The 52,899-nt window shown below is 65.2% G+C and carries 43 protein-coding genes and 1 pseudogene; 22 read left to right on the top strand and 22 right to left on the bottom strand.

Going from position 1 to position 52,899, the window contains the following annotated elements:
• Nucleotides 1-3: 3 nt before the first annotated feature.
• Together AKN84_RS07950 and AKN84_RS07945 are read right to left on the bottom strand one after the other, a co-directional pair.
• On the bottom strand, nt 4-417 hold the full coding sequence (locus tag AKN84_RS07950; protein ID WP_050420182.1) for a Ros/MucR family transcriptional regulator: 414 nt from the start codon (nt 415-417) through the stop codon (nt 4-6).
• Nucleotides 418-600: 183 nt separating this feature from the next.
• Nucleotides 601-1,467 (bottom strand): DUF2892 domain-containing protein, encoded by an 867-nt coding sequence (locus tag AKN84_RS07945; RefSeq protein ID WP_050420181.1) that lies wholly within the window; start codon nt 1,465-1,467, stop codon nt 601-603.
• Nucleotides 1,468-1,806: 339 nt separating this feature from the next.
• Between AKN84_RS07945 and AKN84_RS07940 the strand changes: the two genes are divergently transcribed.
• Together AKN84_RS07940 and AKN84_RS07935 are read left to right on the top strand one after the other, a co-directional pair.
• Nucleotides 1,807-3,456, top strand: a complete 1,650-nt coding sequence (locus AKN84_RS07940) for a glycosyltransferase family 39 protein (protein ID WP_050420180.1) — start codon at nt 1,807-1,809, stop codon at nt 3,454-3,456.
• A gap of 168 nt (nt 3,457-3,624) precedes the next feature.
• Nucleotides 3,625-4,404, top strand: coding sequence for a class II aldolase/adducin family protein (locus AKN84_RS07935; protein ID WP_050420179.1), 780 nt, complete (start codon nt 3,625-3,627; stop codon nt 4,402-4,404).
• A 152-nt stretch (nt 4,405-4,556) separates the two neighbouring features.
• Here the strand turns inward: AKN84_RS07935 and AKN84_RS48795 are convergent.
• From AKN84_RS48795 to AKN84_RS07920, 4 genes and pseudogenes are all read right to left on the bottom strand, one after another.
• Nucleotides 4,557-5,092 (bottom strand): annotated as a pseudogene (locus tag AKN84_RS48795) (REP-associated tyrosine transposase).
• Between the two features lie 107 nt (nt 5,093-5,199).
• On the bottom strand, nt 5,200-6,600 hold the full coding sequence (locus tag AKN84_RS07930; RefSeq protein ID WP_050420178.1) for a M20/M25/M40 family metallo-hydrolase: 1,401 nt from the start codon (nt 6,598-6,600) through the stop codon (nt 5,200-5,202).
• 10 nt (nt 6,601-6,610) lie between these two features.
• Nucleotides 6,611-7,921: a glycosyltransferase family 87 protein gene (locus AKN84_RS07925; RefSeq protein WP_430649893.1), complete on the bottom strand. Its 1,311-nt coding sequence runs from the start codon at nt 7,919-7,921 to the stop codon at nt 6,611-6,613.
• 53 nt (nt 7,922-7,974) lie between these two features.
• Nucleotides 7,975-9,597, bottom strand: a complete 1,623-nt coding sequence (locus tag AKN84_RS07920; RefSeq protein ID WP_050420176.1) for a helicase HerA-like domain-containing protein — start codon at nt 9,595-9,597, stop codon at nt 7,975-7,977.
• A gap of 339 nt (nt 9,598-9,936) precedes the next feature.
• On the opposite strand from AKN84_RS07920, the gene AKN84_RS07915 reads away from it, so the two are divergent.
• From AKN84_RS07915 to AKN84_RS07875, 9 genes are all read left to right on the top strand, one after another.
• Nucleotides 9,937-10,302: a hypothetical protein gene (locus AKN84_RS07915; protein ID WP_050420198.1), complete on the top strand. Its 366-nt coding sequence runs from the start codon at nt 9,937-9,939 to the stop codon at nt 10,300-10,302.
• A 55-nt stretch (nt 10,303-10,357) separates the two neighbouring features.
• The gene (locus tag AKN84_RS07910; protein ID WP_028331645.1) at nt 10,358-10,765 is read left to right on the top strand and encodes a DUF4332 domain-containing protein; all 408 of its coding nucleotides are present in this window, start codon (nt 10,358-10,360) and stop codon (nt 10,763-10,765) included.
• Nucleotides 10,766-10,878: 113 nt separating this feature from the next.
• Nucleotides 10,879-11,736, top strand: a complete 858-nt coding sequence (folP, locus tag AKN84_RS07905) for a dihydropteroate synthase (RefSeq protein WP_050420197.1) — start codon at nt 10,879-10,881, stop codon at nt 11,734-11,736.
• Nucleotides 11,733-12,113, top strand: a complete 381-nt coding sequence (gene folB, locus AKN84_RS07900) for a dihydroneopterin aldolase (RefSeq protein ID WP_021080795.1) — start codon at nt 11,733-11,735, stop codon at nt 12,111-12,113. The genes folP and folB overlap by 4 nt, the downstream gene beginning before the upstream one ends.
• Nucleotides 12,106-12,597: a 2-amino-4-hydroxy-6-hydroxymethyldihydropteridine diphosphokinase gene (gene folK, locus AKN84_RS07895; protein WP_050420175.1), complete on the top strand. Its 492-nt coding sequence runs from the start codon at nt 12,106-12,108 to the stop codon at nt 12,595-12,597. The genes folB and folK overlap by 8 nt, the downstream gene beginning before the upstream one ends.
• 106 nt (nt 12,598-12,703) lie before the next feature.
• Entirely contained in the window at nt 12,704-14,578 is a 1,875-nt protein-coding gene (locus AKN84_RS07890) for a methylmalonyl-CoA mutase family protein (RefSeq protein ID WP_050420174.1), read from the top strand.
• Nucleotides 14,575-15,045 (top strand): GFA family protein, encoded by a 471-nt coding sequence (locus AKN84_RS07885; protein WP_050420173.1) that lies wholly within the window; start codon nt 14,575-14,577, stop codon nt 15,043-15,045. The genes AKN84_RS07890 and AKN84_RS07885 overlap by 4 nt, the downstream gene beginning before the upstream one ends.
• Before the next feature lie 12 nt (nt 15,046-15,057).
• Entirely contained in the window at nt 15,058-17,217 is a 2,160-nt protein-coding gene (gene scpA, locus AKN84_RS07880; RefSeq protein ID WP_050420172.1) for a methylmalonyl-CoA mutase, read from the top strand.
• A gap of 69 nt (nt 17,218-17,286) precedes the next feature.
• Entirely contained in the window at nt 17,287-18,051 is a 765-nt protein-coding gene (locus AKN84_RS07875; RefSeq protein WP_244484982.1) for an RsiV family protein, read from the top strand.
• 6 nt (nt 18,052-18,057) lie between these two features.
• On the opposite strand, the gene AKN84_RS07870 is transcribed toward AKN84_RS07875, so the two are convergent.
• Nucleotides 18,058-18,537, bottom strand: coding sequence for an SRPBCC family protein (locus AKN84_RS07870; protein ID WP_050420171.1), 480 nt, complete (start codon nt 18,535-18,537; stop codon nt 18,058-18,060).
• A 161-nt stretch (nt 18,538-18,698) separates the two neighbouring features.
• On the opposite strand from AKN84_RS07870, the gene meaB reads away from it, so the two are divergent.
• From meaB to AKN84_RS07855, 3 genes are all read left to right on the top strand, one after another.
• Complete coding sequence (meaB, locus tag AKN84_RS07865; RefSeq protein WP_050420195.1) at nt 18,699-19,691, top strand: methylmalonyl Co-A mutase-associated GTPase MeaB; 993 nt, start codon at nt 18,699-18,701, stop codon at nt 19,689-19,691.
• Nucleotides 19,688-20,335 carry a pyroglutamyl-peptidase I gene (locus tag AKN84_RS07860; RefSeq protein WP_050420170.1) on the top strand — a complete coding sequence of 216 codons (648 nt, stop codon included), beginning with the start codon at nt 19,688-19,690 and terminating at the stop codon, nt 20,333-20,335. The genes meaB and AKN84_RS07860 overlap by 4 nt, the downstream gene beginning before the upstream one ends.
• Nucleotides 20,336-20,855: 520 nt before the next feature.
• Nucleotides 20,856-22,226, top strand: coding sequence for a TIGR03808 family TAT-translocated repetitive protein (locus AKN84_RS07855; protein ID WP_050420169.1), 1,371 nt, complete (start codon nt 20,856-20,858; stop codon nt 22,224-22,226).
• 130 nt (nt 22,227-22,356) lie between these two features.
• Here the strand turns inward: AKN84_RS07855 and AKN84_RS07850 are convergent, their stop codons facing one another.
• The 5 genes from AKN84_RS07850 to AKN84_RS07835 all read right to left on the bottom strand — a co-directional run bounded on the left by AKN84_RS07850 (nt 22,357) and on the right by AKN84_RS07835 (nt 26,475).
• Complete coding sequence (locus AKN84_RS07850) at nt 22,357-22,851, bottom strand: TIGR03809 family protein (protein WP_050420168.1); 495 nt, start codon at nt 22,849-22,851, stop codon at nt 22,357-22,359.
• Between the two features lie 180 nt (nt 22,852-23,031).
• A complete protein-coding gene (locus AKN84_RS47715) occupies nt 23,032-23,394 on the bottom strand; it encodes a hypothetical protein (RefSeq protein ID WP_128970529.1) in 363 nt (120 codons plus the stop codon).
• Between the two features lie 30 nt (nt 23,395-23,424).
• Nucleotides 23,425-25,110: a S8 family serine peptidase gene (locus tag AKN84_RS07845; protein ID WP_050420167.1), complete on the bottom strand. Its 1,686-nt coding sequence runs from the start codon at nt 25,108-25,110 to the stop codon at nt 23,425-23,427.
• A 37-nt stretch (nt 25,111-25,147) separates the two neighbouring features.
• Nucleotides 25,148-25,906, bottom strand: a complete 759-nt coding sequence (locus tag AKN84_RS07840) for a hypothetical protein (RefSeq protein ID WP_050420166.1) — start codon at nt 25,904-25,906, stop codon at nt 25,148-25,150.
• Nucleotides 25,906-26,475 carry a sigma-70 family RNA polymerase sigma factor gene (locus AKN84_RS07835; protein ID WP_035652535.1) on the bottom strand — a complete coding sequence of 190 codons (570 nt, stop codon included), beginning with the start codon at nt 26,473-26,475 and terminating at the stop codon, nt 25,906-25,908. Before AKN84_RS07835 ends, AKN84_RS07840 begins: the two co-directional genes overlap by 1 nt.
• A 418-nt stretch (nt 26,476-26,893) precedes the next feature.
• On the opposite strand from AKN84_RS07835, the gene AKN84_RS07830 reads away from it, so the two are divergent.
• Nucleotides 26,894-28,042, top strand: a complete 1,149-nt coding sequence (locus AKN84_RS07830; protein ID WP_050420165.1) for a GGDEF domain-containing protein — start codon at nt 26,894-26,896, stop codon at nt 28,040-28,042.
• A gap of 57 nt (nt 28,043-28,099) precedes the next feature.
• Nucleotides 28,100-29,206 carry a DUF2336 domain-containing protein gene (locus tag AKN84_RS07825; RefSeq protein WP_050420164.1) on the top strand — a complete coding sequence of 369 codons (1,107 nt, stop codon included), beginning with the start codon at nt 28,100-28,102 and terminating at the stop codon, nt 29,204-29,206.
• On the opposite strand, the gene AKN84_RS07820 is transcribed toward AKN84_RS07825, so the two are convergent.
• Together AKN84_RS07820 and AKN84_RS07815 are read right to left on the bottom strand one after the other, a co-directional pair.
• Complete coding sequence (locus tag AKN84_RS07820; protein WP_050420163.1) at nt 29,203-29,841, bottom strand: NrsF family protein; 639 nt, start codon at nt 29,839-29,841, stop codon at nt 29,203-29,205. The genes AKN84_RS07825 and AKN84_RS07820 overlap by 4 nt on opposite strands.
• A 2-nt stretch (nt 29,842-29,843) precedes the next feature.
• Nucleotides 29,844-30,389 carry a sigma-70 family RNA polymerase sigma factor gene (locus AKN84_RS07815; protein ID WP_050420162.1) on the bottom strand — a complete coding sequence of 182 codons (546 nt, stop codon included), beginning with the start codon at nt 30,387-30,389 and terminating at the stop codon, nt 29,844-29,846.
• Nucleotides 30,390-30,715: 326 nt separating this feature from the next.
• On the opposite strand from AKN84_RS07815, the gene AKN84_RS07810 reads away from it, so the two are divergent.
• Nucleotides 30,716-31,402: a hypothetical protein gene (locus AKN84_RS07810; RefSeq protein WP_050420161.1), complete on the top strand. Its 687-nt coding sequence runs from the start codon at nt 30,716-30,718 to the stop codon at nt 31,400-31,402.
• Nucleotides 31,403-31,514: 112 nt separating this feature from the next.
• Nucleotides 31,515-32,294 (top strand): enoyl-CoA hydratase, encoded by a 780-nt coding sequence (locus AKN84_RS07805; protein WP_050420160.1) that lies wholly within the window; start codon nt 31,515-31,517, stop codon nt 32,292-32,294.
• A 90-nt stretch (nt 32,295-32,384) separates the two neighbouring features.
• Here the strand turns inward: AKN84_RS07805 and AKN84_RS07800 are convergent, their stop codons facing one another.
• Nucleotides 32,385-34,253: an acetyl-CoA hydrolase/transferase C-terminal domain-containing protein gene (locus AKN84_RS07800; RefSeq protein WP_050420159.1), complete on the bottom strand. Its 1,869-nt coding sequence runs from the start codon at nt 34,251-34,253 to the stop codon at nt 32,385-32,387.
• Between the two features lie 241 nt (nt 34,254-34,494).
• On the opposite strand from AKN84_RS07800, the gene AKN84_RS07790 reads away from it, so the two are divergent.
• Nucleotides 34,495-35,913, top strand: a complete 1,419-nt coding sequence (locus tag AKN84_RS07790; RefSeq protein ID WP_244484977.1) for a TolC family outer membrane protein — start codon at nt 34,495-34,497, stop codon at nt 35,911-35,913.
• Nucleotides 35,914-36,051: 138 nt separating this feature from the next.
• The gene (locus AKN84_RS07785) at nt 36,052-37,020 is read left to right on the top strand and encodes an amidohydrolase family protein (protein WP_050420156.1); all 969 of its coding nucleotides are present in this window, start codon (nt 36,052-36,054) and stop codon (nt 37,018-37,020) included.
• On the opposite strand, the gene AKN84_RS07780 is transcribed toward AKN84_RS07785, so the two are convergent.
• The 3 genes from AKN84_RS07780 to AKN84_RS07770 form a co-directional block, all read right to left on the bottom strand.
• Nucleotides 37,013-40,147, bottom strand: coding sequence for an efflux RND transporter permease subunit (locus AKN84_RS07780; RefSeq protein ID WP_050420155.1), 3,135 nt, complete (start codon nt 40,145-40,147; stop codon nt 37,013-37,015). The two genes, AKN84_RS07785 and AKN84_RS07780, sit on opposite strands and share 8 nt — an antisense overlap.
• Nucleotides 40,148-40,236: 89 nt before the next feature.
• Nucleotides 40,237-41,484, bottom strand: coding sequence for an efflux RND transporter periplasmic adaptor subunit (locus AKN84_RS07775; protein WP_050420154.1), 1,248 nt, complete (start codon nt 41,482-41,484; stop codon nt 40,237-40,239).
• 151 nt (nt 41,485-41,635) lie between these two features.
• The gene (locus tag AKN84_RS07770) at nt 41,636-43,042 is read right to left on the bottom strand and encodes a CoA transferase (RefSeq protein ID WP_050420194.1); all 1,407 of its coding nucleotides are present in this window, start codon (nt 43,040-43,042) and stop codon (nt 41,636-41,638) included.
• A gap of 205 nt (nt 43,043-43,247) precedes the next feature.
• Between AKN84_RS07770 and AKN84_RS07765 the strand changes: the two genes are divergently transcribed.
• Nucleotides 43,248-43,535, top strand: coding sequence for a hypothetical protein (locus AKN84_RS07765; protein WP_050420153.1), 288 nt, complete (start codon nt 43,248-43,250; stop codon nt 43,533-43,535).
• 342 nt (nt 43,536-43,877) lie between these two features.
• Here AKN84_RS07765 and AKN84_RS07760 read toward each other — a convergent pair whose 3' ends face one another.
• The 4 genes from AKN84_RS07760 to AKN84_RS07745 form a co-directional block, all read right to left on the bottom strand.
• Nucleotides 43,878-44,414: a GlcG/HbpS family heme-binding protein gene (locus AKN84_RS07760; RefSeq protein WP_050420152.1), complete on the bottom strand. Its 537-nt coding sequence runs from the start codon at nt 44,412-44,414 to the stop codon at nt 43,878-43,880.
• Between the two features lie 403 nt (nt 44,415-44,817).
• Nucleotides 44,818-48,300, bottom strand: coding sequence for an error-prone DNA polymerase (locus AKN84_RS07755; protein ID WP_050420193.1), 3,483 nt, complete (start codon nt 48,298-48,300; stop codon nt 44,818-44,820).
• 2 nt (nt 48,301-48,302) lie between these two features.
• Nucleotides 48,303-49,841, bottom strand: a complete 1,539-nt coding sequence (locus tag AKN84_RS07750) for a Y-family DNA polymerase (RefSeq protein ID WP_050420191.1) — start codon at nt 49,839-49,841, stop codon at nt 48,303-48,305.
• A gap of 128 nt (nt 49,842-49,969) precedes the next feature.
• Nucleotides 49,970-50,764 carry an ImuA family protein gene (locus tag AKN84_RS07745; protein ID WP_050420190.1) on the bottom strand — a complete coding sequence of 265 codons (795 nt, stop codon included), beginning with the start codon at nt 50,762-50,764 and terminating at the stop codon, nt 49,970-49,972.
• Nucleotides 50,765-51,021: 257 nt separating this feature from the next.
• On the opposite strand from AKN84_RS07745, the gene AKN84_RS07740 reads away from it, so the two are divergent.
• Nucleotides 51,022-52,455: a UdgX family uracil-DNA binding protein gene (locus tag AKN84_RS07740; RefSeq protein ID WP_050420151.1), complete on the top strand. Its 1,434-nt coding sequence runs from the start codon at nt 51,022-51,024 to the stop codon at nt 52,453-52,455.
• Nucleotides 52,456-52,899: the final 444 nt, after the last annotated feature.

Below are 52,899 nucleotides of genomic sequence, written 5' to 3'. Positions count from 1 at the left end.
TTTCTACTTCCGCTTCCGCGCCTGCTGGCCAAGTCCCATCTTCTTGGCGAGCTGCGATCGCGCCACCGCGTAGTTCGGCGCCACCATCGGATAGTCGGCCGGCAGCCCCCATTTGTCGCGATACTGCTCCGGGGTCATGTTGTACTGGGTGCGCAGATGGCGCTTGAGCGACTTGAAGCGCTTGCCGTCCTCGAGACACACGAGATATTCCGGCGTGATCGACTTCTTCATCGACACCGCAGGCTTGGCCGGCTCGCTCGGCATATCGCTGCGTCCGCTCGACACGCGCAGCAGCGCGGCATGGACCTGACCGATCAGGTTCGGAATGTCCGAGGCCGGCGTCGGATTGTTGCTGAGATAGGCCGAAACGATGTTGGCGGTCAGTTCGACCGGCGTTTTGCCTGACGTATCGGACATGGCTCAACCTTCCCCGTGCTCTCGACGGCGCGGCGCCGCACGCCGTTCGGGCAGTATCCGCGCGCGACAATACATCAACAGAATCGCGCACTACTTCGCGAATATGAGCGGATTACAGGAAATCTGACAAGAACTGCCGTGTTTTAGACTTCGCGCCGGCCGTTCGCAAGTATTGCCGTAGATCTACGGCCTTTGCTCCAGATGCGAGCGGAGCTCGTCGATCGAGGCAAACCGCATCATCCCCTCGGGCATTTGCGCCTCGATCGATCCGTCGGAATAGAGCGAATAGGCCATGCCGTCGACGACGCCCGATTTGAGCACGGTCACCGGGGGCTGCTCCTGCGGCGACGGCGGATGGCCTGATGATGGCGACGCGGCCGCCGACTGCGCCTCGCCGAAGGTCGACGGCGCCCGTGGGCCACGCCGCGGGGCGACGTCGACCGACCTCGGCCGATCGGCCTTCGGCCACGCATCGTCGAATGTTGCCGGCGCGAGGTCGGCCGCCGCGGCCGGGCCCGGACGCAGTTCCGGCGACAGCAGATCCGGCGTCAGCGGCTCGGCAGCCCGTGTCTCGGTCCGCTCACGCTCCTTGCGCGAGGACGAGAACAGCAGGTTGCGCCGCTTCGGCGGCGCGCTGCCATCTGCGGGCGCTGCACCCGGCACGGGCGGCGGTGCCTCGGCTGGCGTGCCGCGCGTGGTAAGTTCGTCGTGCCAGGGCGGCGCGGCCGGCGGAACCGGCGGGGGTGCGGCGACCTTCGGCTCGCGCGGCGGCGGGAACACCGCCTCGTCAGGGGCAATGCGCGGGGAAGTTGCAGACGGAACCTCAACGCTTCCGCCCGCGGCTCCGGGCTCGAGCCGCGCGGCGATGACTTTGAGTTCCCCAACCACGGCGGCAAGCGCCAGCACGATCGCGCCCGTGCACACGCCGGTCACGCCTGTCATGATCAAGGTGCCGCCGACGCTGAATTCCTTGTAGGGGATTCCCAAGCCGACCGCCGCCAAGCCCGCCACGACCAGGCCCGCGCCGACGACCAACAGACCAACCTTCATCGAACTAACCCCCGGGAGACCCGACCAAAAATGGGTGTGGGCCACCAACGCCACGATACCGTCATATTGCCCACACCGCCAACCGCCAATTGTAGGCAGAGTTCCCTAAAATCCCGCTTAACCGTGCGGACACGCGTCTTTCTCACGGTCACGCCACACGGCGTCGGCGCCCCGCTTCCGTAGATTTACTGGCTACGAATTGCTGCCAATTTATTGCAACGCATCTGGGAAATTACGCCACAATTACCAATTACTCGGAAACGGAACTGCGCTATGGATGCCGGGGAATGAGGCCCTAAAGCGCCAAACTGGGCCACAGGCACGCCGGTACCACTAGCTATGTCATCGATTACGACGTCTGCCATCGAGGCGCCTGCGCGGCGCTCCGTGGAGAAGACCTGCGACGATCTCGCATTCCTCGTCCTCGGCGTGGTCGCCGTGGTCGCCGGCCTCACTTTCCGCGACTACGGCCTGGGCTGGGACGATTACACCCACGCTGAATATGCCGACCTCCTGCTGCGCATGTACGGGTCCGGGTTCAAGGACACCGGCGCGCTGTCGTTCGCCAACCTCTATATGTACGGCGGCGGCTTCGATATGGCCGCGGCCCTGCTGCACAAGGTCATTCCGCTCGAATTGTTCGAGACGCGCCGCCTGCTCGGCGCGATCGTCGGCGTCATCGGCCTCGCCGTAACCTGGCGCCTGGCGCGCCGTGTCGGCGGCCCGCTGGCGGGACTGGCGGCGCTGCTGCTGCTGGCGCTGTGCCCGACCTTCTACGGCCACATGTTCATGAACCCGAAGGATGCGCCGTTCGCCGTGGCGATGATCGTCCTGATCCTGGGTCTCGTCCGCCTGTTCGAGGAATATCCGGCACCCTCGCCCCGCACGATTCTGATCGTGGGCCTGGGGACTGGCCTGTCGATCGGCTGCCGCGTCCTTGGCGGGCTCGCTCTGATCTACGCCGTGGTCGGCTTCATCCCGCTCTTCATCGAGGAATTCCGCAAGCAGGGCGCGCGCGAGGCGACCCACCGCTTTGCCCACGTCGTCTATGTGCTGCTGCCGGGGCTTGTTCTCGGCTATCTCGTGATGGGCCTGATCTGGCCGTGGTCGATCATGGAGCCCGGGCATCCGCTGGAAGCGGTGACCTACTTCTCGCACTTCTTCGAGAAACCGTGGAAGGAGATGTTCGACGGCGCGCTGGTGTCGGTGCCGGACATGCCGTGGTCCTATCTGCCCACGCTGTTCGCGCTGCAGCTTCCCGAAGTGATGCTGGTGCTGCTGACCGCGGCTGTCGTCACCACCTTCATGTCGCTGTCGCGCATCGATGTGACCGCGAAGCGCAAGTCGATCATGCTGATGCTGACGCTGGCGGCGACCTTGCCGCTGGTGATCGCGATGGTGAAGCGGCCGGCGCTCTACAACGGCATCCGCCATTTCATCTTCGTGATCCCGCCGATGGCGGTGCTCGCCGGCGTCGCATTCGCCCGCGGCATGGACTGGCTCGGCGAGAACCGCCGCGCCTGGCAGCCCGCGGCACTCGCGGTGTTCGCGTTCGGCCTGCTGCTGCCGCTCAGCGAAATGATCCGCCTGCATCCGTACCAATACACGCACTTCAACCACATCGCCGGCACGGTGCGGACCGCCGACAACTTCTTCATGCTGGACTATTGGGGCCTGGCGCTGAAGCAGGCTTCCGACGGGCTGCGCGAGCAGCTGGCGGAGCGGCAGGAAGTGCCGCCACAGAATCGCAAGTGGAAGGTCGCCGTGTGCGGACCGCAGCGCCCCGCGCAGGTCGCGCTCGGGCCCGACTTCACGATCGGCTGGGACAGCAATGCCGCCGACTTCGCGATGACGCTCGGCGAGTTCTACTGCAAGGGATTGGCCGCGCCCGTGATGGTCGAGATCAAGCGCGACGATGTCGTGTTCGCCCGCGTCTACGACATCCGCGGCCGCAGCATCTCGAGCCTGCTGGCGATCCCGGCGCCGTAGCGCGCAGCACGTCCGTTACGCTGCTGCCCACTTCCGGAGCACGATCTCCCGGATCGTGGGCCAGCCGTCGCATGCTGACATGACTGTCACGCCGTTACGCTGCCTTGCCGCGATGCGGCGCCGACGCTAGGTTCGACGCAGGAAACAGCCATCAATGGAGCAATCGTCATGTCGCCAGCGGAAGCGCGCCTGAAGGAAGTGCCGTCGAATATGAGTGCGGCGGAATGGGAGCAGCGGATCAATCTCGCCGCCTGCTACCGGCTGGTCGCGCTCTATGGCTGGGACGATCTGGTCGATACCCACATCTCCGCCCGCGTGCCCGGCCCCGAGCATCACTTCCTGATCAACCCCTACGGGCTGATGTTCGACGAGATCACCGCCTCGAGCCTGGTCAAGGTCGACCTCGACGGCAACCAACTCTCGGAGAGCGAGTACAGCATCAACCCGGCCGGCTTCACCATTCATTCGGCGATCCACGAGGTGCGCGAGGACGCCGGCTGCGTGCTCCATCTGCACACGATCGACGGCACTGCGGTGTCGAGCGGTCCCGACGGGCTGCTGCCGCTGAACCAGACCGCGCAGCTCGTCACCCACGATCTCGCCTATCACGACTATGAAGGCATCGCGCTCGATCATGACGAGCGTCCGCGCCTGCAGCGCGATCTCGGCAGCAAGAACCACATGCTGCTGCGCAATCACGGCACGCTGACGGTCGGCCGCTCGGTCGCGTCCGCCTTCGAGCGGATGTACCATCTGGAGCGCGCCTGCTCGATGCAGGTGGCGACCCGCGCGCTCGGACCGATCGCCTATCCGGTCGACCAGCTCGCGATCGACAAGAACACCGAGCTGCTCTCCAACCCCGACCGTGCCGAGTTGCGCTCGACCCAGCTGGTCTGGCCGCCGCTGCTGCGCAAGCTCGACCGGGTCAATCCCGGTTACCGTGATTGAAATTTCACAATCTTCGGGTAGGCTAGCTGCCAAGACCCTCTGCACTATCGGAATCAAAACGCCGCCCAATTCCGGGCGGCGTTTTTACGTGCGGGGGCTGGCGGACTTCTGTAGGATGGGTAGAGCGCAGCGAAACCCATCGCGCCTCCGCATCAAGACCGCTCGCCGAACGCCCCATCCAGTTTCGTCCCGTCGCCAGCCCAATCCTCGGGATAGATTCCGAGCGCAACCATGCGATGAAACGATGAATGCGGCCAATCTCTCACCCGCTTCACAAGGCCGTGCTTAAGCGGGTTGATATGCACGTAATCGACGTGACGGGAGAAATCGTCCTCACCCTGGATCGTGTGCTCCCAATACCGCCGTTGCCAAATGCCGCGCTCTCCTTTTGAAGCGCGGCTACCCGAGACCGGCTCACCGATCGGTAGACGCCGCGAGAAGGCCGATTTGATCTGCCGCCAACGGGTCGCGAAGTCACCGTCGCCTTCCGGTAAGCTCCAGACCGCATGGAGGTGGCGGGAAGAATGACAATCGCCTCAGTCCTGAAAGGATGCCGTTCGCGCGTTTCGCGGAAAGCCGTGCGCAGTTGATCGATGTGTTCTGTGAGCAGTTGCAGGCGCCGGTCCTCCAGGTTGACCGTGAAGAAGAAACTGCCTCCGGGAATAAAATTGCGACGGTAAGTGACCATACTGATCGCAAGAAGAAGTGATGGGTTTCGCTTCGCTCTACCCATCCTACACGCAAATCAAACGCCGCCCAATTCCGGGCGGCGTTTTTACGTGCGGTGTGTATCGTCTACTTGGCTTCCGCGAAGGCCGCCAAAATCCGCGCCCAGGAGCGGATGCCCTTGTGGTAGCTCTTGAGATCGTACTTCTCGTTCGGCGAATGGATATTGTCGTCGTCGAGACCGAAGCCGACCAGCACGCTGTCGAGGCCGAGCGTGCGCTTGAAGTCGGCGACGATCGGGATCGAGGCGCCGGAGCCGATCACGAGCGCCTCCTTGCCCCACTCGTCGGTCAGCGCGCGGCGAGCGGCCGCCAGCGGCTTCATGTTCCAGTCGAGCGCGATCGCCGGCGCGGAGGAATGATCGGTGAACTCGGCCTTGCAGTCCGCCGGCACGCGCGCCTTCACATAGTCGCGGAACGCCTGTCGGATCTTCTCGGGATCCTGTCCCTCGACCAGGCGGAACGAGACCTTCGCCGACGCCTCGGCCGCGATCACTGTCTTGGAGCCCTCGCCGGTATAGCCGCCGATGATGCCGTTGATGTCGCAGGTCGGCCGCGAGGAGATCTGCTCGATCAGCAGCCGATCCTTTTCGCCGGCGGGCACCGAGAGGCCGATCGGCTTGAGGAAACTTTCCGGCGTCAGATTGAGTTGCTTCCACTGCGCCAGGATGTCCGGCGGCAGATCCTTCACGCCATCATAGAAACCGGGGATGGTGATGTGGCCGTTGTCGTCATGCAGGCCGCCGAGAATCCGCGTCAGCACGCGGATCGGGTTCTGCGCGCCGCCGCCGAACACACCGGAATGCAGGTCGCGATTGGCAGCCTTGATCTTGACCTCGTCATAGACCAGGCCGCGCAGCGAAGTGGTGATCGCCGGCGTGTTGGGGTCCCACATGCCGGTGTCGCAGACCAGCGCGAAGTCGGCCTTGAGCTCGGCCTTGTTCGCCTCGAGGAACGGCACGAAATTCTTCGAACCGATTTCCTCCTCACCCTCGATGATGATGGTGATGTCGACCGGCAGCGATCCCGTCACCGTCTTCCAGGCGCGGCAGGCCTCGATGAAGGTCATCAACTGTCCCTTGTCGTCCTCGGCGCCGCGCGCGACGATGATCTTGCGCCCGTCGGCGTGGTCGGTCACCACGGGCTCGAACGGCGGACGGTGCCAGAGATTCAAGGGATCGACCGGCTGCACGTCGTAATGCCCGTAGAACAGCACATGCGGACGGCCGTCGGTCGAGCCGTTCAGCTTGCCGACCACGGCCGGATGGCCGGCCGTGGGCCGCACCTCGGTCTTGAAGCCCAGCGTCGCGATATCCTTGGCGAGATGATCGGCAGCCGCCTTGCAGTCATTGGCAAAGACCGGATCGGCCGAGATCGATTTGATCCGCAGCAGCGTGAACAGCCGCTCGAGACTGTTGTCGAAATCGGCATCGATGCGGTCGAGGACCGGCTGCAGCTTGGCGTTGGACATCGCGGATATCCTATTGTTTGGACGTTACGCCAGGTTGTAGCGCGCCGGGCGCCGGAGGCAAAGCTTCTCCACCTTGCTTGAGCGGAGACCTGAGGTGCCAGGCCAGGCCCGCGATCAGCACGAAGGTCGCGGCGAGATTGTTGCCATAGGCCTGCAGCGCGATCGGATACATCGGCAACGAGAAGCCGAGCAGGACGCAAACGGCCGCGAGCACGATCCAGGTTCCGGTCCGCACCTTGGGCCGCGGATCATAGGCAGCGCGATGCACCAGCACCGTGATCGGGAAGAACAGCCAGACGAAGTAATACTCCCGCGCCAAGGGCGAAGCCACCGTCATCAGGCAGAACAGGATGCCGATCTCCTCCGCGTCCGACTTTTCGGTCCGCAGCCAGGCCGGCGGTATCAAGCGGATGTAGCCGAGCCCGATCAGGGCGCAGACTGCGACGACGATCCAGTTCGCCGTCGCGAAGTCGAGATCGACGAGGTTCATGTAGCGCGGCGGCTTGTGCGGATCGTCCTGATTGTAGTTCAGCGGCCGCAACAGCCGATGCGATACCGCGATGATGGACTGGTTGACCGACGACCAGTTCTGCTCGGCCCGTTGACCAAACCCCTCGGCCGAACTGGTCCCGATCATGCCCTGGTACCAGGTCTTCAACTCGGCGACGTTGTGCTGGAAGCCACGGAACGGCGCCGGCAGGATCAGCAGGAAGAAGACCAGAAACGCGGTCATGCCGGCGACCGCGCCCCAGCGCCTGCGCCAGACGAGATAGGGCAACACCGCAATCGGGAACACCTTGATTGCGGTCGCCAGGGCAAACATGCCGACGGCAAGCCAGGGCCGCCCGCCCCGCAACAGCCAGAAGCCGCCAAGCATCATCACGAGCAGAAGCAGGTTCGGTTGCCCAAGGTCGAAAATATCGACCACGAAGGTGATCATGATGCAACCCGGCAGCGCCTCGAGCCAGAGGCCCGGCTGCCGGCCTGATCCCGCCATCGCATGCGAGAACTGCGCAACCAGCCACGCCGCCGCGGCGTTGAGCAGGCAAAGAAACAGGTAAAGCGGGACCTTGCCGAAGAATGCCAGAGGCGCAAGCAGCACCGCCGGAAGCGGCGGGTAGATGAACTCGAAATAGCCGGATGGATCGACCGGATAGAGGCTCTGACCGTGCAGCACCTGCTGTCCGGCCCAGAACCACAATGGATAATCCTTCGTCTTGCCGTGTCCCCAAATCTCGGGAACCAGAACATCTGCGATCAGCCCGATGCAGAAGACCAGAAACAACAGATGCGACGGCGCCTTCAGCGACGGATATCTCAGCAAAGGTTCGTTCCAAACAGATAACGAAAAACGCTGAGATGATAGCTCTAATATTATCTGCGCAGCAAGCCGCCCAAGGCCCCCCGCACCAGCGCACGGCCGATCGAGCCGCCAACCGAACCGCCGACCGACTTGCCGAGATCCGCGACCACGCCGCCGACCACCTTGTCGGTCACCGAGCGCGTGACGTTGCGCGCGATCACCTGCCCGGTCGAGAGCCGGCCGCGCTTGACATTGGTGCCGAAGATCGTGGCGGCGATCGCGCCGATCTGGCCGAGGATGCCGCCACCCCCACCAGCAGCGCCACCATCGGCCGGAGCCGCCGCGCCCGACAGGCGCTTCTGGATGATCTCGTAGGCGGATTCAGCGTCGATCGCGGTGTCGTATTTGCCCTTCACCGGGCTCGCATCCATGATCGCCTTGCGTTCCTCCGGCGTGATCGGCCCGATCCGCGCCGACGGCGGCCGCACCATGACGCGTTCGACCATCGACGGCGTGCCAGCACCCTCGAGGAACGAGACCAGCGCCTCGCCCTTGCCGAGCTCCATGATCACCCGTGCGGTATCGAGCTTCGGATTGGGCCGGAAGGTCTGCGCGGCCGCGGCAACCGCCTTCTGGTCGCGCGGCGTGAAGGCGCGCAGCGCATGCTGCACGCGGTTGCCGAGCTGCGCCAGCACCTTGTCCGGCACGTCAATCGGATTCTGCGTGACGAAATAGACGCCGACGCCCTTGGAGCGGATCAGCCGCACCACCTGCTCGATCTTGTCCATCAGCGCCTTCGGCGCATCGGTGAACAACAGATGCGCCTCGTCGAAGAAGAACACCAGCTTCGGCTTCGGCAGGTCGCCGGCCTCCGGCAATTCCTCGAACAATTCCGACAGCATCCAGAGCAGAAACGTGGCGTAAAGCCGCGGGCTCTGCATCAGCTTGTCGGCGACGAGAATATTAACCATGCCGCGGCCGTCGCGGTCGGTCCGCATGAAATCCTTCAGCGTCAGCGCCGGCTCGCCGAAAAATTTTGCGCCGCCCTGGTTCTCGAGCACCAGAAGCTGACGCTGGATCGTTCCGACCGTCGCCTTGGACACGTTGCCGTAGCTTTGCGCGGCCTTGCGGATCGACGCCAGCGGATCTTCCCCATCGTCAGCCCCCTTCTTGCTGCCGTCGGGTGCAATCGCATCCAGCAGGGCGCGCAGATCCTTCATGTCGATCAGCGCGAGGCCATTCTCATCGGCGACACGGAAGGCAACGTTGAGCACGCCCTCCTGCACGTCGTTCAGATCGAGCATCCGCGACAGCAGCAACGGCCCCATCTCGGTGACGGTGGCGCGCACCGGATGGCCCTGCTCGCCGAACACGTCCCAGAACACGGTCGAGAATTGATCGGGCTGGAAGGTCAAGCCCATTTCCCGGGCGCGCTTCACAATAAAGTCCTTGGCCTCGCCGACTTCAGAGATACCAGAGAGATCGCCCTTGATGTCGGCTGCGAAAACCGGAACACCGGCGCGCGCAAACCCTTCGGCCATGACTTGAAGCGAGACGGTCTTGCCGGTTCCGGTCGCGCCGGTGACGAGGCCATGCCGATTGGCCAGCGCCAGCGTCAACCAGGCTGTCTCCTCGCCCTTGCCGACAAAAATCTTCTCGTCGGTATCGGCCAACTTGTTGTCGGAGGTCGCCATCGCTTCGCCTCTTAACGCAGATTTAAATCGGATCGATCCATTCGAACCGAGGGCATCATATTGCATCTTGCCGTTCGATTGAAACTGTCAGCGGATGCCGGCGTATATTGTCGCGGCAGCAGTTCCTCATATTTTATTCCCGGCAAAGTGACGAAAGGCATTGCGCATTGCGACAAGATGGTGTGAATCCGCCGCTCACTCTTGCAGCGAGGCAACAGTCACAACGCGATCGAAAAAGAAAGCGAACTGAAACGCGCTGATCGCTTGAATTTCGTGACACAGGCGCTCAAGATAATTCCTCAAGAACGATCCGGCAAAGTCCGGTTGAGGCGGGGCAAGATGGACGAATTGGTTGGGCACCTGGCCGCGAAGGCCGGCATCGATAGCGTTGTCGCTGAAAAAACCATCGGCATCGTTCTGGGTTTCCTCCGTAACGAGGGACCTTCCGACAAGGTCCAGGCTCTGATCGACCAAATCCCTGGCGCCGAAGCGGCTATTGCCGCCTCCAACAACAGCGGCGGTCTGTCGCGGTTGATGGGTGGCGGGCTGATGGCTGTCGGCACCCGGCTCATGTCGCTTGGCTTGAGCATGGGTGAAATTCAGAACGTCGCGCGTGAACTTTTCAAGTTCGGCCGCGACAAAATCGGAGCGGATCAAATGGGCGAGATCATCTCGGGGACGCCGGGCCTCAGCCAGTTTGCCTGAAGCACCTCCCCACGCCCTTTGCACGTGCGCTCCCTTCTACCTGCATACGAGTATCATGACATACCCCCTCTCCGAGATCGAAGGCCTGTCCGCCTATTGCGCCACCAAACTGAAATCACAGGGTATCCGCACGACCGACGCACTGCTTGAAGCCGCCCGCACCGTCAAGGGACGCAAAGCGCTCGCCACCAAGACCGGAATCAGCGAACAGCAATTGCTCGAATGGGCCAACATCTCCGACTACATGCGGATTCCCGGGATGGGCAAGGCGAAGGTCGGCCTGGTCCGCGCCGCCGGCGTCACCACGGTGCGCGAGCTCGCCCACCGCAACCCGTCGCGGCTGGCGCAGAGCATGAAGGACGCCAATGTGCGGCGTAAGCTCGTCCGCGTGATGCCTTCCGAGAAGTCAGTCGAGCTGCTGATTGAAGAGGCACGCAAGCTGCCTCCCAAAATCACCTACTAGCGGTCACATATTAGCACCGCCTATTAGCCTGCCTTAACGGCATTCAGCACCGCCCTTGCCAGACATCATCGCGACACCTTGACTTGGCGCTGCCGTCAGCGCAAAGCCACCGCATGATGGCGACCAAGCCCATAGCATCGGCGGTGACCGGCCCGGCCGTATCAACGGTGCTGCCGGCGCTGCTGTCGCGGCCTTATCCGGCTGTCATGGGCATCCTGAACGTGACGCCGGACTCGTTCTCCGACGGCGGCCAGTTCATCACGCCCGAACAGGCGCTGGCGCAGGCCAGCAGGCTGGTCGCCGAGGGCGCCGACATCATCGACATCGGCGCGGAATCGACCCGCCCCTATGGCTCGCAGCCGGTCACCGCCGAGGCCGAACTGGCGCGGCTGCAGCCGGTGCTGGCCGAGGTGATCGCGCTCGGCGTGCCGGTCTCGATCGACAGCATGAAATCCGAGGTGGTGGCCTGGGCGCTCGACCAGGGTGCCGTGATCGCCAATGACGTCTGGGGGCTGCAGCGCGACGTCGGCATGGCGCCGCTCATCGCCGCGCGCGGTGTGCCCGTGATCGTCATGCACAATCGCGAGAGTGCCGATCCTTCGACCGACATCATGCGGGACATCACGGCGTTCTTTGAACGCTCGCTCGATATCGCAGCGCGCGCCGGCATTGCGTCGGACCGGATCGTGCTCGACCCCGGCATCGGCTTCGGCAAGACGCCGGAGCAGAGCATGATTGCGCTGGCGCGGCTCTCCGAGCTCGACACGTTCCGCCTGCCGGTGCTGGTCGGCGCCTCGCGCAAGCGCTTCATCAGCACGGTCGTGCCGTCGGAGCCGCAACAGCGGATCGGCGGCTCGCTCGCCGCGCACCTGATCGCGGCGCGGAACGGCGCCCGCATCATCCGCGCGCATGACGTCGCCGAAACCGTTCAGGCGCTGCGGGTGGCCGCGGCAATCGAGGGACAGCAATGACCGACACGATCTTCATCACCGGGATCGTCATCCATGCCCGCCATGGCGTGATGGAACATGAGACCGAGGTCGGGCAGCGCTTCGTCATCGACCTCGAGCTCTACACCGACCTCTCGGAATCCTCGCGCACCGACCGTCTCTCCGACACGGTGTCCTATTCCAACGTGGTGGCGACCGCGACGTCGGCGTTCAAGAACACCAATTACAAGCTGCTCGAGCGCGCCGCCGGTGCGGTGGCCGAGGATATCCTGGCAACCTTTCCGCGTGTCAGGGCGGTCAAGGTCACCGTGCACAAGCCGCATGCGCCGATCGCCGCGATCTTCGACGATGTCGGCGTGGTGCTGACCCGCTCGCGCCATCCGCTGCCACATGGCTGACGTCCTGATCGCACTTGGCGGCAATGTCGGCGACGTCCGCACGACGTTTCGCAAGGCGATCGCCAATATCTGCGGCATGACGCAGGCGGCGCTGCTGGCGCGCTCGTCGGATTATTCGACGCCGCCCTGGGGCGAGGCACAGCAGGACAGCTTCATCAATGCCTGCATCGAGATCGACACCAGCCTCGATCCGCATGCGCTGCTGTTCACACTGCACAAGATCGAAACCAAATTCGGCCGCGACCGCAAGAACGAGCAGCGCTGGGGGCCGCGCACCCTCGACCTCGACCTGATCGCCTATGACGACGTCACACTCGACAAGCCGGAACTGACGCTGCCGCACCCGCGTTTGTTCGAACGCGCCTTCGTGCTGGTGCCGCTGGCCGAGATCGTTCCCGACCGCGTCATTGCCGGGCGCCGCGTCGGGGATGCGCTGGCAAACGTCTCTACCGACGGTATTTTCCGCCTTGCGGACCTCGATTAAAAGTCGAACGGCCGCAAACAAAAGTTTGGCTTGGCCGCCCGCCCGTGGCAATTTCCGGCCAAATCAAGGGGCCCCTTGCGGGGCCGGTGAAGGACGATTTGGGCGGATGACGACCTCGACTGACGACTTGCCTCTGGCTTCGGATTTTCCGGCTGCGACCTATGACGACTGGCGCAAGCTGGTCGACGGCGTGCTGAAGGGCGCCCCGTTCGAGAAGCTGGTCGGCAAGACTTATGATGGCGTGAAGATCGATCCGATCTACCGCCGGGCCGCCAACGCCAGTCCGCTTCCGGGCCGCGCCGCCGCGATGCCCTGGCATATCCTGCAGCGGGTCGATCATCCCGATGCCGCGCAGGCCAATGCACAGGCGCTGCATGATCTCGAGAACGGCGCGACCGGCCTCGAATTCGAGTTCGCGGGCGGTCCCGGCACGCGCGGCTTCGGCCTCACTGACGCCAGCAAGAAGACGCTGGCACGGGCCTGCGGCGGCATCCATCTCGATGCCGGCATCATGATCGCGCTCAACCCGGTGATGGGACGCGAAAACGCCGGCGAGACGTTCGCCGACATGGTCGAGGCCCGCAAGCTCGATCCCGCCAAGCTCGATCTTCATTTCAACTACCAGGCGCTCAGCACCATGGCGGTGCGCGGTGCCGCGGCCATCGCCTGGCCGAATTACGAAAAGTCGTTCGGCCAGGTCGTCAACGGCCTGATCAGGCGCGGCTTCAAGGGGCCGTTCGTGCTGGCCGACGGCCGGCCCGTGCATGATGCCGGCGGCTCCGAGGTACAGGAGCTCGCCTTCACGCTCGCACTCGGCCTCGCCTATCTGCGCATGCTCGAAGCTGCCGGGATCGACCTCGATGCGGCGCGCGCCGCAATCTCGTTCCGCCTCAGCGCCGATGCCGACCAGTTCCTGACCATGGCGAAATTCCGCGCGCTGCGGCTGCTGTGGGCGCGGGTCGAGCAGGCCTGCAGCCTCGCGCCGAAACCGATCTTCGTCAACGCGCAGACCGCCTGGCGGATGCTGACCCAGCGCGACCCCAACGTGAATATGCTGCGCGCCACGATCGCGACCTTCGCAGCCGGGCTCGGCGGCGCCAATGCGATCACCGTGCTGCCGCACACGCTGGCGCTTGGCCTGCCGGATGATTTCGCCCGGCGCGTGGCCCGCAACACGCAGCTCGTGCTGCTCGACGAGTCCAACCTTGCCAAGGTGTCCGATCCGGCGGCCGGTGCCGGCGGCATCGAGACGTTGACCTCGCAGCTCTGCGAGGCGGCGTGGGCGCTGTTCCAGGAGATCGAGAAGGCCGGCGGCATCTTCCCCGCGCTCGAGCAAGGGCTGCTGCAAAACAAGGTCGTCGCGACGCGGGCGCAGCGCGAGACCAATGCGGCGAAGCGCCGCGACGTGCTGACCGGCGCCAGCGAATTCCCGAACCTGCACGAAGACGTCCTCGCGGTGCTGGACGTCAAACCGTCAGCGCCGGTGTCATCAGCCGGAGCCAAGGTCACCTTCGATGCCCTCGCGCCGATGCGGCTCGCCGAACCGTTCGAGGCGCTGCGCGACAAGTCCGACGCCGCGCTGAAGGCGCGTGGCTCACGGCCGAAGATCTTCCTCGCCAATCTCGGCACGCCGGCGGATTTCACCGCCCGCGCCACATTTGCAAAGAGCTTCTTCGAAACCGGCGGGATCGAGGCCATCGACAGCGAGGGCTTTGCCGACCCGGCGGCGCTCGCCGCGGCCTTCAAGGCCTCGGGCGCCGCGATGGTGTGCATTTGTTCCTCCGACAAGGTCTATGCCGTCAGCGCCGCGGAGGCCGCCAAGGCCCTTCACGGCGCCGGAGCAAGGCATATCTATCTGGCAGGGCGGCCCGGCGACCAGGAAGCGGCGCTGCGGGCGGCCGGCATCGGTGAGTTCGTCTTCGCCGGCGGTGATGCGCTGGCGACATTGCGCGACGCCTATCGGCGGATGGAGCAGGCATGACGGCAGAGGCACCAGCGAAACCCGTTCTGACCGGCGGCTGCCAGTGCGGCGCCGTCCGCTTTGCGGTGTCTGCGGCACCGAACCGGGTCAGCATCTGCCACTGCCGGATGTGCCAGAAGGCCTCCGGTGCGCCGTTCGCCTCGTTCGCCGACATCAACAAGGAGGATTTCGCCTGGACCCGCGGCAAGCCGGCGGCGTTCAAATCCTCGTCGATCGCCGAGCGCGACTTCTGCGCCGCCTGCGGCACGCCGCTCAGCTTCCGCCGGATCGACGGCCCCCGCATCGAGATCATGACCGGCGCCTTCGACCGGCCCGACCGGGTGATCCCAACGCAGCAGTTCGGAACCGAGTCCCGCCACGGATGGGTGGTCGGGATCGCCAATCTGCCGAGCCAGACCACGATGCAGAATTACGGACCGGACAAGATGGCGACCATCGTCAGCCATCAGCATCCGGACCATGACTAAGGAAGCCAAGGAATGACCCGCATTCCCAATTTCGCCGACGTCGCCTTCCAGCCAGTTGCCGCGGCCATGCCGGCCGCGAGCGCCGAGCCGTGGCTGACGCCCGAGGGCATTCCGGTGAAGTCCGCCTACAGCGAGGCCGATCTCGCAGGCATCGACTTCCTCGAGACCTGGCCGGGGATCGCGCCCTATCTGCGCGGCCCCTACCCGACCATGTATGTCAACCAGCCCTGGACCATCCGGCAATATGCTGGGTTCTCCACGGCGGAGGATTCCAACGCGTTCTATCGCCGCAACCTTGCGGCCGGACAGAAGGGCCTGTCGGTCGCGTTCGATCTCGCCACCCACCGCGGCTATGACTCGGATCATCCGCGCGTCTCCGGCGACGTCGGCATGGCCGGTGTCGCGATCGATTCCATCTACGACATGCGCACGCTGTTCGCCGGCATCCCGCTCGACCAGATGAGCGTGTCGATGACCATGAACGGCGCGGTGCTGCCGATCCTCGCGCTGTTCGTCGCCGCCGCCGAGGAACAGGGCGTGCCGCCGGAAAAACTGTCTGGCACCATTCAGAACGACATTCTGAAAGAGTTCATGGTGCGCAACACTTACATCTATCCGCCCGCGCCCTCGATGCGGATCATTTCCGATATCTTCGCCTACACCTCGCAGCGGATGCCGAAATACAATTCGATTTCGATCTCCGGCTATCACATGCAGGAGGCCGGGGCGACGCAGGACCTCGAGCTCGCCTATACGCTTGCCGATGGCGTCGAATATCTGCGCGCCGGGCTTGCCGCAGGTCTCGACGTCGATCGTTTTGCCCCGCGCCTCTCTTTCTTCTGGGCGATCGGTATGAACTTCTTCATGGAAGTCGCCAAGATGCGCGCCGCGCGGCTGCTATGGGCCAAGCTGCTGAAGCAGTTCAACCCGAAGGACCCGCGCTCGCTGTCGCTGCGCACGCATTGCCAGACCTCGGGCTGGTCGCTGACCGCGCAGGACGTGTTCAACAACGTGATGCGCACCACGATCGAGGCGATGGCGGCAACGCAAGGCCACACCCAGTCGCTGCACACCAACGCGCTCGACGAGGCGCTGGCGCTGCCGACCGACTTCTCGGCGCGGATCGCCCGCAACACGCAATTGTTCCTGCAGCAGGAGAGCGGCACCAACCGGATCATCGATCCCTGGGGCGGCTCCTACTACGTCGAACGCCTCACCCGCGATCTCGCGGCCAAGGCCTGGGGCCACATCCAGGAAGTCGAGGAACTCGGCGGCATGGCCAAGGCGATCGAGGCCGGCGTGCCCAAGCTGCGCATCGAGGAGGCGTCCGCCAAGACCCAGGCGCGGATCGATGCCGGCCGCCAGGCGGTGATCGGCGTCAACAAGTTCAAGCCGGAGAATGAGCGACCGATCGACGTCCTGAAGGTGGAGAACTCCACCGTGCGGCGGTTGCAGATCGACAAGCTGGCGCGGCTCAAGAAGGAGCGCAACCAGAAGGACGTCGATGCGGCGCTGGCCGCGCTCACCCGCGCGGCGGGCGAAGGGAACGGCAATCTGCTGGCGCTCGCCATCGACGCCGCGCGCGCAAAGGCAACCGTCGGCGAGATTTCGGACGCGATGGAGAAGGTGTTCGGCCGCCACCGTGCCGAGATCAAGTCCATCACCGGAGTCTACAAGCGAGAGGCAGCGGCGATGTCCAACAAGGTCGAAAAGGTGCAGGCGCTGATCGACGCCTTCGAGGAGGCCGAGGGCCGCCGTCCGCGCATCCTGGTCGCCAAGATCGGTCAGGACGGCCATGACCGCGGCCAGAAGGTGATCGCATCCGCCTTCGCCGATGTCGGCTTCGACGTCGATATCGGGCCGCTGTTCGCAACCGCGGATGAGGCCGCCCGCCAGGCGGTCGAGAACGACGTCCACATCCTCGGCGTTTCCTCGCTCGCCGCCGCGCATCTGACCGCGGTGCCGGAACTGAAGGCCGCGCTGAAGAAACACGGCCGCGAGGACATCATGATCATTATCGGCGGCGTGGTGCCGCCGCAGGATTACGACGCGCTGTACAAGGCCGGCGCAGAAGCGATCTACCCGCCTGGCACCGTGATCTCGGATGCCGCCGAGGAGCTGATCCACAAGCTCAACGCCCGGCTCGGTCATAGCGAGGCGGCGGCGGAGTAACGCCGCCGTATCCCCTCTCATCTGGAGTTTCCCATGCGCGCCGCCCGCTTGATGACGCCTGTCCGCATCATGGGCCTTGCCGGCCTGCTGGCCTGCCTTTGCCTTCCGGCGCGCGCCGCCGATCCCAAGCCCGACGCCACGATCGAGAATGCGAGCATAGAGGCCAGCGTCTATCTCGACGACAAGATCAAGGCCGATAGTACGCTGGCGGCGGATTGCCTCGCCGAAGGCAAGAAGTGGATCGACAAGAACGCCGCCGAGGCTGCGACCGACCGCAAGCAGGAGCCAGATCTCTTCAAGGAACGCGGCGGCTATTCTTTCGAGCGCAAATACTCGGTGCGCTCCGTCGTCGACGGCCGCTATGTCAGCGTGCTGCGCGACGACTTCATGAACACTCTGGGCGCGCATCCGAACTCCGACGTCAACACCATCCTGTGGGACACGACCGAGAAGAAGCGTATCAGCATCCGTCCGTTCTTTACCGAGACGGCTGATAACGGCCCGACCCTGACGGCGATGCGCAAGGCAGTCATCGCCGCGCTGAACGCCGAAAAGAAGCGGCGCGGCGCCGGCGAGTCCGGGACCGCCGAATGGTACAAAGAGCTCAGGCCGACCCTGCTCAAGATCGGCGCCGTGACGCTGGCGCCGTCGACCGAGGCCGGCAAGAGCTCCGGCCTCACCTTCCACTACCCGCCTTACGCGGTCGGCCCCTACGCCGAAGGCCAGTATGTGATCTTCGTGCCGTGGGAGACGCTGAAGCCATACCTGACGCCGGAAGGTGCAAAGATCTTCGCCGGCGCGCGGCCGAAGGGCGACGCCGACGATCAGCAATAGAGCCCTTCAGCTGATTGCGACCTCGCGGCGCGCCAGCGCCCGTATCAGCGAGTCTGTCCAGTCAGGAATCCAGGTCTGGAACTGGGTGTGCCAGCGATCGGCATCGCCGGGCGCCGTCTCGAGCTTGACCGACCATTCGATGAAGGTGCGGTTGCCCTCGATGACCGGGAGCAGGTGCATTGTGCCCTCATAGCCGGTTGGTTTCGGTGCATCAGCCCCGGTATCCTGCGGGAACGGCAGTGGCTCGATGCTGGCATAGGTCAGCGAATGCTGGGTGTCCGAGTGACCGGCAAGGCGTTGCCTGACCCACAGCCCGAGATAGCAGAAGCGCCTGATCGCGCCGATCTCGTCGCCGCGCCTGTCGTCCTCGATCACGCTTTCGCTGACGCCGTCGATATAGGCCGGATAGTTGTTGAAGTCGCGGATCAGCGACCACACCGTATCGAGCGGGTGATCGAGGACGGTGCTGTAATAGGCTCTGGTCATGGCACGCTCCGGAGGGTTGATCCGCAGTCTTGGCGGAACATCAGCCTGATCTAGCGAACGTGCGTCGGGTTAACCCACCCGATTTCCGATCCAACAATCGATCCGGGACGACGGGGCACTCGGCTCTCGCCTGCAACAGGCGGCCGTTGTAAACCATGGCCATGACTGCGCCGAAAACTGCCTCCCCAGACATCCACGCCCTCGCCCAGCAGCTCCGCGCCGGCCACCGCGCCGCGCTGGCGCGGGCGATCACGCTGGTGGAGAGCCAGCGCGGCGACCACCAGGCCTCCGCGCGCGAGCTGGTGCAGACGCTGTTGCCCGACACCGGCAAGGCGGTGCGGGTCGGCATCACCGGCTCGCCCGGCGTCGGCAAATCGACCACCATTGATGCGCTCGGCATGTTCCTGATCGAGCGCGGCCACAAGGTCGCGGTGCTGGCGGTCGACCCCTCCTCGGCGCGCACCGGCGGCTCGATCCTCGGCGACAAGACCCGGATGGCGCGGCTCGCCGTTTCCGATGCCGCCTTTATCCGCCCCTCGCCTTCGTCAGGTACGCTCGGCGGCGTCGCGGCGAAAACCCGCGAGGCGATGCTGTTGTGCGAAGCCGCCGGCTTCGACGTCGTGCTGGTCGAGACCGTCGGCATCGGCCAATCCGAGACCGCAGTCTGCGACATGACCGATTTCTTCCTGGCGCTGATGCTGCCGGGCGCCGGCGACGAATTGCAGGGCATCAAGAAGGGCCTCGTCGAGCTCGCCGACATGATCGCGATCAACAAGGCCGACGGCGACAACCTCAAGCGTGCCAATCTCGCCGCCGCCGACTATCGCAGCGCGCTGCACATCCTCGCGCCGCGCTCCGAGCACTGGCATCCGCCGGTCGAGACCTATTCCGCGCTGACCGGCGCCGGGCTCGACAAGCTCTGGCAGAAGATCCTCGACCACCGCACCGCGATGAACGCCTCCGGCGAGTTCGCAAGCCGCCGCAGGGAGCAGCAGGTGAAGTGGATGTGGTCGATGCTGGAAAGCCGGATGATGGCGCGGCTGCGCTCGGACGCTGCGATCCGCGCCAAAGTGAAAAAGATGGAGGCCGAGGTCGCCGGCGGCCGCATCTCGCCCGCGGTTGCCGCCGAGCAGATCGCGGAGATGCTGCATTGAGCGGAAGGCTGCGCATCCTCATCACCGGCTTCGGGCCGTTCCCGGGTGCGCCGTTCAACCCGACCATGCCATTGGTGAAGCGGCTGGTCGCCCTGCGCCGCCCCGCCTTCGACGACGTTACGCTGTCGAGTCACATCTTCGACGTCACCTACGCGGCGGTCGATCGCGAATTGCCGGAGCTGATCGCAAGCCATCGTCCGCAGGCGCTCCTGATGTTTGGTCTCGCCGGCCGCAGCGCGCATTTGCGGATCGAAAGCCGCGCCCGCAACGCGGTGACGACGCGGTTTCCCGATGCCGGCCGCCAGCATGCGCGCAAGGGATCGATCACAGGCGGCGCCGATGCGATGATGTTCGGGCCGCACAGCGAAAGGTTGCTGCGCGCCGCGCTGATGACCGGCATCGGCGCACGCGCATCGCGCGATGCCGGCAGCTATCTCTGCAACTACCTGAGCTGGCGCGCGATCGAGGCTGTGAACGGCGATCACGGCTTGCACCTCGCGCAGTTCGTCCATATTCCGCCGCTTGCCCATGACGGAACGGCCGCGTCAGGCAAATCATCCATCACGCTCGAAGCGCTCGTCGATGCCGGCGAAGCCATGCTGCTGGAGCTGGTGAAACTGACGCGGCAGGCCGCGCGCACGTGAGCGAGACGGATTAGACGGTGTAAGTGTCGCGAGAATGCGGCGGATGATCCGCAGCTCGCGCAAACACGCTCGCTGTCGTCCTGGCGAAAGCCAGGACCCATCACCACGAGTGCTGATTGTTGAGCAGGCTGGAACGACGGGTCCCGTCCATACTTCCGCCGCGGAGTATGGGTCCTGGCGTTCGCCAGGAGACGCGCGGAAGGAGCCGTGGACTCTCACACCGGATCACCGCATGCGCGGGTGATGACGCCGAATAAGCTGTTTGACATGTGAATTCGGGTTCTCACCCCGTCATTGCGAGCGAAGCGAAGCAATCCATTTTGCCACCAGCGGAGAAATTGCTTCGTCGCTTTCGCTCCTCGCAATGACGGCGGCAAGGGCCATCCGCTCCACCGGCGATTAACCCTACCACCAACAATCGCCCGGCTGCGGCGGCGTGTTCACCATGCCGCGCCGGATTTCGCGCTACCACTCGACCCGCGAACGTCACCGCTCGCGAATGTTTGCGAGGGCCACGCCCATGGACGTCAACCGCCGCCATCTCATCGGAGCATCCGCCGCCGGCGCAGCCGGCGCGCTGGCGATGTCGCCGGATGCGGCGCGCGCCGCGCAGTCTGCCGGCTCGCTCGGCCGCGACGTCACGCAGTATGGCGTCCGCCCCGGCAGCCCCGACGACCAGACCCGCAATCTGCAACGCGCGATCGATGACGCCGCGCGCGCGCAGGTGCCGCTGGCGTTCCCGCCCGGCGTCTATCGCAGCGGGCTGTTGCGGCTGGCGTCCGGCAGCCAGCTGATCGGCGTGCGCGGCGCAAGCCGGCTCGTGTTCAACGGCGACGCCTCGCTGCTGGAGGCCGAAGGCGCCGGCGGCATCGTCCTGATGGGCCTCACCTTCGACGGCGGCAACGTTCCGCTGCCGGCGCGGCGCGGTCTGGTGCATTGCCTGTCCGGCCGCGACATCCGCATCACCGATTGCCAGGTCACCGGCAGCGGCGGCAACGGCATCTGGTTCGAGCAAATGTCGGGCGACGTCAGCAACAACATCTTCACCGGCATCGCTTCGACGGCATTGGTGTCGTTCGACGCGCTCGGCCTGATCGTCTCGCGCAACACGATCAAGGGCACCAGCGACAACGGCATCGAGATCCTGCGTACTGCGATCGGCGACGACGGTTCGATCGTCGCCGACAACCGCATCGAGGACATCAAGGCCGGCCCCGGCGGCTCCGGGCAGTACGGCAACGCCATCAACGCCTTCCGCGCCGGCAACGTGATCGTGCGCGGCAACCGCATCAGCAATTGCGACTTCTCGGCGGTGCGCGGCAACTCCGCCTCCAACATCCACATCACGGACAACAGCGTCAGCAATGTCCGCGAGGTCGCGCTCTATTCGGAGTTCTCGTTCGAGGCCGCTGTGATCGCCAACAACACGGTCGACGGCGCCGCGATCGGCGTCTCCGTGTGTAATTTCAACGAGGGCGGCCGCATCGCGGTGGTCCAGGGCAACATCATCCGCAATCTGTTGCCGAAGCGCCCTGTTGGCACCGATCCGAACGACGGCGCCGGCATCGGCATCTATGTTGAGGCCGACAGCACTGTGACCGGCAATGTGATCGAGAACGCGCCGACCTTCGGCATCGTCGCCGGCTGGGGCAAGTACCTGCGCGACGTCGCGATATCCGGCAATGTCGTCCGCAACGCCCTCATCGGCATCGGCGTCTCGGTGGTGCCGGGCGCAGGCTCCGCGCTGATCAACAACAACATGATCTCGGAAACCCCGCGCGGCGCGGTGGTAGGGCTCGACCACGCCCGCCCCGTTACGTCAGACTTGTCGGCGGCCGGCGCCCAGCAATATGCGCAGCTCGTGGTCGGCGCCAACGCGGTGCGGCGCTAGAGGTCGATCCGGAACAGTGCGAAGCGGCTTTCCCTCGCGACAAACGTGGAGCGCGCTTGCGCGGATTTTGGTGTCATCACCCGCGCATGCGCGTGATCTCGCGAGATCGTAGAATAGCTGGAGCGTTCGCCTACAGCGCGTTGCGCAGCAGCGGATAGCGTCGCTGGATGGTGTCGAGGTCAAGCACCGGCGGCGGCATCACCGGAGGGGGCATCTCCAGAGGCGGCGCGTCAGCGACAACTGGCGGCTGCTCGAGCACCTCGGCCGCCGTCTCAAACGCGGCCGCAACCGCGGTCATTGCGGCCTCCGCCAAGGTCGCGGCCTCCGCGCGGCGCTCCGGCATCGGCGAGATATCGGGCGGCGGCAGCTTCGACTTGCCACGGCCGAGCCAGGACAGGTCGATCGGCGAATTGTCGAGCGAGGCTTCGCGGGTCAGCAATTCCCGCCAGATGTCGACCGCAGCGCGCGCTTCCCTGATGTTCTCGAGAAAGGCCTGCTCGCTGTGATAGCGGCGCCAGCGTCCGGTCTCGAACAGCTCGTTGAGGTGCTCCAGCCTTTGCTCGGCGAGGTTGCACCAGCGCGCAACGATCTCCTGGCCTCTGGCCACGTCGGTCCGATGTGTCATTGAATTTGCCCGCAGGGAAAGAAACGGACGCAGACGCAACCGAACCGAACCGAACCGAATCAACTGGACGTGACACTGATATTCTGTGGAAAAGGTAAATAAAGTCTAACTAAATTCTTAATCGGCGGCGGGCGATGAAAGAAGTCCGCTCTACTACGGAGTTTCTTGCGCGAACCTTCGTCAAGTCATCGACTTGCATGATGCCGATGCGCATCGCTTGCCGATGCGGCGCAGCCTGATGATCCACAGCAAATCGGTGCGGGCATCGCGCCCCGTCATACCGTCGCGATCACGCAGTCCAGCGCCGCATGCCGCGGCTGCGTTCGGCTTGTCCGTCATCCGCGAGGTCATCCCCAAAATTAAAGACCCGTCCGGGGGGACAACCGGACGGGTCAAAGCCATATGGGCGCTTGGGGTGGATGGGCGCTCGCGCCTGATATAGCCGGGGAGGGATAAACCGCTCCCACACACATAAGTCGTGAGAGGAAGGCGGACGTTCAAATCGCCAGCGATTTTTTTAACCTTTTCGCCGCCCGGTTCCATCGCACCGTTGCCGGCGTCCGGCGCCGAAAATCACTGTGCAGCACGGTGATTTGCAGCGGAATCATCAGATGCGACCGACGGCGCGCCTTCATTCAACGCGCGGCTCACGGAAGTGTTATTGCCGTCCGGTGTCGGCGCGGGCTGCGGCGGTTTGTCCACCGCCGACGCGACGGGCGCGCTGGTCGCCGCCATCACCGCGGCAAGCGCGTCCGCCTCCCCGGCCCCGAACAGATCGTCGCGTCCAGGTGTCCCGAGATCGCGGGCCGTGCTGATCAGGACCTTCCGCACGTCGGCGGGCTTCAACGCCGGACCCCGCTCCAGCACCAGCGCCGCGATGCCGCTGACGAACGCGGCTGAAAACGAGGTACCCGACATCAGCTGGTACTTGCCGTCCGGCACCGGCACGAGAATGTCGGCGCCCGGCGCCGCCAGCGCGATATAGCTGCCGCGGTTCGATGCCGCCATCAGCCGGTCGCCGGCATCGATGCCGCTCACGGCGATCACGTCGGAATAGGCGGCCGGATAAAGCGGCGGCGATTTCGCCCCGGCATTGCCGGCCGCGGCGACCAGCACCACGTCCCTCGCCGCGGTGGCAGCCACAGCGCGCTCGACAAGTGCGTCCTTCGGTCCGGCAAAGCTCATGTTCACGATCTGCGCGCCGTGTGTCACCGCATAGTCGAGGCTCCTGAGGATGACATAGGAGGTGCTCTCGGCGCCGCCGGCAACCGCACCGAAGGCGCGGATCGCCAGGATCCGCACTTCTGGTGCGCTCCCCGTCAGCTTGACGCGCGCGGCGATGACACCGGCGATGGCGGTGCCATGGGCATGCGGGCCATCCTTGCTGCCGAGCGCATCGAAGGTATCCGCGACCGTGTTCGCCAGCTCCGGATGGGCGGCGTCAATGCCGGAATCGATGACCGCAATGGTGACATTCATTCCGCGCGCCAGCCTGTGCGCTTCGGGCAGATGCAACCGCGTCTGCGCGTATTGCGCCGGATCATTGCCGCCCGATGGCGGCTTCTGGTCCTGCAGCGCGTAACGGTAGTTCGGCCGCACGGAGCGGACGCTGCGATCGTTTGCGAATTCGCGGCTCACGGCATCGGCCGAGCGATTGCCGGCCATGCGGAACAGGCCGATGGTCGCCCCGAGCAACGGGATATTCTGCGAGGCAATCCGCCTCAGGCCATGGCGGCGCGCGAGCGCAACGGTCTGGGCCTCGGTCAAGGCGCCGTCGATCTCCGCCACGAGCTCGTTCGGCACGGTTCGCGTGCCCGCCACGTCCTGCGCGCGCGTGCCGCCACCGCCGGCCCTGCCCTTCTTCGCTGCGCCCTTGCCGCCACCGTTGCCGGCGCCCGAGTGGTCGGAGCACGGACCACGCTCGCCGTCGTCGCATGCGGTGGAGAAACGGGGTGCGTAGCGTGCATTGGGCGGTCGCATTGCCGATCGCGGGCCCTCGTCGGTCCACGACGCAGCCGGGCCGCGGTCGGCCGATAGCGGCGCGCGGCCAGCCGTGCCGCCGAATCCACCCACGGGGTTGCCAACGGGCCTGCCGATGCCAGGATTGACCCGCGGACCGAGCGACATTTGTGGCCCGCCGCCAACAGGCGATCGCATGAAATTCTGGGCGTAGGCCGAACCGGACAGGCAAACCAGCAGCAACGCCGCGGCCGCGACGGCCGCTCTGTTCGTCGATCTGGTCCGGCCGTTGGCGGTCATGGTGACCTCAAGTCGGCGCAGCACCGTCAGCCGCAGTCTACGGCGTCTCCACCGCGAGGCTGACGATCTTCTCTTTCTGCAAACGGGCGATCAGCGCCGCGACGCTGTCCTTGTCCATCGCGCGGAACTGCAGCCGAAACATGCCGCCCTTCCCGTCGACGATCGAGCCCTGATAATTCTCCAGCAGCGACGTGATGTCGGCGATCCTGGCATCCGGCGTGAAGCGCACCAATAGCCGCGTCGGCGTTGCCGCGACGCTGGCGCCGAGATCGCGGGTGATCGGCGCGCTGGGCGCACTCGGGGCTGCGTTAGGCGCAATGGCCGCGCTCGGCGCGCTGCGCTGTTCGGCGGCATCGAGCGAGGCGGTCTGGAACGAGGCCGGCTGGCTGCGCATCAGCACCGCGCCGATCACGCCGGCCTGCAACAGCACCACGAGCGCGCCGAGGCTCGACGACCAGGCCAGCGTCCGCGGCGACAATTTCGAAAAGAACTGCGAGATCCCGGCCGACATGCGCGCGCCCGCCGACGGCTTGCGTTCCGGCTCGGCATCGATCGCGGCAAACAGCTTCTGCATGGCGCGTGCCGAGGGCGCACCGAGGCTCTCGTTGAGGCCGATGGTCTCGGCATATTCCTCGCGGATGACGGCATACTGCCGGGCGAGCTCCGGATCGGAAGCGAGCGCGTCCTCGACGCGGCGCGCGTCACGCGCGTTCAGCGTGCCGGCCGCGTGCCAGGGCAGCAGCATCTCGACATCGTCAGGTTCTTGACTCCGCACCTTCTTGTTGCTCGCAGCCATCATGGCCAACCTCGCTCGACACCGGCTGCCTTCAGCAACTCGGCAAGTTTCTTGCGCGCATAGAACAGGCGCGTCTTCACGGTGTTCTCCGGAATCCCGACGATCTCAGCGACGTCTTCCACGGATTTCTCGTGATAGTAGACAAGATCGACGATCTCCCGGTGTTCCGCTGATAGTCCCGTCAGGCACTTACGCAGCGTCGCGCCGGTGTCCTTCTTCTGCACTACCGTTTCCGGATCGTCGGACGTATCCTCGATCGCGTTCGCGGCCTCATCGTCCAGTTCGGCGTCTTTCCTTCGCCGCAGCGAAGACAACGCCTTGAACCGGGTAATCGCCAGAAGCCAGGTTGAAACGGCGGATCGTCCCTCAAACTTGCCCGCCTGACGCCACACGTCCAGAAAGACCTCGCTGATGAGGTCCTCCGCCACCTGTTCGTCCCGCACGAGCCGAAGCCCGAAGCGGTACACCCTGACATGATGCCGTCCGTACAGCACCTGCATGGCGAGCCGGTCGCCTTGAGCGATCCGAGCGATCAGAACCTCGTCTGAAGCCGCCTGTGTCGCGCTCAATGGCCGTCTCGCAAAGTTGGTCTGAGGGGGGTGGCGCGTGGTTCGACGCGAGAGCCAAGATTCTTCACATTACGGCAATGTCCGGACCGCATGTGTGATCTATGACACAGTCGATGATCCCAATGAGGAAAAATCGCCGCAGACTCGACAAACGGTACCATAGCACCAAAAACTCTCGCAGACGCCCACCGTCCGGCCGGACCATACCAAGCCTTGGCCAGCAAGCCAGCGCCGTTGCGAAAGCTGCATCGGTGCAAGCTTGCGGCAGGCGCGCTCCCGGTCCCTCGCGGTGAACGGATTCCCCTTACGAAACAAGGGTGATGACCGGGTTCCACCGGAGTAGATTCGGTTCCGAAAGATACCAAACCTAAAGGCTTTCCCACTTAGATTTTCGCCGGATTTCACCAATGGCGAGACCATGGGCAGCGCTGCGTCGTCACTTCCCAGCCCGATCGCGGGCGCATCGGAAAGCGGCCGTCCCAGGCTGACGGTCGAGCGCCTGGCGCGGCGGGCCAGGCAGCGCCGCCAGATCCAATCGATGATCGCCGCCTGCTTCGTGCTCGATGCCGCCGTGCTGCTGATCTACGCACATGCCGGCACCACATCGGTGGTGGTCGCGGCGAGCTATGCCCTGACCGGCCTCTTCCTCGTCGCGGTCTATGTGCTGCTCTCGGAGCGCGGCTTTCACGAGCGCTTCCGCGACCACTATCTGGTCGCGCCGCAATCGGCCGTCAACATGGTGAACCTGCTGGTGTTCACCTACATCGCGCCGGAAGTCGGCGTGCTGTTCCTCTGCAATCTGTTCGTGGTGTTCGGCTTCGGTGCGCTGCGGACCTCGGCGCGGCAGACCGCTGTCGTCTGGACCATCATGGTGCTGGGCCTCGCCGCGCTGTTCCTCGGCACCGACAAGGCGATCGGGATGCCGACCGGCACCCGGATCGACCGCCTCGCCACCATGCTGGTGTTCGCGCTGACGATCGGGCGCTGCATGTATCTCGGCATCTTCTCGAGCTCGATGCAGCAATCGCTTTATCAGAGCGGCGTGAAGCTGAAGGAGGCCTACCGGCGCATCGAGGAGCTCGCCGAGCTCGACGAGCTGACCGGCACCTCCAATCGCCGCAGCATCATGCGCACGCTCGAGGACGAGATCGCGCGCTGCGCCCGCAATGGCAGCTCCTGCGCCGTGGCGCTGATCGACCTCGACCATTTCAAGCGCATCAACGACATCTACGGCCATCCGATCGGCGACGAGGCGCTGCGCACCTTCGCGATCGGCATGTTCGCCAATCTCCGCAGCATCGACCGCTTCGGCCGCTACGGTGGCGAGGAATTCCTGCTGGTGCTACCCGACCTGTCGCAGGACCAGGCGATGCGCGCGCTCGAGCGGCTGCGCGCCATCATCGCCGATCTCGACTGGAGCGCATTCTCGCCCGGCATGCGGGTGACGATCTCCGCAGGCGTCACGACGCTCAAGCCGAACGAAAACTCCGACACATTACTCGCCCGCGCCGACGGCGCGCTTTACGCCGCCAAGGCCAGGGGACGCAATCGCATCGCCAGCGCCTGATCTTTCGTTTCCTATTCGGCGGCGGAGAATCCGTCGCCATCGCTCCAGGACAGAGTCATGAGTTTGAAGCCCGAGACCGCCCCCGAAAGTCTGCTCGACGAGCTGCAGACGACGCTTGCGCACGGCACCGTCGCCCGCCGTGTCGAGACGTTGCGCCGTGTGACAGACCTCTTCATCAACGGCTCGGTGAACTATTCGAACGAACAGATCGTGCTGTTCGACGACGTCTTCCAATGCCTGCTCGAGCACATCGAGAACTCGGCCAAGGCGCTGCTCGCCAACCGCCTCGCCCCGATCGACACCGCGCCGCCGCAGACCATCCGCACCCTGGCATTCGACGATCTGATCGAGGTCGCAGGCCCGGTGCTGACGCTGTCGCCTCGGCTCGACGACGACACCCTGATCGAGACGGCGCGCAGCAAGAGTCAGGCGCACCTGCTCGCGATCTCCAACCGCAAGACGCTGAGCGGCGCCGTCACCGACGTGCTGGTGCTGCGCGGCAATGACGAGGTGATCCAGAGCGCGGTCAACAATCCCGGTGCGGAGTTCACCGAGCGCGGCTTCACCCGGCTGGTCAGCCGCGCCGAGGGCGACGACAATCTGTCGACCTGCGTCGGCCTGCGCCCGAACATCCCGCGGCATCTCTATCTCAAGCTGGTCGCCAAGGCCTCCGACACCGTCAGGCAGCGGCTCGAGGCTGCCAATCCGCAGCAGGCCAAGGAGATTCCGATCGCCGTGAAGGAAGCGACGCGACGCGCGCGCTCGGCACCCTCCGGCGTGACGCCGGACACCACGATCGCGCATGCGCTGGTCAAGTCGCTCTACCAGGACGGCCGGCTCGACGAATTCCAGCTTGCGGCCTTCGCCGAGGCCGGCAAGTTCGACGAGACCAATGCCTCGCTTGCCGCGCTCGCCAACGTCTCGGTCAGTATCGCCGAGAACATGATGATCGAAACCCGCGCCGAGGGCGTGATGATCCTGGCCAAGGTCTCGGGCCTGTCATGGTCGACGGTGCGATCGATCATCAATCTGCGCGACGACATCTCGGGCGGCGAGCCGACCGACCTGCAGGCCTGCAAGGACACCTATGAGCGGCTGCGGCCATCGACCGCGCAGCAGGTGCTGCGCTTCCATCGCATGCAGCAATCCGCGCCCGCGGCCTAGTATCTCAACGCCCGCTTCCCCATCAATGCGCCGACGCTCGCGACGATCGCGGTCGCCAGCGTGTACCAGGTGGCGACGAACAGCGGCGAGTCGTCGGTGCAATGCGACGCATAGACGGTGGCCGCGAGGCCTGCGCAGAGCAGGCCCGCCACCGCGCCGGCGACCGCAGGCCGCGCCGGCGCGCCCTGCCGCAGCCCGTACAGCGCGCCGACCAGCAGCGGCAGCGACATCGCGGGGATCGCGGTCATGCACGCCATCGAGTTCTTGCCGATCAGCCGCGTCATCATCGGCGTACGCTGCGGCATCATCATCTCGCCGCTGATGGCGGCAACGAGGATGCCGGCGGGAATCAGCAGCCACCAGCCGAAGCTGCGCAGCGAGGCTTCCGGCCGTGACAGATGCAGGCTGACCGCGATCGCCGAAGCGGCGAGCGCCAGCGTCACCGCAAACTTCAGATCGAAGAACGGATTATGCATCGCGGTCATCACGTCGGGCCGCACGCCGAGCTCGGCGAAGAAGATCAGGAGCGAGACCGGCGCCGCCGCCAGCAGGGCCAGCATCAGCGCAAGACCGATCGGCCGCGCACGATATGCATTGTCTGCTGCGAGGGTTCGAATGAGTTGATCGGTATCCATGCTCATCGGTCCCGTAATTTCGCAGTGAGACTCGCAAGCCCGCGATGCAGCGCGACCCGCACCGCGCCCTCGGTCATCGAGAATTTCGCCGCGGTATCCTTGATCGAGGCGCTGTCGACCGCAATCGATTGCAGCACGTCGCGCTGCCGCGCCGGCAAGGCCTGCAACTGGGCGGTGACCTCACTGGGCGACGCGGTCGGTTCCGGCGTTTCCCCCGGCAGCGTCTCGGCGAAATCATCGATGTTGACGAAGATGCGCTTGCCGCGGCGGCGCAGCGCGTCGATCAGCTTGTTGCGCGCGATCGCGAACAGCCACGGCGCGAACGGGGCGCTGCTGTCCCAGGTCTGTCGCTTCAAATGCACCGCCAACAAGATGTCCTGCACGATGTCCTCGGACTGATCGACCGGTTGTCCCGCGCGCGCCAAGCCACGTCGCGCCGCGGCACGGAGTACCGGCGTGATGGCCTTGAGCAGGCGATGATACGCCGCGTCATCGCCAGAAATGGCCGACCGCATCAGGTCGGTCCATTCATCCTCACGTTCGCGCACGCAGGCTCCTGAATTGCAATTCGGCCGATCTTTCAGTTCGTTACGCGGCCAACCAAGAATATCACGAATTCGTGATCACGATCCTCCGGTCAGGCCGCGCCGGAGATCGGGCGCAAAGAATCGCTCCGGCGGGTTTCCAGACGCCACGGCTCATAACACCGATCGGTCCGACAAGCATCGGGGTGACGTAGCCGATCACCCGCTGGGACGAAATTGCCCAGCTTTTGCCTCCTGAGGCCCGAAGATTCCCTTTTTTTGCCCCGGTGTGGACACGCAGCGGGGTCTCATTTCGGCTTTGGGACAGGCGAAATGGGGAGATCATCAGAATGAAGATCAAAGCCAACGGGCGCTTGGCCTTGATGGTCGCGACAGGGCTGACCGGGCTTGCCATGTTTCTCGCTGTTCCGGTGCCGGCGCATGCGGCCGGTTCGGACGCGTCGGCACCGAAATCCGACACCGCAACGACCGACAAATCCGCGCAACAGAGTTCGCGGCATGTCCGGCGCCATGCGCGTCACAGCTCTTCCAAGACCGCCGACAAGTCGGCTGACAAATCCGAGAGCAAGAACACGGCCAGCAAGGATGCCGGAAGCGTGACGTCGGCCGGCATGCCGGCCACGGTCGCCAATGCGAATGCGGAGCTGACCTCCGGCGACGGCAATGCGAGCACCCCACCGGCCAGCGTCAATCCGGTGCTGGCCGCCTCCGACAAGCCCGCCGACGCGCAACCCGACGGCAGCGTGGTCGCATCCGACCAGCTCAACGACCTCGACCGGGCCCTGCAGCAGGAGCAGCCGGCGGAACAACCGCAACCGGTTCAGCCACAAACCGCCCAGCAGGAGGCGCCGGCTGTGCGGCCGCCGCCTGCCGCCGCAGCAGCACCCAAGCCGGCCCCGGTTCTGGCGAGCAGCGACAGCGCAAGCTGGGACCAGACCTCGCTGATCGGGAAGATCTTCATCGGCTTCGGCGCCCTGCTCACGGTGGCCTCCGCCGCACGGATGTTCATGGCCTAGCCGAGGCGCTTGCGGCGCGGGGCAGCGCCGCGGCCCAAGCTCGCTTCAGCCTCTTGAAGCGCATCCCGTCAGCGGGCACATTGCCCGCCAAATCAGGCACGGGGTTTGCGTCATGGCTACGTTCGAATTCATCATCGTCGAGAGCAAGGGACCGGTCGGCGTCATCACGCTGAACCGGCCGAAAATGCTGAATGCTCTGTCGTTCGGCGTATTCCGCGAGATTGCCGCGGCGGTCGACGATCTCGAGGCCGACGACAAGATCGGCTGCATCCTGATCACCGGCAGCGAGAAGGCCTTCGCGGCCGGCGCCGACATCAAGGAGATGCAGCCGAAGGGCTTCATCGACATGTTCAACAGCGACTTCACCGCCATCGGCGGCGATCGCGTCGCCCGTTGCCGCAAGCCGACCATCGCGGCGGTCGCAGGCTATGCGCTCGGGGGCGGCTGCGAGCTCGCTATGATGTGCGACATCATCATCGCGGCCGACACCGCCAAGTTCGGCCAGCCGGAAATCACTCTCGGCACCATCCCGGGCATCGGCGGCACCCAGCGCCTGACCCGCGCGATCGGCAAGTCGAAGGCGATGGATCTCTGCCTGACCGGGCGGATGATGGATGCGGCGGAGGCCGAGCGCTCGGGCCTGGTGTCGCGGATCGTTGCCGCCGACAAGCTGCAGGAAGAGGCGCTCGCCGCGGCCGAGAAGATCGCCTCGATGTCGCGTCCGGCCGCCGCGATGGCCAAGGAAGCCATCAACCGCGCGTTCGAGACGCCGCTTTCGGAAGGCATGAATGTCGAGCGCAACCTGTTTCACTCGACCTTCGCGCTCGAGGATCGCTCCGAGGGCATGGCGGCCTTCATCGAGAAGCGCAAGCCGGTCAACAAGAACCGCTAAAGCGCGATGAGATCAGGTTGAAGCGTCATCGCGCTTTAGTTTTTTGTTTGCGCATGATCTCATCGGAAAACCGCTTCGCACTTTTCCGGATCATGCGTTGCTCCCCCGGCTCCGTTGCAATGCCGCGGTGACGAGCGCGCGATAGGCGCGCTCGGCAAAATGCGTTGGCTTGTCGAGGCCGAGCCGCGCCAGGCATTCGCGGTCGGCGGCATCGGGCGGATGCCGCATTCCCTGCCACAGCAGGCCGGCGAGTTGCAGTGGCGTGCGCTGCGCCTGCTGCAAGATCTGCAGCGCAGGAATCAGCCTTTGCTCGACGTCGGTGAAGTCGCTGCCGAACGGGAATGACGGCAGCAGGCCCGAATCGCGCGCGGGCTTCAGCGCAACGCTGATCCGTTCAGGATAGTTTTCGCGGTGAGCGGGCGGGATTTCGTGATCACGCGGCAGCTTGCCGGCATCCTTGGCCTGCCGCATCAGCTCGCTTTGGAAGCGCGAGTCCGACACCTCCAGCATCGCGGCGATCACGTCCGCATCGGATTTTCCACGAGTATCCGCGACGCCATACTCGGTGACGAAGATATCGCGCAGGTGTCGCGGAATGGTCTCGTGGCCATAGGACCAGCGGATGTTCGACTGCGCCTGCTTGCCGGATTGATGGGTTGCCTCCAGCGCCAGCACCGAGCGTGCGCCTTCGAGCGCGAATGCCTGCGCCACGAAATTGTACTGGCCACCGACGCCGCTCACGACCTGGCCGTTGTCGAGCCCGTCGGAGATTGCAGCGCCGAGCAGCGTTGCCATCATCGCGTTGTTGACGAAGCGCGCATCGACACGGGCGCGGCGCTTGCTCTCCTCGTCGCCGAAGATTTCGTTGGTGAAGGACACCGGCATCATCTGGATTCGCGCCAGCTGCTCGCCAGTCATCTCGCGCAGCGCGCGATAGAAGGATTGCGGACCCAGGAAGAATGCGCCGTGCAGGATCACACCGTCGACGTCACGTTTGAGGATGCCGGCGTCGATCAGCCCGAGGAACGCCTCGAACAGCATCTCGCTGACGCCATAGAGGCCCTTCTCGAACGGCCCGGTCTCGACCGCTGCGGCCTGTGCGGTACCTGGCGCAAGGCGCTGCATGATGCCGTGGAATTGGGCGTTGTCGCGATGCCGGACCACGAGGCCCTGCGCCAGCGCATCGCCGACCTGCCCTATCCCGATCTGCAGCGTGCCGCCGTCGCGGACCAGACCGGCGGCATGCAATCCGATCGCATATTTGGTGTCGCTGATCGGCTCGGACGGCGGCGCGAACAGCGGGAAATCGGTATCCGGACCGTCGAGCACCGCGGCGAATTCATCGGCCGGCAGGTCGCCGGGTCCCGGCATGAACGGCAGCTCGGAATTGACCTGGGCGACCAGCTTGAATGACGCCCGTCCCTGCGCCCGGGCGCGCAGCACGTCGAGCGTCGTGTCGGTGTTGCAGCTCAGGCTATAGCGCGGCACGCCGTCGACCACGCGCTTGGCGACCAGCTGGGGAACGACATTCAGTCCGCGCGACAGCAGGTACGATGCCGCATGGGTGTAATTCGCGGAAATGTAGTGCTGCTGCGCGAACGGCTGATACAACCACTGCCCCGCGAGGAAGAAGAACTCGATCACCTTGATGTTGGGCGGAAGCGCGCCGCGATGCAGCGCATCCGCATAAGCGAGATCCGGGTAACCGCCGAACAGGCGATCGATCACCGGACCGATGAAGCGCTGTTCGAGCAGGCTCTTCGGCTTCGGCTTCTCCAGCGTCAGCGCCGAGAACAGCGTCAGGTTGATGGAGCGGTCGGCCATCGCCCGCGCATACAGCGCATTGACGATGTGATTGGCCTTGCCGAGGCCGAGCGGCAGCCCGACCACCAGCTCGGTTCCGACGTCACGAATGATGTGCTCCGCGATCGCCTCAGGGTCGGAGAACAGTATGGGCATCAGCAATGGACCCGGCGGAGACAGTGGATAACCGGCGCCGCGGAATCGGCGCCCGGCGGTTCGAATTTATACTTCATATGACAGTCGCGTTCGCCTGTGACGAACCGGCAACAGACAACAACCGAAATGATGTGCAGATGTCGCGGGGCGGTTTGCCTGTGGCGGCGCCGCCCCGTAAACAGGTAGATGTGTCGACGGCGTCGGCGGAGGCGGACTGCCGGGGTTTGGTGTGCGGGATCACATGGTTGAGCGTGCCGCTAGTATTGGCGACGTAGCGAGGCGCGTGCTTTTGTCGGGCATCGGCCTTGGCGCGCTGGCATGCGCGCTGCTGGCTGACAGCGCTGCCCGCGCCGAGAGCCTGCCGGAGGCCCTGGTCAAGGCCTATCAGACCAATCCGCAGCTCAATGCCGAGCGGGCACGCCAGCGCGCCACCGACGAGAACGTGCCGCAGGCGCTGGCCGGCTATCGTCCCCAGGTCAGCGCCGGCCTCTCGGTCGGCCTTCAGGCGGTGCGCGACCAGCTGCCCGGCAACGTCATCCAGACCGCGACGCTGAAGCCGTGGCAGATCGGGGTCACTGTGACCCAGACCCTGTTCAACGGCTTCAAGACCGCCAACAGCGTCCGCGTCGCCGAGTTGCAGGTTCAATCCGGCCGCGAGGCGCTGCGCAATGTCGGCCAAGGCGTGCTGCTCGACGCCGTCACCGCCTATACCAACGTGCTGGCCAACCAGACCCTGGTCGAGGCGCAGCGGTCCAACGTCGCCTTCCTCAAGGAAACCCAGGCGATCACGCAGCGCCGCCTCAATGCCGGCGACGTCACGCCGACCGATACGGCCCAGGCCGAGGCGCGCCTCAACCGCGGCCTCGCCGATCTCAACGCCGCCGAGGTCAACTACGCGATCAGCCAGGCCACCTATGCGCAGGTGGTCGGCAGCGCGCCGTCGCAATTGCGACCGGCGGAAACCACCGACCGGCTGCTGCCGCGCAGCCGCGAGGATGCGATCGCGCTTGCGCTGCGCGAGCATCCCGCCGTGACCGCGGCCGGCTTCGACGTCGATGTCGCCTCGACCTCGATCCGCGTCGCCGAGAGCAGCCTGATGCCGAACGTCACCCTGCAGGGCAGCGTCAGCCGCAGCCGCGACAGCGACCAGACGCTCGGTACGTTCGGGACCGACCAGGCCTCGGTGATCGGCCAGGTCACGCAGCCGATCTATGACGGCGGCACCGCGGCCTCGCAGACCCGGCAGGCCAAGGAAGTGGCCGCGCAGAGCCGCCTGGTGCTGGACCAGGTCCGCAATCAGGCCAAGACCGCCGTGGTCAGCGCATGGGTCGCCAATGAGGGCGCCAAGATCGCGGTGTCGGCCTCCGAATCCGAGGTGAAGGCTGCCGAGGTCGCGCTGGCCGGCGTGCAGAAGGAAGCCGCCGGCGGCCAGCGCACCACGGTCGACGTGCTCAACGCCCAACAGGATCTGATCACGGCGCGGGCCCGTCTGATCGGCGCGCAGCGCGACCGCGTGGTCGCCTCCTACACATTGCTCAGCGCGATCGGACGCCTCGACGTCAAGACGCTCAATCTCAAGACGCCCGACTATCTGCCCGAGGTGCACTACCATCAGGTGCGCGACGCCTGGCACGGCCTCCGCACGCCGTCAGGACAATAGGCCTCGTGGAACCGGTCGCAGCGCGAACCGGCCCTTTCCGCCCACTCTCTCCGCCGATAACCTCCGCTCCCGCCGGCCATCAACAATGCCGGTGCGCGGACTCCGCGCATAACAGCCGAGCACGCAGGGAGACGTCCAATGCTGACGCGACGCAGTATGATGCTGGCTTCCATCGCAGCGGGAGTGACCATGACCAGCAGCAACGCATTTTCCAAGGCCGCACAACCATCGACCCCGGTGAACTTCGACGTGCCTGCCGGTGCATGCGACTGCCACACCCACATCCATGGCGACCCCGAGAAATTCCCGTTCTTTGCCGGCCGCGTCTACACGCCTGAACCGGCCTCGCCGGAGGAGATGAGCGCGCTGCACAAGGCGCTGCATGTCGAGCGCGTGGTGATTGTGACGCCGAGCGTCTACGGCCCCGACAATTCGTCGACCCTGTTCGGCATGACGGCGCGCGGTCCGACGGCACGCGGCGTCGCCGTGATCGACGACAAGACCAGCGAGAGCGATCTCGACGCGATGCAGAAGGCCGGCTTCCGCGGCATCCGCCTCAACCTTGCGACCGGCGGCGTCAACGATCCCAATGTCGGCCGGCAGCGCTTTTCGGCCGCGATCGAGCGGATGAAGGCGCGCGGCTGGCATGTCCAGCTGTTCACCAGCCTCGCGATGATCTCCGCGATCAAGGATCTGGTCGCGGCAGCGCCGGTGCCGGTCGTGTTCGACCATTTCGGCGGCGCCGAGGCTGCGCTCGGCACCGGCCAGCCGGGCTTTGACGACCTGCTGGCGCTGGTCAAATCCGGCAAGGCCTATGTCAAGATCTCCGGTGCCTACCGCGCCTCCAAGCTTGCGCCCGACTATGCCGATGCCACGCCGCTGGCCCAGGCGCTGATCGCGGCCAATGCCGAGCGCATCGTCTGGGGCACCGACTGGCCGCACCCGGATTCGGTGACGCCGACGGGCAAGAAGGTCACCGAGGTGACGCCGCTGTACCAGATCGACGACGGCCGCCTCCTCAACCAGCTCCCGGTCTGGGCGCCGGACGCCGCGGTGCGCAAGACCATCCTGGTCGACAACCCTGCACGGCTCTACGGCTTCACCTGACGTTATCTTTCGGCCGGCGCGAGAAGTAGGAGATCAGGACCGGCAGCGTGATCAAGATCACCAGCGGGGCCAGCATCATGCCGGTGACGACGACGATGGCGAGCGGCTTCTGCACCTGCGAGCCGATGCCCTCCGACACCGCCGCCGGGAGCAGGCCGACGCCGGCCACGACGCAGGTCATCAGCACCGGGCGAAGCTGCAATTCGCCGGTGCGGATCACCGCGCGCATCCGGTCATAGCCCTCGTCGATCAGCTGGTTGAACTGCGACAGGATGATGATGCCGTCCATCACGGCGATGCCGAACAGCGCGATGAAGCCGATCGCGGCCGACACACTGAACGGAATGCCCGAGATCAAAAGCCCGAGCACGCCGCCGAAGATCGCCATCGGGATCACGCTCATCGCCAGCATGGTGTCGACCATCGAGCCGAAATTGAAGAACAGCAGCACCGCGATCAGCACGAGACTGATCGGCACCACGATCGACAACCGCTTGATCGCATCCTGCAGATTGCCGAACTCGCCGACCCATTCGAGATGCGAGCCGGGCGGCAGCTGGACCTGCTCGTTGACCTTCTGCTGCGCCTCCAGGATCGCGCTGCCGAGGTCGCGGTCGCGCACCGAGAACTTGATCGGCAGATAGCGCTCCTGCTGCTCGCGATAGATGTAGGCCGCGCCGGAGATCAGCTTGATCGAGGCGACTTCCGAGAGCGGGATCTGCGTGATGCCGCCATTGGTGTTCGCCACCCCGATCCTCAGGTTCTGGATCGCCTCCGCGCTCTTGCGATATTCGGGCGCGAGGCGAACGATGATCGGGAAGTGCCGGTCGCTGCCGGGTTCATAGAGATCGCCTGCGGTGTCGCCGCCGACCGCGACCTTGATCGTGGCATTGATGTCGCCCGGGGACAGCCCGTAGCGCGCCGCGCGCGCACGATCGACGTCGATCTGGACGGTCGGCTGGCCGAGCGAGGTGAACACCGCGAGGTCGGTGACGCCCTGCACGGTCGAGAGCACGGACTTGATCTTGTTGGCGGTGTCGGTCAGCGCCTGCAAATCATTGCCGTAGAGCTTGATCGAGTTCTCGCCCTTCACGCCCGACACCGCCTCCGAGACGTTGTCCTGCAGGTATTGCGAGAAGTTGAATTCGACGCCCGGGAATTTCTCCTGCAACTGCGCCAGCAATTGCGCGGTCAGAACATCCTTGTCGTGGGTATCGGGCCATTCGCCGGCCGGCTTCAGAGGCGCGAAGAATTCGGCATTGAAGAATCCCGCGGCGTCGGTGCCGTCGTCGGGACGGCCGTGCTGCGACACCACGGACACCACCTCGGGACGGCTGCTGATCAACTTCCGCATCTCGTTGACATAGGCGTTGCCTTCCTGCAGCGAGATCGTCGGCGGCAGCGTGGCGCGGATCCACAAATTGCCCTCTTCCAGCTTGGGCAGGAATTCGAGGCCGAGGAACCGCACGAAGATGATGGTCATGACCACGAGGCCGGCAGCGCCCGCCATCACGACCTTGCGGTTGCCGATCGCCCAGTTCAGCGCCGGCAGATAGATCGCATCGAGCTTCTTGACGATCCAGGTCTCGGTCTCGTGGATATGCGCCGGCAGGATGATCGCGCTCAGCGCCGGAGTGATGGTGAAGGTCGCGAGCAATCCGCCCGCCAATGCATAGGCATAGGTCCGCGCCATCGGCCCGAAGATGTTGCCCTCGACGCCGCCCAGCGTGAACAGCGGCAGGAACGCGGCGACGATAATGGTCGCGGCAAAGAAGATCGAGCGCGAAACGTCGGCCGCGGCCGACAGGATCGCGTGGCTCTTCATCCCCATCACCGTGTCCTCGGAGATGTGGGCCCGCTCGGCTTCCGACAGCGCGGTGGTTTGTGACAGCCGGCGGAAGATCGCTTCCACCATGATCACGGTGGCGTCGACGATCAGGCCGAAATCGATCGCGCCGACCGACAGCAGATTGGCGGATTCGCCGCGCAGCACCAGGATGATCACGGCGAAGAACAGCGCGAACGGGATCGTCGCGCCGACGATCAGCGCGCTGCGCAGATCGCCTAGGAAGATCCACTGCAACAGCACGATCAGCAGGATGCCGACCACCATGTTGTGCAGCACGGTGTGGGTGGTGAGCTCGATCAGGTCCTTGCGGTCGTAGATGCGTTCGATCTTCACGCCCGGCGGCAAGATCGACGAACTGTTGATCTGGTTGACCAGTTGCTCGACGCGGGCAATCGTCGGCGAGCTCTGCTCGCCGCGGCGCATCAGCACGATGCCCTGCACGATGTCGTCGTCACTGTCGATGCCGGCGATGCCGAGCCGCGGTTTCTCGCCGATCGTGACGGCGCCGACGTCCCTGACCAGCACCGGATTGCCGCCGGACTGCGAGATCATGGTGTTGGCGAGATCGTCGATCGAGCGGATCAGGCCGACGCCGCGCACCACCGCCGATTGCGAGCCGATGTTCACGGTGTTGCCGCCGACATTGATGTTGGCGTTGGAGACCGCCTGCAGCACCTGCGGGAGGGTCAAGCCGTTGGCGACCAGCTTGTTGAAGTCGACCTGGATCTCATAGGTCTTGGTCTTGCCGCCCCAGCCGGTGACGTCGATCACGCCGGGCACCGCGCGGAAGCGGCGTTGCAGCACCCAGTCCTGCAGCGTCTTGAGGTCGAGCACGCTGTAGTTCGGTGGCCCCTTGAGACGATAGCGGAAGATTTCACCGATCGGGCTTGTCGGCGAGATGCCGGGCTGCACGTTGCCCGGCAGCGGCGCGAGCTGCGACAGGCGGTTGAGCACCTGCTGCAGCGCCTCGTCATAGGTGTAGTCGAAGGAGAACTGCAGCTTGACGTCGGACAGGCCGTACAGCGAAATGGTCCGGATGGTCTTGAGGTTCTTGATGCCGGCGACCTGGGTCTCGATCGGGATCGTGATGTAGCGCTCGATCTCCTCGGCCGACAGGCCCGGGCTCTGCGTCACGATGTCGACCATCGGCGGGGTCGGATCGGGATAGGCCTCGATGTTGAGCTGCTTGAACGCAAGCAGGCCGCCGACCAAGACGGCGACGAACATGGCCACCATCAAGTAGCGGCGATTGACGGCAAGGGCGACGAGGCGATCCATTCAGATCGGCACTTTCAACGGTGAGGATTTGTCTTGTTGAGCATGGTCGATCCGGAAAGCCGGTTTCCCCTTTTTCCGGATCATGCGTCTCAAGTGCCAGATGCGGCGCGGTCGATGAAGAGGCTTCCCTTCGTCACGATCTGCTCGCCCGGCTTGAGATTGCCGGCCACCTCGACGAGGTCGCCATTGATGAGGCCGGGCTTGATCTGGCGCAGCTCGATGGTCTTGTCATCGGCCCTCGCGACCCAGACGCGAACCTGATCGCCCTCGTAGATCAGCGCCTGCTTCGGCACGCCGACCGCCGGGTGATCGCCTTTCGAATACAGCGTCACATTGGCGAACATCTCGGGCTTCAGCCGCATGTCGGCATTGTCGATGGTGGCGCGGACCAGCAGCCGGCGCGAGGCCGCGTCGATCGCGGCGGCGACGTAGTTGACCCGGGCGTTCAGCACCTTGCCGGGCAGCGCCATCACGCTGAAGCTGAGGTCCTGCCCGATCGCGACATTGTCGGCATCGGATTCGCGGACAAAGGCGATCAGCCAGACCGTCGAGAGATCGCCGATCACGTAGACTGGGTCACTGGCGCCGGTCGAGACATACTGGCCGGGGCCGGCCTTGCGCTGGACCACGGTGCCGCCGATCGGTGCGAACACCGTCGTCTCCGGATTGAGGCGGCCCTTCTGCTGCAAGGTCGTGATGGCTTCGTCGCCGAAGCCGAGGATGTGCAGCTTGTTCTGCGCGGCTTCCAGCAGCGTCTGCGCCGAGCGCGCATCGTTCTGCGCCTGCACCAGCGCGGCCTGCGCAGTCTGGTAATCCTTCAACGGGATCGCCTTGCCCTCGGACAGATCCTTGGCGCGCTTTTCCTGGATCTGCGCCAGGTCGAGCGCCGACTGGGCCTTGTTGAGACCGGTCATCGCGGCGACATAGTCGTTCTGCGCCTGCACGGTGTCGGCCGCCTCGATCACGAACAGCGGCTGCCCCTTCACGACGGTATCGCCCGGCCGCACCAGGAGGCGGGTCACCCGTCCGGTATAGGGCGAGTAGACCGGGGTGGAACGGTCCTCATCGATCCCGATCTTGCCCTCGGTCACCAGCTCGGAGCGGAAGGTGTGCTCGGCCACGGCCTGGAAGGTCAGGCTGGCCCACTCGGCGGCCGACGGCGTATAGCGCGTGCCCCCCTTGCGGGACTGGCTGGAGACTTCCGACGGCGCCTGCTTTTCCGAGCCGAAGCGGGTGTAGCCATAGGCGCCCGCGCAGGCGACCACCAGCACCGCCGCGGCCACGACCAGGCGTGGGCGGCTAAAGCTCTGCATTCTCTTGGTAAACTCTTTCAGCATGCGGTCCGCAGGGTCGATCGTTGCAGCTTCCGGCGGGACGGCCCCAGCGGTGCGCTAATAGTGCCGAATTGGCGTTGCAAACAACCTAAAAATCGCACTTCGGCGGTGCGGGTCGTTAAAGTTCGGATACCCTGAACGGTGGCTGAATGTCTCATCCGGGAAACTCCGGGGCAGGAAACTCCGGGGGATGGCTGCCGAGCGGCATGGCCGGACGGGACCAATGGGCCGGGGTCCTCGACAGGACTGCGGCGTGCCGGACCGAGCTCAGCGTGCCAAAACCGGACGACAACCGCTCGATGAAGGGCAGCACCGCTTCCGCCTTGAGGTCCTCGGTCGCAAGGCCCCCCTCGAGGCGGCCGAGATTCCACAGCCAGCGCCCGGTTTGTGCCAGCGACACCCGGACGTGCCAGCTGCCGCCCTCGCGCGCCTGACGGGCCTTGGCCATCATGGCGCCGAACGCCATGAAATATCCGGTGGCGTGGTCGAGCATCTGGGCCGGCAATTCCTTCGGTCCATCGACGCCGGCCGCCTGCCCCTCGGCATGATTGAAGCCGGTCGTGGTCTGAACCAGCGAATCGAAACCGCGCCGCTCCGCCCACGGACCGGCATGGCCATAGGCCGACAGCGTCACATGGACGATCCCGGGATTGATGCGGGCCACCTCCTCCGGCGAGAAGCCGAGCCGCGCAATCGCCTGCGGGCGATAGCCCTGCGAGAGAATATCAGCCTGCGCCACGAGATCGCGCATCATGCCCCGCCCCTCCTCGCTGCGCAGCTCGAGGAACGCCGTCAGCTTGCCGCGGCCGGTGTCGATGGTGAGCCAGGGAATCGCCGGCAGATCGGGACCGGAGATCAAGAGCACATCGGCCCCGTGCGCGGCGAGCGTGCGGCCGGCGACGGGACCTGCAATCACGCGCGACAGATCGAGCACACGGATGCCGGCCAGCGGCCGCTTCCCGGCGGGCCACGGCTTCGGCGCGGCCTCGCCGATCTTCTCGATTGAGATCAGCGGCAGCTTCGCCAGGTCCCGGGCGTGCGGCGTCGCCGACCATTCGTCATATGAGCGCATCAAGGCGACGACGCCGCCGGCCGCATAGGCCGCGGTCTCGAATGCCTCGCCGTCCCACTGCAACAGCGCGGCCTGCACGTCGTCACGCTCGGCGTTGCAGCCGAGCACCTTGCAGACGGCGTCGCGGTGATGTGGGAAATTGGTGTGGAGGCGGACGAAGCGGCCGTCGCGGACACGATAGACGCCGGCGATCTTGTCCCAGGCCGGTGGCGGCGGCTTGTCGTCGACCCGCAGATAGCGCTCGCTGCGGCATTCCACGACGGCATGGCGGATGTCGACCGCGACGTCCTGCGTCTCGCCGCTGCGGGCTTTCCAGATCTCGGCTGCGGCAAGGCCGGCCGCGGCGATCGGCGCCTGTGCGGCGGCTGCGACACGAAACGACGACGGCAGCTGCGGCTCGCTGCCGGTCAGCCTGACCGCATCAAGCGCGGACGGCGCGCCACCGGCGCCGGTCCAGACATCGGCAAGGATTTCACGGATGTCCTGCATGCGCATTCCTCTTTGCGATTAATCTATGCCCCAGCATGATGACAAAAAGGCAATGCCCGATCCAAACCCCTATTTTGGCATGATCTTTTCGGAAAGCCGTTTTCACACTTTTCCGGATCATGCCTTGTTTGGGCATGACCTTTTCGGAAAACCGCTTCACACTTTTCCGGATCATGCCTTCTGGCCGACCCGAACAGGAGTTGCAATGGCTGCCATCGATCCCATCACCGCCGGCGGCGTCTTCCTCGCGACCGCGGCGACCGACGCGGTCTACGTCATGTTCACCTCGGCGGTCGTCGCGCGCAAGCGCGTGCCGGCGGCGACCTGGAGCAGCGTCTGGTATGTGCTCTCCTCCTATGCGGTGATCAGCTACACCGAGAACTGGCTCTATGTCGCCTTCGCGGCAGCCGGCTCGTGGGTCGGCGCCTATGCATCGATCACCTTTCTGCACCGCCCACCGGGCGGCCCGCCGGTGGGGGCTGCGGTGGAGTAGTTTGTTCGAGCTCGCTCCGCTGTCGTCCCTGCCTGGAGCGCAGTTGCGCACTAGGCAGGGATGACGGCGAGGATGGCGTCAACAACCGGCGTCATCATCCGCGAAAGCGGTGATCCAGTATTCCAGAGACAGCAGTGCTTGAGCCGAGAGGCCTCGGCGTACTGGATCGCCCGGTCCCTGTCTACGCCAAGGCTTCGACGAGGCTACAGGTCCCTGGCGCGCCGAAGCTTTAGCGGAGGCGGCGAGCCGGGCGATGACAGCTGAGGATGGGGATACAGCTTCGCGTTCTCGCGATGACGTCTGCCGGAACGACGCTCCGGCAGACAGCATCACGTCACGCCCCTACTTCAGCGCAGCTTGCCCGGCGACCGAGATCACATTGTCCTGCGAGCCCGAACCGCCGCTGACACCGATGGCGCCGACGATCTTGCCGTCGACGATCAGGAGGTTGCCGCCGCGCGAGGCGATCACGTCGTCGAGGGTTGTGAGATAGGTGAAGTATGCGCCCTTGCCGATCAGGTTCTCGAACGTCAGCGTCGGTCGGCGATAGCGCGTCGTGGTGCGCGCCTTGTGCTGCGAGACGCCGATCGAGGCGTATTGGCAATTGTCCTGTTTCTCGAAATAGACGAGCTCGCCGGCCGGATTGACGATCGCGATGCAGAACGCATTCCAGTTTCGCTTCTGGGTCTCGGCGACCGCCGCAGCCGCGACCTTCTTGGCGGTTTCGAGGTTGATCGGCTCGCCATAGGGCGGCGGCGCGAGCGCGTCGGGGACGACGTCGTTGGGATTGTCGGGATTGGAAGGCACCTGGGCAAATGCGCCGGTGGCCGAGACGAACGCGATGCAGGCCGCGCCGATGAGCGCAGTGAGATAACGCATGGAGTGCTCCCGAATGTTTGTCGTTGCAGGCCCCGGATCGATCGCCCGGGCGGCCGGGACGATAGCAACTGGCCCGTGGCGTACAAGGCCACAGCGATCGATGTGCAGCGCGGCATGCGTTCCGCTGCGATGAAAATCGCGTGAGGACGGCGGGGTGTAGCGATCGGCGCTACATGCGATCTCGAACCGGCGCAATTGTTGAGGGCATATTCGACGTCGTCCTGGCGAAAGCCAGGACCCATAACCCCAAAAAGCGCGTTGCTGCGCGATGGCCGTGGGCCACGATCCCTTTCACAATCGACTGCGGTGGTTATGGGTCCTGGCTCCCGTGCGCAATTGCGCACCAGGCCAGGACTACGTTGGGCATTGGCTGCTGCTCAACAACTACCGCCATCGCGCAAGGCTAATGGAAATCGCGCGACGGCGGCAGGATGCGGACGTTGCGGGGGTGGCGGATCCTTTGCGGCGAGTTGTCGCCGTGATCGCGGCGGTCGTCGTTGAGCGGCTCGATCAGCGCGGGGCCTGCCGGCACCGGGTGCTTGCTGACAGGGGATTCATTGGCGAGGCCGATCAGATCGTGGGAGCGGTCGGTCATGCGCTGCGCCACCAGATGCGTCACGCCCTCCGGGCTGCTCTGGATATAGCCCTCGACCAGGATCAGGCGCGCGCCCATCACTTCCTTGCGGTACTGCTCCATCACCTTCGGCCACACCACGATGTTGGCGATGCCGGTCTCGTCCTCCAAGGTCATGAACACGACGCCCTTGGCGCTGCCCGGCCGCTGCCGCACCAGCACGACGCCAGCGCAACGGACGCGGCGGCGGTCGTTGCTTTGATTGATGGTGTGGCAGGCGACGACGCGCTCTTTGGTGAACATCTCGCGCAGGAATTCCATCGGGTGGCCCTTCAGCGACAGGCGGATGGTCTGATAGTCGGCGACCACCTGCTCGGGACGCGGCATCTCCGGCAGCGGCTTTGCGCCCTCATCCGGCTGCTCGCGCGCAGTCGCGGCCTCGAACAGCGGCAGCGGCACATCGTCGGGCAGCCGCCGCACCGCCCACAGCGCCTCGCGGCGGTCGAGCCCGAGCGAGCGGAACGCATCGGCGTCGGCAAGCAGGATCAGCGCGCGCTTGGGCAGAGCGGTATCGCGGGCGAAATCCTCCAGCGAGGTGAACGGCCGGCGGCTGCGCGCGGCGACGATCCGGTCGGCCCAGTCTTTCCCCTCGTCATTCCGAGGCGCGCCACTTGGCGCGAGCCCGGAATCCATCGGGCCGCTGTTGCGTTGAGAAATGGATTCCGGGCCTGCGCCTGACGGCGCATCTACGATGCGCAATTGCGCATCGGAGAATGACGATTGGAGAGCTTTCAACCGCTCCTCGTCCTCATCCAGCCAATGAAACCCGTCGATCTGGCGGAAGCCGAGCCGCACTGCGCAATGATCGCCGACCTGCTCCTCCAGCGTGTTCTGCGCAAAGCTGAAGGAGACATCGACCTCGCGCACCGTGACGCCGTTCTTGCGGGCGTCGCCGACGATTTGCGCCGGGGCGTAGAAGCCCATCGGCTGCGAGTTGAGCAGGCCGCAGCAGAACGCATCGGGATGATAGTGCTTCAGCCATGAGGAGATGTAGACGAGCTGGGCGAAACTCGCGGCGTGGCTTTCCGGGAAGCCGTAACTGCCAAAACCCTTGATCTGGTCGAAGCAGTTGCGGGCAAAATCCGGATCGTAGCCGCGCGCCACCATGTTGCCGACCAGCTTCTCCTCATAGGTGCCGATGGTGCCGAGGTTGCGGAAGGTCGCCATCGAGCGGCGCAGGCCGTTGGCCTCCTCGGAGGTGAAATGGGCCGCCTCGATTGCGATCCGCATCGCCTGCTCCTGGAACAGCGGCACACCGAGCGTCTTGTGCAGCACGTTGTAGAGCTCATCCTTGTCGCCATGATCCGGCGAGGGTGAAGGATAGCTCACCTTCTCCTGGCCGTTCCGCCGCCTGAGATAAGGATGCACCATGTCACCCTGGATCGGCCCGGGACGCACGATCGCGACCTCGATGACGAGATCGTAGAAGGTGCGCGGCTTCAAACGCGGCAGCATGTTCATTTGCGCCCGGCTCTCGACCTGGAACACGCCGAGTGACTCCCCACGGCACAACATGTCGTAGACCTTCTTGTCGTCCGGCGGGACGCTGGCGAGCTCCCAGTGCTCGCCCTTGTGGCCGGCGATCAGATCGAAGCATTTGCGGATGCAGGTCAGCATGCCCAGCGCCAGCACGTCGACCTTCATCATATGCAGTGCGTCGACGTCGTCCTTGTCCCATTCGATGAAGGTGCGGTCGTCCATCGCGGCGTTGCCGATCGGCACATAGGTGTCGAGCCGGTCCTGGGTCAGCACATAGCCACCGACATGCTGCGAGAGATGGCGCGGGAACTCGATCAGCTCGGTGGCGAGCTCGACCGCAAGATTGATCATCGCATTCTTTGGATCGAGCCCGGCCTGCCGCACCTGCATGTCGTTGAGGCCCTTGCCCCAGCTGCCCCACACTGTGTCGGCGAGCGCCGCGGTGACGTCCTCGGTCAGCCCGAGCGCCTTGCCGACGTCGCGGATCGCGCTGCGCGGACGATAATGGATGATGGTGGCGATGATCGCGGCGCGGTGGCGGCCGTAGCGGCGATAGACATATTGCATCACCTCCTCGCGCCGCGAATGCTCGAAATCGACGTCGATGTCAGGCGGCTCCAGCCGCTCCTTGGAGATGAAGCGCTCGAACAACAGATCGACCTTGGTCGGATCGACCGAGGTGACGCCGAGCACGTAGCAGACCGCGGAATTCGCCGCCGAGCCGCGGCCCTGGCACAGGATGTTCTGGCTCCGCGCATAGTGCACGATGTCATGCACGGTGAGGAAGTAATGCGCGTATTTCAGCTCGGCGATCAGCGCGAGTTCCTTGTTCAGGGTGGTGCGAAGCTTGTCGTCGATGTTGGCGACGCCGCCGAAATATTTGTCGACGCCGGCCCAGGTCAAATCCTCCAGATGCTGCTGCGCGGTCTTGCCCGGCGGTACCGGCTCGTCGGGATACTGGTATTTGAGCTGGTCAAGCGAGAACGAGATGCGTTTCGCAAAGCGCATGGTTTCCGCGATCGCGTCCGGCAGATCGCGAAACAGCCTGACCATCTCATGCGCGGGCTTGAGATGCCGCTCGGCATTGGCCTCGAGCCTGCGGCCGACGGCCTCGATCGTGGTCTTTTCGCGGATGCAGGTCAGCACGTCCTGCAGCGGGCGGCGCGCAGGATGGTGATAGAGCACCTCATTGGTGGCGAGCAGCGGTACACCGGCATCGGTGGCAAGACCATGCAGCCGCGCCAGACGGCGCTTGTCGTCGCCGCGATAGAGCAGGCTTGCAGCGAGCCAGACGCCGTCGGCAGCGCTCGCCTTCAGTTGCGAGAGCACGTCGAGCGCATCAGCCGCCTCGAAACGATGCGGCAGCGCCAGCACCAGCATCTGGCCTTCGGCGAAGTCGGTGAGATCGGCCAGAGTGAGCCGGCAGTCGCCTTTCTCAATTTTCACGATGCCAGCACCGCGCTTGCCGCGGGTCAGGAGCTGGCACAGCCGGCCATAGGCGGCGCGGTCGCGCGGATAGACCAGGATATCAGGCGTGCCGTCGATGAAGACGATGCGGGCGCCAACCAGGAACTTGGGCGGATGGGCGACCTTCTCGCTGTCGAGTTCCTTCCAAGCGCGCACCACGCCGGCCAGCGTGTTGTGATCGGCGATCCCGATCACGGGGATTCCGAGTTCACTCGCCTGATGCACATAGGCGCGCGGATCGGAGCCGCCACGCAGGAAGGAGAAATTGCTGGTGATGCCGATCTCGGCATAATCGGGCGCTGGCATCGTCATGCGAACAGCCCGTGCACATACCAGTTGGCCGGAACGGGCTTGTCTTCTTCGTCGCGCAGTTCACTCTCGTAAAGGCCGTCGCGGAAGATCCAGAAGCGCTGGCCCTCGGCATCCTCGATGCGGAAATAGTCGCGCGTCAGCGCCGCGCCATCCTGCTTCCACCATTCCATCGCGATCCGCTCGGGGCCCTCGACCCGCACCACCGCGTGCAGGGCGCGCCGCCAGGTGAACTGATGCGGCGGACCGTCCGGCACGCTCGCGAACGGCACCTTGATCGGTTCGGGCTGCTCGAACAGCCTGAGCGGCCGCAACGGCGGCTCGCCGGCGACGCGCTCCGGCCAGGCGGCGGCGCTGGCTGCGGCCTGATGGTGCTGCGCCGGCAGCGCGAGCGCCGCACGCTCAGGAATATGGCTCTCGAGCGGCAGGTGCACGACGACGCGTTTGCCCCCGATGCGGGCGGCGATGCGGTCGATCAGCGCCGAGATCTCGTCATTGTCGTGCACGGTGGCGTCGAGATCGCGCTGCTGCTGCACCACGATCTCGGTACGCCCGGCGGCAAGGCGAATGAGATCGAAGCCGAAGCCGGGATCGAGCGGATCGTTGAGCGCATCGAGCCGCTCGCTGAACAGGCGGTCGATCATCTCGGGCCGCGTCACCGGACGCCCGGTCTCGACCATGATCGCGCGCACCGCACCGTCGGTACGGAAGAAGCTCGCTTCCAGCTGCCGCGCGCCCTTGCCCTGCTTGTCCATCGCCGCAACCAGCATCTTGGCGAGGCTCGAGAGCGTCAACGCGATCACGGTGTCGGTCGCGATGGGTTCCGGGAAACGCTTCTCGACGATGTAATCGGGCAGCGGCTTGCGCGGGCTGATCGGGGCATCGCCTTGCCCGAGCGCGTGGGAGAGCAAGGTGGTGAAAGCCGCGCCGAACCGCGCCGAGATCTCATGCGGCGCGCGCGCGGCGACATCGCCGATGGTCTTTAGGCCCGCACGGCGCAGGCCGGTGGTCACAGCGCTATCTGCGCCGAGCGCCGACACCGGCAGCGGGCCGACCGCTTGCGCCTCTGCGCCATCGGCGACGATCTTGCCCGAGACGTGGCGCGTCAGCGTGCGCGCCGCGATCGAGGTGCCGGCAATCGCCGCGCTGACCGCAAAGCCGCGCCGGCTCAGCGCATTGGTCACGATCTGCAGCAGCGCCCGCTCGCCGCCGAACAGGTGCGCGCAGCCGGTGATGTCGAGAAACAGGCCGTAAGGTGCGTCGAGCGCGACCAGCGGCGTGAAGCGGTCGCACCAGTCGGCGATGTCGTTCAGCGTCTTCAGGTCGGCGGCCGGATCGGCGTCATAGACCGTAAGCTCCGGGCAGATCGCCCGCGCATTGGCGAGCGGCAACCCGATCGACAGCCCGGCGCGCACCGCGGCCTCGTCGACGGCATGCAGCAGGATCGCATTGTGGTCTTTTACCACCACGACGCTGGGGAGTTCCTTCTTCGCCTCTCCCGCTTGCGGGGGAGGCCGGATCGCATCGCTAGATGCGATCCGGGTGGGGGCTCTCTCCTTACGAAGAACATTGTTTGTGGAGAGCACCCCCACCCCAACCCTCCCCCGCAAGCGGGAGAGGGAGTCCTGCCACCTCCCGTGTGTCGGTTGGCACAGCGCTGTGCCCATCAGCTTGCGAGGCGATGTCCTGCGCGAGCTTGCGCTTGATGCGGTCGATGGGCAGGCGTGGCAGCCACAGGCTGAGGATACGCCGACGGCTCACTGAATTGGCACTCATCACATTTCCATTCCATGATCCATCGCCCGACCGGGCCATGACGATTGCGCACGAGTTCGGCCTCGACGCGCGGCGCGCCCCAAGGGCTCGCGGCATTGCCGGGTGGCGAATGCGCTGCGCGCACGATCCAGCGCGTTTCCGCGGTCGAGGGGATCGGCGCTGCCGCGATCCGTAGCACCAGCGCGGTGACGCCGGAGGCTTGCGCGGCGAGCGTCAATTTACGGCTGGCGACGAGATCGAGCTGGCGCGCCTGGCCCCAGATCTCGAGCACGACGGCGCCGAGCGCATCGCAGGCGAGCGCGTCGGCCGCGGTGCGCAGGCCGCTGTCGACGTCAGCGGCGCGCACCGTGACCAGGAGGCGCGGATCGAGGCCGAGCTCGGCGAGCCCGCGCATCGACAGCGCGCCGTTCTCGCGATCGGAAAAATCCTGCCGCACCCAGACCAGCGGCTTGCGCGCCGATATCAGCCCGGCGAGTCCCGCGATGAACCCGGTCGCAGCGCCGCCCTGATGGCCGGCCGCGAACACCTCGTGCAGCGCGGCCGGAGCAAGTCCGCCGCGCAACATCGCGTCCGCGCCGGCATGGCCGAGCGCGATGCGGTTCGGCATCGCCGCATCCGATGGCGCCTCGATGCGCGCGATGCTGCCGCGCAGAGACGCAAGCGTACCCGTGCGTGCGCCGTTCATGATGCGCCGCTCCTTCTCAACCAAAATTTGAGGCCGTCACTGACCAGAACAGAGAACCAGGGACAGGCTCAATTGTTCATGTTATGTTCTAATATAAAGCTAACAGGGCCCGCGGAGTCAATCGGATTGGTGAGCTCAGTGATTCATGAGTGGAATCAATGGGATTCAGACGCACCGAACCCGGATGGGCCCATGATCTTCCGCAAGTCAGGCGCGCTGGCCCGAAAATGGCGGCGTGACGGAAACGGAGCAATCGCATGCGTATCATCGTGCTCGACAACGACACCGATTTCGAGGGCTGGCGCAGGGCCGCGCGGCGATTGGCGATCAATGACGTGAAGCCTGCGGAGGTCACATGGACCATCCGCCGCGATGACGAATTGTCGTCCGAATCTTGCGTGAATGAATTACCTGACGTGCCGCAGGCGCAGTTCAACGTCCCTGCCAAATTCGTAGAGCTCGCAAAGGCCGCGATCCTGCATCGCAATGACGAGCGCTTCGCCCTGCTCTACCGCCTGCTGTGGCGGCTGCGCAGCCATCACGATCTGCTCAGCGCGACTGACGATCCTGATGTCGCCGAGATCCACGCTATGGCGCGCGCGGTCTATTGCGACATCGACAGGATGCACGCGCATCTCCGCTTCCGCGAAATCGGCCGCGAGCGGACGGCGCATTACGTCGCCTGGTTCGAGCCGGAGCATCGCATCGTCGAGCTCGCCGCACCTTTCTTCGCCGGCCGCTTCGCCGACATGCCGTGGTCGATCCTCACTCCCGACGTGTCAGCGCATTGGGACGGGCACGCGATCTCGATCACGCCGGGCGTCGCCAAATCCGAGGTGCCGTCCGAGGACCGGCTCGAGGAGGCCTGGCGGCGCCATGACAACGGCCTCTTCAATCCCGCGCGGCTGAAGGTGATGGAGATGCCGCAGGCCTATTGGAGGAACCTGCCCGAAGACTCGATCATTAAGCCGCTGATCGAAGACGCCATGCGCATGACCAGCGGCCCCTTCATCGCCCGCAAGGCGGCGGAGCCGCGGAAGCCACAGGATCCGCCGATGGCCCGCAAGCAAACTCTGGATGCACAGGCGCGCGACACCATCGCTGCCCTGCGCGACGAAGCCGCCGATTGCCGCGCCTGCCCGTTGTGGAAGGACGCAACCCAGACCGTGTTCGGCGAGGGACCGCAAAGCGCGACGCTGATGCTGGTCGGCGAGCAGCCTGGCGACAAGGAGGATCTCGCCGGCCATCCCTTCGTCGGACCGGCCGGGCAGATGCTCGATCGCGCGCTCAAGGACGCCGGCATCGATCGCACCACGGTCTACATCACCAACGCGGTGAAGCACTTCAAATTCGTGCCGCGCGGCAAGGTCCGGCTGCACCAGAAGCCGGGCACGCCGGAGATCCGCGCCTGCCGGCGGTGGTACGAGCGCGAGCTCGCCGCCATCAAGCCGGAGCTCGTGGTGGCGCTCGGCGCCACCGCAGCGCAGAGCGTGCTCGGCAAGATCACCCCGATCAACAAGAACCGCCGCCGCCTGATCGATCACGACGGAACCAAGGTGCTCGTCACCGTGCACCCGTCCTATCTGTTGCGGCTGCCCGACGAGAAAGCCAAGGCGCTGGAATATCAGCGCTTTATCGACGACCTGAAAATCGCTGCGGGCCAGCTCCGCCGGTCGGATCACGCGGCTTGAGTTCCGCAAAACCGGCGGAACCAAAGTAACCACACGTCAACGTGAAATTGTTCTCAACGCTTACAAAAACCTACAACCTTGAATTGATCCGTGGTACTGTGACGTGTTCCGCAGGTATCGGGCGTCATGTTCACGCCATGACGTACCCCGAGGCGGGCGCGCTGCGCGGTTTGCTAGCCCCGATCGTGCGGCGCGCCACCTCATCTTTCCATCCTGCCTGCTCATCTCTCCCCGCACACCTCCTCACTGCACCTTCCTGACCACAACGCTCCTCACCCGCGACGTCACTGGATTTCCGGTTGACAGAAATCCTGTCGAGGCCCTGCCGTCGTGGTCTCGCGGCCGCTGTGACCTCAGCTGCACGCGGTGGGCGTGACCTCGCTGCACTCAGTGTGACCTCACGGCACAAAGTCTTGCCCTGCGAAATGAATGCAGGCCATCTCC

The organism is Bradyrhizobium tropiciagri, from assembly GCF_001189845.1.
Classification (GTDB): Bacteria; Pseudomonadota; Alphaproteobacteria; order Rhizobiales; family Xanthobacteraceae; genus Bradyrhizobium; species Bradyrhizobium tropiciagri.
Note: the sequence above shows the minus strand (reverse complement) of the source record. Positions and strands in the feature narration are given on the sequence as shown.

Coding starts and splice junctions, on each gene's coding strand:
- AKN84_RS07945 (WP_050420181.1), bottom strand. CDS start 1,467: ATGAAGGTTGGTCTGTTGGTCGTCGGCGCGGGCCTGGTCGTGGCGGGC.
- AKN84_RS07935 (WP_050420179.1), top strand. CDS start 3,625: ATGTCGCCAGCGGAAGCGCGCCTGAAGGAAGTGCCGTCGAATATGAGT.
- AKN84_RS07885 (WP_050420173.1), top strand. CDS start 14,575: ATGACGGCAGAGGCACCAGCGAAACCCGTTCTGACCGGCGGCTGCCAG.
- AKN84_RS07800 (WP_050420159.1), bottom strand. CDS start 34,253: ATGCCCATACTGTTCTCCGACCCTGAGGCGATCGCGGAGCACATCATT.
- folK (WP_050420175.1), top strand. CDS start 12,106: ATGGCTGACGTCCTGATCGCACTTGGCGGCAATGTCGGCGACGTCCGC.
- AKN84_RS07940 (WP_050420180.1), top strand. CDS start 1,807: ATGTCATCGATTACGACGTCTGCCATCGAGGCGCCTGCGCGGCGCTCC.
- AKN84_RS07745 (WP_050420190.1), bottom strand. CDS start 50,764: ATGAACGGCGCACGCACGGGTACGCTTGCGTCTCTGCGCGGCAGCATC.
- AKN84_RS07910 (WP_028331645.1), top strand. CDS start 10,358: ATGACATACCCCCTCTCCGAGATCGAAGGCCTGTCCGCCTATTGCGCC.
- AKN84_RS07780 (WP_050420155.1), bottom strand. CDS start 40,147: ATGGATCGCCTCGTCGCCCTTGCCGTCAATCGCCGCTACTTGATGGTG.
- AKN84_RS07840 (WP_050420166.1), bottom strand. CDS start 25,906: ATGGCTGCGAGCAACAAGAAGGTGCGGAGTCAAGAACCTGACGATGTC.
- AKN84_RS07755 (WP_050420193.1), bottom strand. CDS start 48,300: ATGCCAGCGCCCGATTATGCCGAGATCGGCATCACCAGCAATTTCTCC.
- folP (WP_050420197.1), top strand. CDS start 10,879: ATGATGGCGACCAAGCCCATAGCATCGGCGGTGACCGGCCCGGCCGTA.
- AKN84_RS07805 (WP_050420160.1), top strand. CDS start 31,515: ATGGCTACGTTCGAATTCATCATCGTCGAGAGCAAGGGACCGGTCGGC.
- AKN84_RS07820 (WP_050420163.1), bottom strand. CDS start 29,841: ATGGATACCGATCAACTCATTCGAACCCTCGCAGCAGACAATGCATAT.
- AKN84_RS07765 (WP_050420153.1), top strand. CDS start 43,248: ATGGCTGCCATCGATCCCATCACCGCCGGCGGCGTCTTCCTCGCGACC.
- AKN84_RS07770 (WP_050420194.1), bottom strand. CDS start 43,042: ATGCAGGACATCCGTGAAATCCTTGCCGATGTCTGGACCGGCGCCGGT.
- AKN84_RS07825 (WP_050420164.1), top strand. CDS start 28,100: ATGAGTTTGAAGCCCGAGACCGCCCCCGAAAGTCTGCTCGACGAGCTG.
- AKN84_RS07875 (WP_244484982.1), top strand. CDS start 17,287: ATGGGCCTTGCCGGCCTGCTGGCCTGCCTTTGCCTTCCGGCGCGCGCC.
- AKN84_RS07790 (WP_244484977.1), top strand. CDS start 34,495: ATGGTTGAGCGTGCCGCTAGTATTGGCGACGTAGCGAGGCGCGTGCTT.
- AKN84_RS07810 (WP_050420161.1), top strand. CDS start 30,716: ATGAAGATCAAAGCCAACGGGCGCTTGGCCTTGATGGTCGCGACAGGG.
- AKN84_RS07855 (WP_050420169.1), top strand. CDS start 20,856: ATGGACGTCAACCGCCGCCATCTCATCGGAGCATCCGCCGCCGGCGCA.
- AKN84_RS07845 (WP_050420167.1), bottom strand. CDS start 25,110: ATGACCGCCAACGGCCGGACCAGATCGACGAACAGAGCGGCCGTCGCG.
- AKN84_RS07930 (WP_050420178.1), bottom strand. CDS start 6,600: ATGTCCAACGCCAAGCTGCAGCCGGTCCTCGACCGCATCGATGCCGAT.
- AKN84_RS47715 (WP_128970529.1), bottom strand. CDS start 23,394: ATGGAACCGGGCGGCGAAAAGGTTAAAAAAATCGCTGGCGATTTGAAC.
- AKN84_RS07890 (WP_050420174.1), top strand. CDS start 12,704: ATGACGACCTCGACTGACGACTTGCCTCTGGCTTCGGATTTTCCGGCT.
- meaB (WP_050420195.1), top strand. CDS start 18,699: ATGACTGCGCCGAAAACTGCCTCCCCAGACATCCACGCCCTCGCCCAG.
- scpA (WP_050420172.1), top strand. CDS start 15,058: ATGACCCGCATTCCCAATTTCGCCGACGTCGCCTTCCAGCCAGTTGCC.
- AKN84_RS07830 (WP_050420165.1), top strand. CDS start 26,894: ATGGGCAGCGCTGCGTCGTCACTTCCCAGCCCGATCGCGGGCGCATCG.
- AKN84_RS07760 (WP_050420152.1), bottom strand. CDS start 44,414: ATGCGTTATCTCACTGCGCTCATCGGCGCGGCCTGCATCGCGTTCGTC.
- AKN84_RS07920 (WP_050420176.1), bottom strand. CDS start 9,597: ATGGCGACCTCCGACAACAAGTTGGCCGATACCGACGAGAAGATTTTT.
- AKN84_RS07775 (WP_050420154.1), bottom strand. CDS start 41,484: ATGCTGAAAGAGTTTACCAAGAGAATGCAGAGCTTTAGCCGCCCACGC.
- AKN84_RS07950 (WP_050420182.1), bottom strand. CDS start 417: ATGTCCGATACGTCAGGCAAAACGCCGGTCGAACTGACCGCCAACATC.
- AKN84_RS07870 (WP_050420171.1), bottom strand. CDS start 18,537: ATGACCAGAGCCTATTACAGCACCGTCCTCGATCACCCGCTCGATACG.
- AKN84_RS07850 (WP_050420168.1), bottom strand. CDS start 22,851: ATGACACATCGGACCGACGTGGCCAGAGGCCAGGAGATCGTTGCGCGC.
- AKN84_RS07785 (WP_050420156.1), top strand. CDS start 36,052: ATGCTGACGCGACGCAGTATGATGCTGGCTTCCATCGCAGCGGGAGTG.
- AKN84_RS07740 (WP_050420151.1), top strand. CDS start 51,022: ATGCGTATCATCGTGCTCGACAACGACACCGATTTCGAGGGCTGGCGC.
- AKN84_RS07915 (WP_050420198.1), top strand. CDS start 9,937: ATGGACGAATTGGTTGGGCACCTGGCCGCGAAGGCCGGCATCGATAGC.
- folB (WP_021080795.1), top strand. CDS start 11,733: ATGACCGACACGATCTTCATCACCGGGATCGTCATCCATGCCCGCCAT.